Here is a 42,157-nt window from a genome sequence, read left to right on the forward strand (position 1 = left end):
GTTTCATCTGCTTTTAGCTGACCATTTTTATGATAAAATTTTCTTTGATATACATACCCGTCATCATAAAATGCTTCCTTATACAATGAGCCGTCTTTGTTATATTGTTTCGATACCCCGTGTTTTTGACCGTCTACGTACTCGATTTCCATGTGTTTTTTACCATCCTTATAGAACGATCTAGACAATCCATCTCTTTGGCCATCTACATATCTTACTACAGACTTTTTGATTTTAGTTCCTTTGTGATAAGTCACACGGACTTGATCTTTTTTAGGATTTTCAGCTAATGCAATTTCTTGATTTTCTTCTTCTAATTGTTTGCTTATTTTTTTTACCAACATGAAAATGCTAAAAATAATACTAGTTATTAGAAAGAGCTTTGTTTTGTTCATAATAAATTTGCTGTGGAATAGTAGTTAATACAGATAAAAAATATTGATTTTAAGTCGAACCTTAAATATACAAAAAAAGCCATCCGAAGATGACTTTCATTATTAGTTCTGTGAAAATATTTTCACTCAAGCTTATCAAATAATTATTCTTGATTCTTTTCTAACCACTCTAAGCGTCTCTCATCAGCTAAATGTTTGATATCAAAATCTTCGAATACAGCTTCAAAACCATCACCATCAGGACTTGCGGCCATCATGCCTACCATCATTGGTTTATGATCAGGCAAATAAGCTAAATTACTCATCTGATAATTTTTCCCATCCAATGAATAAGAGATCTCAACTGAATCTTGTCTACGGATGGCTTTAATCCAGATTGATTTCGGTTTTCCTTCTAAAGCAACTACACTCCAGCTTGAATGATCGTTGGTCACTACAGCAGAGAAGTTATACACTCCGTCTACATATTCAATACCTGTCTTGATCCAATGTTTTTCATCTATGCGAAGCATCAACCCCATTTGGTCAAAACGAGTTTTATAAGCGCCAGTAATTTTTACATTCACTTCGAACTCTCCACCTCTTGTTTGATAATAGAAAGGACCATCGTCTACCGTAAAACCATAGTGCGTTTTTCTCCAATAATCAGTCTGACCAGTGACTTGCATGGTTAATTTATTGTCTTTTACTTCCCATTTTTCAGGGGCATTAAACCATTGCATAACTTGTGGATTCATTTGGGCAAATAAATAAGGTGATGTAAATAGCATACATCCTATTAAAAGGAATTTTTTCATTTTCAATCTTTATTATTTAGATGCACAATTTAACTAATAAGCTGAATTTGAAGAAACTTATTTCTTTTTTAACCTATGTGTTAAATGTTTTTCTGATTATATACCTCGCCTACCAAGGAAGCACATATCCCAAATCAAAACTCAAACTCGTTTCTTTCTGACTCATATTGTACTCATAAGAGCCACTGATATTGAATCGCTGCTTCCCAATATTAAATTGATAATTAAGAATAAGACCTGTACTCCAATCGCCACTATTAAAACGATATTGCCTTGAGGAATTATCGTTATCCATAAAGCCTTTGGCAAGACCTGTCCCTATCGACCATTTATCATTGATCTTATAATTTAATGTTGCTGCAAAAGTGAAGGTAGACACATCTGTTATTCTATTTTCACTTGTTCTCTCTAACTCATTATCCCACATTAAAGCGGCTCCTACTGAGAACGGACCATTTCCAATTGGCTTACTGTAATCTACAGACCATCCATAGAAAACGGCATCTTTATCCAACTGATTACCATAACTCACTGCCACTCCCCACGCTCCTTTATTATTATTTTCGATTAAAGATTGACATTTCACTTCTGTTGTTGACACAATCAATAACAGAACACATATAAATATCTTAGCAAGTAGTAATGAGACATTTTCAACTAATTTTTTCATAGTATATATTGATGTTCAATACTATAAGCGTAGAAAACAACTCAATCCCCTATCAAAAAAACAATTTGATCTTAACTCTTTTATCCATAAACAAAAAAGCCTTCTAAATTAGAGGTGATCATCATCTAATCTAGAAGGCTTTTTTTATTATCTATTTATTCAACTATGGCATTGCTGAAAATGATTTTTTGATAAACGCCAAAGCTTCCTTATTTGCATTTTGAGCATCCGCTTCATTATATCTATCTGATGATGGATTGGCAAAAGCATGATCCGAACCATACATCTTCACTGTTAAGTTCTTCCCTGCCGACTTCATATTATTTTCAAACTCTGCTGCAACGTCCGGATTGATCCATTTATCTTTCTCACCGAAAATACCCAAAACATCACATTTTAGATCTTTCAAACGATCTACATCTTTGACAGGCATTCCGTAATACATCACACAACCCACTGCTTGTTGATCAATCTGAAGTGCAGATTGCAATGACCAACCTCCGCCAAAGCACCAACCCACTGTGGCTACTTTAGCGTCTTTTCCAACATAAGCCAAGGCTCCCTGAATAATAGAAGCAGCTCGTTTAGGATCACATGCTTTCATGTATTTGCTTGCTTCTTCTCTAGTGGTCCCAACATTACCATCGTATAAATCCAATGCTATAATATTAACATCACCTAGATCTTTTGCATATCGATCCGATTCATTTCTCACATAATCGTTCAGTCCCCACCACTCATGAAATACAAATAAATACTTAGAAGACTTCTTTTTCGACTTCACAAAATAAGCTTCTCCTTGTTTACCATCGGCTACATCAAAGGAAATACGTTTCCCTTTAAACTTCGTCTTATCCAATGTTCTTGACATACTGTGTGCCTCACGAAACTCCTTTTGGTTCGTAAATTCCGCAAATGCTCTTGCCGACTCTATATCTGCATGGCATAATACCGGTTCTTTAGGTTCTGATGTTTGATGAAATGACAGGAATGAAAGTCCCATCAAGAAAATGATGGATAGAAAGATGCTTACTTTTTTCATAGTAGAAATCGAGTGTAGTTTAAATAATCAATGAATATGATTTTAATTGTCCTATTCAATAAACCTAAGCTAACAATTTTAGTTTTCAAAAGCTTGATTTAATTTTAGAAATCAAAAAATAATAAATCAAATGCTGAAGTTAACGGATAATGGTATTGATGCACCTGTACTCGTATTAATACACGGTTTCTGCGAAAATAAATCGATTTGGGATGATTTTATCCCCTCACTTACTCCTTATTTTAGAGTGATCTGTTTAGATCTACCTGGATGTGGTGAAAACCCCGAGATAGTATCACCTTCCCCCCAATTAAGTGATTTTGCCGATGAGATACATCAAACACTTCAAGATGTAGGCGTATCGAAATATACTATGATCGGACATTCATTAGGAGGATACGTCACTTTAGCATATGCTAAGAAATACCAAACTTCATTAAACGGCATTGGCCTTTTCCATTCTACCGCCTTTGAAGACGACGTTGCCAAAAAAGAAGTCAGAATAAAAGCAGCTGATTTTGTTAGAGCCAACGGTGCCAGAGCCTTTGTTGCTCCAATGATCGGTAACCTATTTGCCGAAAAAAGAAGAGAGCAACATCGCCCGACTATACATCAAATAATAGCAGAGGCTGAGAAAGAAAGTGTCGATAGTATTGCCAAAATTTCCCTCGCTATGAAAGATAGAGGAGATAGTGCAGCACTACTTACTCAACTAAACATCCCTGTATTATTTATCAATGGTAAAAAAGACGGAGCAGTACCATTAGAAAAAAGCGTCGAGCAAAGTCACCTACCCAACGATGCCCACGTGTATTACCTAGGAGATGTTGGACATATGGGAATGTTTGAGGAGAAGTTGAAGTGTCAGCAGATTGTGATGAACTTTCTAACCTATGTGGGAATGAAAAGTTAAAAATGAAAAATGAAAAACGTGATTACTGAAGCTAACGCGAGGATGTTTCTATTGGTATCTTTTTAACTTGATATAAATTCTATGTTGATATAATTAAAAACGAGGTCGGGAGACCTCTAACGTTTATTAGGCACAGATGCCGCTATCGCTTAACATCTGCGCCAGTATTTTTTTATATCCCACCTAGAAGGTATTGTAACTCATCACGTTTTTCATTCTTAATTTTTCACATTTAATTTCTACACGTTATTGTAACTAACCACGTTTTTCATTTTTAACTTTTAATTTTTCATTTATTTCCCTTTTTCCCTCAAAAAACACCGAATTCTCCCCAAGAAAACCCTATCAAACCACCTAATAATTGACCAATCAGTCTAAAAAGGGAAATATTGTCAAGTTGTAGTGAAGAATAGCATAACAAATACCCTTAGAGAGCGTGCATATTTGTAATGTTCAATAACAAAAACACTAAAAGAAAATATCATGAAGAAGATTAATAACATCGAAGAATATAATGCATTGGTAGCACAAGGAACTCCAGTTTTACTAGACTTTTATGCTGATTGGTGTGGACCTTGTCAGGCTTTACTTCCAACAGTAGAGAAGTTATCTGATGAGTACGATGGAAAAGTTACCATCCAAAAAGTAAATATCGAGGAGGTTCCAGAATTGGCCGCACTTCATAAAGTAAGAAGTATTCCCAACTTGGTGTTTATGAAGAACCAAGAAGTAGTCAATACACATGTTGGTTTTGCAGGAGAAGATGTACTAAGAAAAAACTTAGACGCTTTAGCCAACTAATCTTTTCGGTTAACCTAGAAAATTAATTACACTCATTTCAATCATATAGCATGTTTGGAAATCAATTGATACTCCAAACATGCATTTAAAACTATCTAAACGTTATGTCACAATTTACAGTCCCTAGTATCGATCAAGTATCGGCTCAAAATCAAGAAATCTTTGGCCAACTAAAAGAAAAACTAAGTTTCGTCCCTAACATCTATGCTTATATCGGTAAGCACGACACTGGATTGGGAGATTTCCTAGCTTTCGGTAACAGAAAGTCAACGCTTTCGAACAGAGAAAAAGAAATCGTTAACCTTTCGGTAAGTGAATTGAACGGATGCGAATACTGTCTTTCTGCCCACACTGCTATTTCTAAAATGAATGGTTTTAGTGAAGCAGAAATCATCCAAATTCGTTCAGGTAACATTCAATTTGATGATAAGTTGAAAGCTTTAGGCACTTTTGTTAAATCAGTTGCTGAAAACAGTGGTAAAGTCGATGAAGCGACTAAAAATGCCTTCTTCAATGCAGGTTATAACGAACAAGATCTTATTGATGTAGTGCTTAGTATTGCTGAGATATCAGTGACCAACTATATTCACAATTTAACGAAGATTGCAGTTGACTTCCCGTTAGCACAACCTTTAAACGAACTTCAACAAGTTTAGTCCCCCGAATTTTATTTGTTGTATTTTGAGTAGATAATTATTTTTGAATAATTGTCTACTCTTTTCTATTTGATATATCCTATGAAATTTGAGAAACCAACAGGAGAATACCTCGAAATATTAGACCTTACCTCTAATTGTGATTCATCGATGTTAAATCAGAATGAAGGGAAACTTTCTGTGATTTGGTTTACATCAAATGATAATACCTTAATTATTGATGGCAGAGAAAGGCAATTTGACCATAACGAAATTATATTTCTGACAGAGTTTCATCAAGTGGAGAAGGTAAAAATCAATACTGCTAAATTTGTAAGGTTCAATAAATCCTTCTATTGTATTGTTAATCACGATAGCGAAGTAGGCTGCAAAGGAGTACTCTTCTTTGGATCAAGTAGTATCCCTCGTATCAATTTATCTAATGAAGATGGAGAAATGTTGATCTCCTTGTGGAAAATATTTGAATACGAGATGAAATCAGCGGATGAACTTCAACTAGAAATGCTTCAAATGCTCCTCAAAAGGCTTTTGATATTGTGTACGCGTATTCTAAAGAAGCAAACCGCATTATCAGAGCTGGAAGACGATAAACTCACCATCGTCAAAGAATTTAATTATTTAGTGGAACAGCATTTTAAGGAAAAGAAGACGGTGGCAGAATATGCAGACCTTCTCAATAAATCTCCTAAAACGCTATCCAATGTATTTAAGTTATTAGGACAAAAAACTCCTCTTCAATTTATTCAAGAAAGAATTTTATTAGAAGCAAGGAGACAAATAATCTATACTGATCAGTCCATTTCTGAGATTGCTTATGAATTAGGATATGATGACATTCAGGCCTTCAGTAGGTTCTTCAAAAAAGCAGAAGGCAGCAGTCCGAGTGAATACAGAACATTGCAAACAAAAAAAGTCAGCTGATGTAAACATCAACTGACTTTTTTATTGGAATACGGTTTAGATTAACCTTGTGTATTCAATAATGCTAAATATTTCTTAGCGTCATTTACTACTTGAGACTTAGCGTAATCTGAGATCACAGCTTCGTAAGTTGATTTAGCGTTAGCTACATCACCTTTTGCCTCATAAGCAAATGCTAATTTCATTAAGTAAGCAGGAGTGAAATCGTCGTTCTCCTTGTAGTTCACTGCATCTTTGTAAGATGAGATCGCTGCATCAAAGTTTTCAGTTTGAACGTAAGCATCTCCGATTAAAGCATATGCTCTAGCTTGAACTAATAAATCTTTAGAAGAGAATTTCTCTAAGTGATCGATTGCTTTTTCGAACTCACCCATTTTCATGTAAGAAACACCTGCATAGTAGTTTGCAAGGTTGGCAGCTTTTGTTCCGCTGTACTCATCAGCAACAGCTAAGAAACCAACAGTGTTTGCATCAACATCACCATTTAAGGCTTTGTTTAAAGAGTCTTTTTCGAAGTAGAAAACTGCAGGAGATAAAGCTGCTTGAGCTTTTGCGTTTTCCGACTCCATGTTCATTCCATATAAGAAGTAAGCAGCTACGATTACTACAACAGCAGCAACTAAACCGATTACACTATTTTTATTTTTATCAAGGAAACCTTGTGTCTCTACAATTCTCTCCTGTAATACCTCAGCGCTCTCAAATACTTCGTACTCCTTATGTTCCTCGTGAGTATTACCTTTGTCTACTTTTTGTTTTTTTTCTTTCATGATTGCCATGTATATACTATTAGGTTCGACCTAAATATTTTTGTTCATATTATTCAGTCGGCAAATTTATAAAATTTCCTCCAAACTTAATATTTTTCGCCATAGTTTAGTCCTAAAAATGTACATAAATACACTTAATTCATAAAAAAAGCTGTCCTTTTAAAAAGAACAGCTCTCTCATTAACAAATTTAGAATATTTATTAAGAATCCAAGAACGGGTAGTTCTCTTCAACATAAACATCTGTATATGCTTCCGATTTATCTGGGAATGGAGACTCTTCAGCGAATTTCACAGCTTCCAACACTTTTGCCTTTAAGCCTTTGTCGAACTCTTTCAATTCTTCTTCAGTTGCCCACTTGTTCTTCAAAATCGTTTGTTTTACTTTTTCAATAGGGTCTTGTGCCTTGTACTCAGCTACCTCTTCTTTCGTACGGTATTTTGCTGGATCGGACATCGAGTGACCTTTGTAACGGTATGTTCTGAATTCTAAGAAGTAAGGACCTTTACCTGCACGTACGTGAGCAGCAGCCTCTTCCATTGCAATATGAACTTCCTCTACTGTCATACCATCTACTGGACGAGAAGGGATATCATATGCAGCACCTAATTCGTATAAGTGGTGTACATTGGATGTTCTTTCTACAGAAGTACCCATTGCATAACCGTTGTTCTCTACGATAAAGATTACTGGTAATTTCCAAGCCATTGCCATGTTGAATGCTTCGTGCATTGCACCCTGACGGATAGCACCATCACCAAACATAGTTACACAAAGGTTTTTCGTTCCTTTATATTTCTCAGAAAATGCAATACCAGCTCCCATAGGAATTTGTGCACCTACGATACCGTGTCCACCTGCAAAGTTTACACTTTTATCGAAGATGTGCATTGAACCACCTTTACCTTTAGTTGTACCAGTTGCTTTACCGTACATTTCTGCCATCACAGCACCTGGGTCTGTACCCAACATAATTGGATGAGCGTGATCACGGTATGCTGTAATATAAGAATCGTCTTTAGTTAACGCAGAAACCTGACCAGCGGCACAAGCTTCCTGTCCGATATACAAGTGACAGAAACCTCTAATTTTTTGCTGACCATATAGTTGTGCCGTTTTTTCTTCAAAACGTCTTACTAATAGCATGTTTTCATACCATTCCCAATATTGCTCTTTTGAGAAGGCACGCTCTTCTTTCAGTACTTTTTCTTCTTGAGACATCTCTTACGGTTGTTGAGTGTTAGCTGTCCACATTTTGGGATGTAGAGGCTAAAAGATATATTTTAAATTTTTCGTTTTCGCCCCAAATCTGCTAATATTTCGGTAAAAAAACAATCTTATTTGCTTTCAATATTTAACCGAAAGTGATTTTTGTCAATTTTATCACACTTCTTTGCTAATAATTGTTGTCTAGAGGGATCGACCATAATTCTTTTTCGCAGGTACAACCCGTCCCCATATGATACAAACTAAGTCGATCAAACCTCATCGTTTCGCCTACCCATTCTTCACAAATTGTCGCCTCTCCCTGCCCTAAAGTGATATGTGGTTGATAATTATGGTAAGCATTTTTATCAAAAAATTGATTGAGATATGCTATACCTGAAAAAGGCATATTTTCATGAATTACATAGAAGTCCTCATTATTTTCCTCTTCCATCTGATCAAAGTGATAATTTTTCATCAACGCACAAACACTTTGATGCAAGCCAGTTAAACTATTGTTTAATTCAACATTCCAACCTACCGTATTTATATTATGCTTATAAACTGATGAAATATTTAAAGATGATAATTCTGAAAGATCCAATATCTCTAGATAATCTCGTAACTTACTAACTAACTGATTAATACGACTATCTTCCGCTCTACACATGCTAATTGATACATGAGGAATAGTTTCTTTTTTACCCAATTTCAATACAGTATCAGGCAGTCGACGATTATAGTCAATTATTGAATCGATGTATTGTTCAGACGGAATTAAAACGAGGTCTAAAGCGGTATATTTCTTCATTTACTGCTCAATCAAATTTTTTTTCAATAAAAATACTTCTTGATGCAACCTACGTATTTTATTCCTGTCTTTAGGGCAATACTAGTGCAAATTAATTCTTTTTAAACCTGAGCCCAACGAAAAAATACTCAGGTAAATTGGTAGATAACAAAATCAATCTTCAATCATCAACTATTTATCTACTTAAAAACTATAAGATCATGGTCAAATTAAGAAAACTACTTTTACCACTTATCGGAGTGGCACTTCTATCTTTTTCATCATTCGGACAAGAGAAAAAAACAGATTTTTATTTTTCTGGTGGGATGGAAATCATTTTTTCAGGAATGACAGCCAATAACATCAATAACCAAGAATATAGAAATGATGTGATTCGTTTTGCTCCTGTATTTAACGGTCAAACCTATTTCAATATGGATTTAGGCAATCATTTTGGCTTATTTGCAGGATTTTCCATCAAAAACTTAGGATTCATATTTGATGTTCCTGATGAATATAAAGCAGATGCTAGTTCGGGTACTGTTAGAAAGAAAATGAGATCGTATAATGTGGGTGTTCCTGTGGGTTTTAAAGTAGGAAATCTAAATGGGTTCTTCTTATACGGCGGTTATGAAATTGAACAACCTATCCATTATAAAGAGAAAACTTTTGTTGGAGGAAATAAAACGAACAAGTTCTCGATGTGGTTTACCGATAGAGTTACTACCCAACAAAGTGTGATGCTTGGCGTGCAGTTTACAGAAGGATTAAATCTTAAGTTTAAATATTACTTGGATCCATTCTTTAATGAATCATGGGGAAGTGATAAAGAGAATATTCACGGAACAACATTAAGCTATAATCAGATTACTGGCAATGTATTCTACTTCTCTCTCAACTGCGATATTTTTGATACAAAACGCAAAATCAATAGAATTAAAAAAGCTAAAGTTTCTGTTGATTTCTAAAAGACATACATCTCAAAACGAGCTCGTAATATTCGTATTGCGAGCTTTTTTTATATAATTTTCTACCTAGAACTAAACACTAAAATATTTTTTTAAAAAAAATCCTTGTCTAGTGTAACATTTTCAATTCGATTGTATCTAAAGAATTGAAAAACAAAAAAATTAACGCTCTCAATGTTTAACTAATGAAATTTGAAGAAATATATCAGAACTATTGGCAGAAAGTCTTTCGACTTGCAATGGGGTATGTTAATGATCATGACCTTGCCAAGGATCTGACACAAGATGTTTTCATCATTGTGTATCAAAAGCTTTCTACTTTCAATAAGCAATCAAGCATTGGTACTTGGATTTTTAGAATTGCATCAAATACTTGTTTAAGATCGGTAGAGAAACGACAAAAGCAACAAACTACTGACCTTCCGCAAGATTTATCCTCATCCGAAAATCAGTTTGAAGATAATGATCAAATCAAATTCTTATACCAATGTATTTCAACACTTTCTGAAATTGATCGATTGATTATTTCACTTGAACTCGAAGAAGTTCCACAAAATGAAATTGCTGAGATTGTAGGAATATCGAATGGAAATGTTCGTACAAAAATCCACAGAATTAAAGAAAAATTAAATAAAAAAATGTTACGTTATGAGTACTCTTGATTTAAAAAATTTATGGCAACAACAATCTTCTTCACAACCTAGTATTGAAGAAGTTTTGCAAAAGGCGAAATCTTATAAGAAAAAGTCATTACAATCTATTATTGTAAGTTATTTCACTGCTATTGGTATTATTGGATATTTACTTTTTATTGGTTTCTACTATAATCCTGAATTAGTTTTGACCAAAATAGGAATAGGTTTAGCTATAATTGGCACTTTGGTATTCCTCATCTCAAGCAATACCCTACATAAATTGATTAATAGCATTCAATTTGATGAAAATACTATAGATTATATCAAAAAATTAAAAGCAATAAAAGAGCAGCAGAGAAAAATTCAAACCTCAACGATATCTAGTTATTTTATTCTTTTCTCTGCAGGAATGGGAATCTATTTATTCGAACTTTTAGTTGCTCTAAATCCTAACTATTCTATTCCTTTTGTAATTGGAACAGTAATTTGGATCGCTATCAATTGGTTTGTGTTTAGACCAAAAGTCATTAAAAAACAAACAGCTAAAATTGATACTCTAATACAATATTTTGGAGATTTAGAGAAAAGTGCTAATTAAAAAAATAGGATGTCTCAAATATATTTGGGACATCCTATTTTTATATACAAATGAGCTTAGTTTTAAACTCTTCACTCTTCACTCTTCACTCAAAAAACTATCTTCTATCGAATTTACTCAACTCAAATACTTTCTCAAGAATTTGACGATCGTGTATCGTAAACTCCGCCTTACGTCTTGCGAAAACACGTTCAGCTATTTCAATCATTTTATCTAATTCTGCCACATCGTTGGATTCAATCGCTCCCCATGCAAAAGAAGGAATGTGTTTCGGAGGAAAACCACCACCAAAAATATGTGCAGAAACACCTACCACAGTACCTGTGTTAAACATGGTGTTGATCCCTGCCTTACAGTAATCGGCCATCATCATTCCACAGAATTGTTGTCCTGTGCTCACATAATTTCTATCCGCATAGCTCCACACTCTAACTGGTCCATAGTTGTTTTTTAGGTTAGAGTTGTTTGTATCTGCACCTAAATTACACCACTCGCCAACAACAGAATTACCTAAATAACCATCATGGGCTTTATTAGAATAACCAAAAATGACAGAGTTGTTGATCTCTCCTCCTACTTTACAATGAGGACCAAAAGAACAATCTTCTCTAATTTTTGCCCCCATGTTAATACGCGTACCTTCTCCAATAGCACAAGTACCTTGAATAATGACACCTTCCTCGATCACCGCATTTTTACCAATATAAATTGGCCCTTTTTGTGCATTTAGAATCGCAGCTCTAACCTCTACCCCTTCTTCCACAAAAATATTGGCTCTACCATATACTACCGTATGTGGATCTTCGATATGATGCGAGTGTCTACCTCTTGTCACCACCTCAAAGTCCTGCATAATCTGTCCTCTATTTTGAGTAAAGATCTCCCAAGGATGCTTAATTAAAACGACTTCCTCTTGAGGAACTTCAATTCTCTCAAAGTCACCTGCTTCACTATCCAATGTTTCGAATTGATGTGAAGTATGCAATACCAATAAATCTTCTCCACAAACCAAACCTTGCCCTTCTTTCAACTCCTTAATTCGATTAAGCATCGAAGGATTTGGACATAAAGAGCCATTGATATAGTATTGATCGCTACCATGTCTTAAAGGAAACTTTCCTTGAAGATAGTCATCCGTTAAGAAAGATACTTTAGTATCGAAAGCTCTTTCCCACTTTTCAAAGATTTTAAAAATACCCACACGGATATCTGCAATTGGGCGAACAAATGTGAAAGGAAGAAGTTTGACTCTCGTTTTAGGATTGTCGAATAAAATAATATTCATGATCTATGGAGATAATGATAGAACAGCTTAGCGTATCTGCTCTTAAATAACGCACAAAAAATAGTTAGAAACATGATGTTGTTTTTAACTACCACAAAAATGCACTCTTAATTTCGATAAACAAAAAAAGCCATGATTTCATAAAGAAACCATGGCTTTTTGTACAGAAAAATAAAATTATTTTTTACCGTATCTTTTGTTGAACTTGTCAACACGACCAGCTGCTGAGATAGCTGCTTTCTTACCAGTGTAGAACGGGTGAGAAGCTGAAGAAATCTCGACTTTGAATAAAGGATAAGTTTCACCTTCGTGCTCAATAGTCTCAGTTGTAGCAACTGTAGATCCAATAAGGAATTTTTCGTTTGAAGTCAGATCGTGGAATAACACTGTTCTGAACTCCGGATGAATGTCTTGTTTCATCTTATTAATATTTTTAACTTTTTCTGTAATCCCAAATCGAAATGCAAAAGTAGTATATTTAAACTACTGATACAAAATAAATTGCAACTTATTCGATAACAACTATAAATAAATTTAAAAATTGACCTATTTCTTTCAATACCAGGTCGCTACACGAATAACTTTTGCATACGTTTCTACGCTATTGAATTGATTTTCAATATGTACATAGACGATAAATTGTCCATACATTCTTTCTCTAGAATCGACTTCCCCATCCCATTTTATCGCATCTCCCGCAGCCAAGGTATAATTTTGAACAAGTTGTTTTACCAGTTTTCCTGACAAATCGAATACCTCCATTCTGTAGATTCTTAACGCTCTTTCAGAAGAATTCCTTATCTCCAGAAAATCATTCTCTCCATCTTCATTAGGTGTGATGATTGGTGCACTAAACGTTAAACCTCCTAAACTACCCTCTTCATTTTGCGAAAATTGATTTCTAGAATTCTTTTCCCCTGGTGTTGCATAACCCGCACTTTCAGTGGCAGAAGTCCAATTACTTTCCAAATCAGCGTTATCATTATAACTGATACGTTCCAAACTCACATCTTCTGTATCTCTAATATATTGCTGGTGAAACTGATCTCCATAATTCATCTTTTCCCTTACCTCATTTTTATACCACAAACTCAAAATTCCACCCGCATTTGGAAAAGAAGGCAAACTCATTTCAATCACACCTTCTGATGATAAACTCGGATAATAACTCATCAAATACTCTTTATTGCTTGTAAGTACCACCCAAGAATGTGGATGTATCAAATGATACTTCGTTCCTGATATTATCTTTTTACTTTCCGATCCATTAGAAATCACCCAATCATTCAGCAAAACAGGAAGATCAGATGCATTATACAATTCCACAAAATCGGTATTCAAAACAGAAGGATCATAAAGTATTTCTGATAAATGAAGCGAATGAGTCGTTGAGTTTAATGGTATAATTTCGATTTCCTGCCTTTCCGAATTTCCAAAACAATCACTTATCCCCTCAATTATTATTTGATGTTCATTAGTAGATCCATCCCCAACAAAAGAAATGAGTTGATGATCCACCTCCACATCAAATAATGAATAGACAATCGACCCATAATTAATTTTTAAATCTTTCGATTTATTGATGGAAATCTCTTCATCAAAAAAGAGCACTACCGTATCTTCAATGGAAATTGCGTTTTCTATATTCGGTGCATGCTTGTCGTTCCAAACATAATTCACTGAATTGGCTTCCCCTGCCGTTCCTCCTCTTTCGTCATCAGAATACGTCCAATTAAAACGACTGAAACAATCGCTCGATATATCAATACGTTCCATCGACCATCCCCCCTCTTTCTTTTGGGAATCATCCAATTGATCGATATCGTAAAAGACTTCATCGACCAACTCATTTTCGGTATTGATGAGTTGTATATACCCCTCATCATTTCTCAAAATCGGAAAGTTATCAACACCTATCACTTGGATATCTTTATCAAATAGATTTTCAGCATCTTGATCACACAAGACCACGTATCCTCCCGGAATAATCCAATCATTTGGTAAGTCAATTGTATCCCCATTACTTAACATTCTGCACTCAGACAGGTACAAGTAGTCGTTCGATGTGTTGTGTATTTCTATATACTCTGTTTCAGGCATTTTGACTATTGGTGAATGATCAATCATCAACTCACTTACTAACATTTGTTGATATTTAACTTTCTGAGGCAATACAAAGGGTTTTTGATAGTAAAATTGAAAGTTGCTAAAACAATCAACAAAGTTATCAACAGTTAAAAATATCAACATTCCGGTCGGTAAATCATGATCGAAGCTGATGTTCAGGGTATAGTTATCAACAATTTCGAGGTTATTCACAGAGTTATCAACATTCAACAAGGAGTAATTGCTTGTACTATTCACAGAATTTCCCAACACCTTTTTATTGAATTTCACCTGAATTGTTCGAGTACCAACACCTTTAATCTCATCAACTTCAATAGGTTGACTATCTTCTAAAAGTGCAAAAACAGAATTTTCAACACCCACAGTACTTCCAGAGGAATGTTGACAACTTTTCCAATTTTGATGTGCATCACAAAAAAATTGTGGATCAATTCTTTCTAATGATTGTCCACCATTTAAATGTGCTTGGGTATCGAAATATAGAGGATAACTGACTTCATCGTACATCTGATCATCGAACCATAACTGAATATTTCCTTTACTATTTAATAAGCCTGAAAAATTATCCAATGGTAAGACATGAGCTACTTCTTCAAATAAAAACAACTCTTGAGGCTTTGTGAAAACTAGAAACTCTCCTGCCTTTACTACTCGATGAGGCAACTTGATTTTCTTTTCATCAATTATCAAATAGCCGCCAAAAAAAGAAACATTTTGAGCAGTGGGATTGTGTAATTCTATAAACTCAGCATTTGGGCTTCCTAGAGATGGAGTTGGGTCGATCATCAATTCATTTAATACAATACTACCCATCTCGGGAAGCAAGGGGACTTCAATTGAACATATCGTATCCTCCTTCATTTTATTTTGATGCACATCTTCAACACCTGCATGAACTATAAGCTCCAGTATTTCTCCATAATTGATAGAAGAAGACAAATCTAATCTCAGCGTATTTTCTTCTAATTCTTGTGCTGAAATTTCTTCCCCCTCAATTGTTACACGTCCGGTGATCATGCTTTCTTCATTTATCAACTCAGAAAAAATCACAGAGACTGTATATCTATCGATTAATTCCACCTCTTTCACTTTTGGTGGAACATTATCCCATTGAAATGATATGGCATGTTCTTTTATCAAATAGCCTGAACAAGTTTGACCACTTTTAATAGTTAATATCTGCTCAACGTTGTTCTGTAATTCATCTTTTAAAGTGATGTACACTTGAGTATCATCAATAAATTGATATTGGATATTTTCTGCTTCTAAAAAATCCAACTTCTCTATTGCTTTTTTAAAACGAAGTACGACATGATGATGATCGATAATACTGAGTTCAACAAATAGTACTTCGAAGTCTTGATAAAGGAGGGAGTCCACATCAGAAAATATAACTTCTTCAATAAGATCAGAAGAGAAATCATTTTCATCTTTTAGACCAATCAGTTTTAAAACATCAGCATCTTTAATAGGTAATTGAATGATCTTTTTTCCACAACTCGACCATTCATACTCATATAAAGTGTTATTTATAAATATGGAATCACAGGAAATGATCTCTTCACTGAAAACTATAAAAGCGGTGGAATCCTTCTTTATGTAAGTTTCCAATTTTGGAGGAGTGATATCATACACAAACTTTAGGTATCGATTATTAATCACATTGCCTTGAAGGTCCTCGATATTTTTTATCTGTAATGTATAAGTGGTCAGTTCAACCAAAGCTTCCGTATCAAAAGAAAGTAAAATCTCCTGACCCGAGATCAATTTAACTTCACTTACTGCTGTATTGTATAAGGCATAATTGAAACGATCTTCCAATCGTTTCACCTCCTCTGAAAATTTAATGTAAAACTGATTTGGAGGATGGAAATAATAAACGACTATTTTCGGCTTTTGGGTATCATAATATAAATTGACGGTAGAACTCAATACATTTCCTTTATGATCAGAAATGCCGGAAAGTGTCAAATCAAAAACAGTATTCTCAGGGAAAGTCTCCTCAAAATATAAAATCATTTGATGTTCATTGATGCTAAACTCTTTGACCGTATGTCCCTCAAAAGATATTTCTGACGTTTCCAGTAGTTGGACTTCTTCAGAAAATTCTAGTGAAACCGAAAAAGGAGTTAGTATAGAGGTTTGTACAATTTTAGGAGGTTGGGAATCGGTGTAAACTGTATCAAAAGAAGATTCCAATAAGATATTTTGATCTTCATCACATAGATAAGAATAGGAAATAGATATAGCATCATATTCTTGCATACCGTTTTGAAGTGAGAGTACCAAGCTTTCTTTGGAATCAAAGAATACACTATCTAAAGTTTTATCATTCACATTAAATTGTGATACATCACCACAATCCAAAAAAATCGGCTCATCAAATTTTAATTTTATTTGTTGATGATCCAAGAAAGAAACATCTACTAATTTGGGAGGCGTGAGATCTGTGTGTCTGATCTTCTTTTTAAAACTGAAGTCTTTATAGAAAAAAGCAGCACCTCGACTGCTTGATGTAAACAGAGATGACAGTCCGACTTTATATGCATCTTCCTCTAAATGTATATCAAATACTCCGAGAAGTTGGTGATTAACCTTTAAAGTGAATTGATGGCCGATCAACTGCACTTCGACTGTATTCCAATCTTGATAAATCCAATCGGTTTCTATTTCAAAAATGACTTGATCAAGATGTCTTACTTTAATGTAGGAACCCAAATCAACTTCAAGAAGGTCATCAAAAAGTAATAAACTGGAATAGTTTGTTTTTTGTAAAGAAGATGAGATCGAAAAATCATGCTTTATATAGATAAGCCATTCTAAGGTATCCTTATTAAAAGAGTAAGGAAAATCATTTTTATAAAGAAAGTCTATTTTTCGTTGACCACTTCCTGACGCAAAATTGGATTGAATTGTTGTATTATCTAAAAATAAATAATTTCCACTAGGTATATCGCCTGAGGAAAAGAGTTTTGTATTCCAATTTTCTTGAGCTGAAAAGTCAGAAAATACATCAATGGTTTGTGCTTGAATCCTAGTAGAAAAAAACACACAATAGAGTACATATAATAATGTAAAAAAGCGTATTTGTGAGTACATAGTTATGAATCGTTGAACTAGCAATGAGAATAGTGAGAGAAGTCACTATTGATAAGAACTTTTGTCATACACAAGTTGGCAAAATAGAAATACATTTGCAACGGATAATTCTGATAAAAGCGCACAGTCGGGAGTGATTTTCACCCTTGGCTGTGTTTTTTTTGTCTAAAAAGTAACAAATGTCATTTTTTTTTGGATAAATAGTGATAGTTATCTTAAATTAGTCACGCTTTTATCAGAATTATCCATTTATATTTAAAAAGATGAAATTGGTACAACCCACTTGTGCACTAGAAGCTAAGGGAAGCCAATCTTTGTTTTCTTGTCTTACTCCTGAACAATTAGAGAAAGTAAAGCAACATACTTGTCACTTCTTTAAAAAAGGGCAACCTATCTTTCAGGAAGAGTCCGTTCCCACGGGTGTCTTTTGTATTAGCGAAGGTCTTGTAAAAGTGACTAAGCTAGGGAGTAATGGAAAGGAACAAATTTTACGAATTGCCAAGCCTGGCGATTTCGTAGGTTACAAATCCTTAATTAAAGGAAGTCGTTACCGTGCTTCAGCCATAGCTATTGAAGATTCATCAATTTGTCACATTCCCAAAGCTATCTTTATGGAATTGCTTCATGAAAATGTTGCGTTCTATCAACAAATCGTCCATTTACTGTGTGAAGTTATCGACAATGCCGAATCAAAATTAACGGATATCGCCTACAAACCTGTAAGAGGTAGAATTGCGGAAGCACTATTGCTTTTGGATAAAGCTTTTGAAGACAAAGAACAGATCACACTTACTCGTGAAGACTTGGCAGGCCTGGTTGGAACAGTAAAAGAAACTGCGATAAGAATCATATCGGAGTTTAAACACGAAAAATTGATTGAGATCAATAAAAGGAGTATCAAGATTATCAATCCGGATGGGTTGGTAAAAATTAGTCATTTATACGACTAAGATAACTCTAAGAAATCAAGAAATATTTTAGTAGCCATCGACCTCACCCGTCATGGCTATTTTTTTATCCAATAATTGACTGAAAGATGGAAAAACTGCCATCATTCATTATCAAAAGCTAAAACAAAGAATTTAAACATCAACTTTAACAGATAAGATAAACTATTAAATAGGGTATTATTCGATGACTTAAGGTTTTATAAAAATCATAAAAAAGTTAATCGATTAAATCTTTTTTGACAATTATCGTTATTGAATATTATAAAATTAGTACTTTTGCAGTTCGAAAAGGTACAACCTCCTATTTACGTCAAATAGAGGTATCAACTAAAGAACAAACCCTATTCCAACCATGAAAAGAGATGATATCATCTTTGATCTTATAGATCGCGAAAAAGAAAGACAAATTTCTGGCATCGAATTGATTGCTTCAGAAAACTTCGCCTCAGAACAAGTGATGGCAGCCATGGGTAGTGTATTGACTAACAAATACGCTGAAGGCCTACCAGGTAAACGTTATTACGGGGGTTGTGAAGTAGTTGATGAGGTAGAAAACCTTGCTATCGACCGTCTTAAAGAACTATTTGGTGCGGCTTGGGCCAATGTTCAACCTCACTCTGGTGCACAAGCAAACGCAGCAGTTATGTTAGCTGTTTTAAAGCCAGGTGATAAAATTTTGGGTTTTGACTTATCTCACGGTGGTCACTTAACTCACGGTTCTCCAGTAAACTTCTCTGGAAAACTTTACAAGCCAACATTCTATGGTGTAGAAAAAGAAACTGGTTTAATCGACTTCGATAAAGTGGTTGAAACTGCTCGTAAAGAAAAGCCACAATTAATTATTGCTGGTGCTTCTGCTTATTCTCGTGAGTGGGATTACGCTAAATTACGTGCTGTAGCTGACGAAATCGGAGCTTTATTAATGGCCGATATTTCTCACCCTTCAGGATTGATTGCAAAAGGTAAACTAAACGATCCTATCAAACACTGTCATATCGTAACTACAACAACTCATAAAACTCTTCGTGGACCAAGAGGTGGTGTAATTATGATGGGCGAGGACTTTGAAAACCCATGGGGATTAAAAACTCCAAAAGGTAAAACTCGTATGATGTCTTCTTTATTAGACTCAGGTGTTTTCCCTGGTACTCAAGGTGGTCCATTAGAGCACGTAATCGCAGCTAAAGCTATCGCTTTCGGTGAGGCTTTAACTCCAGAGTATGATGCTTATGTAACACAAGTACAAAAGAACGCTCAAGAAATGGCAAAACACTTCTTGGCTAAAGGTTATGAAATCATTTCAGGTGGTACAGACAACCACATGATGTTGATCGACCTTCGTTCGAAAAACTTGACAGGTAAGATCGCTGAAAATACATTAATCAAAGCGGATATTACTATCAACAAAAACATGGTACCATTCGATGACAAATCTCCATTTGTTACTTCAGGTATGCGTGTTGGTACTGCAGCCGTGACTACTCGTGGTCTTAAGGAAGCAGATATGGGTAAAATCGTTGACTTCATCGATCGCGTATTGATGAACCACGAAAATGATGCTGAAATTGAGAAAGTGAGAGCTGAGATCAATGAGTGGATGCGTCAGTTCCCATTGTTCCAATGGTAATAGGATATTCTCCTTTATAATAAGAAGCTAAGTTCAGCAATGGACTTAGCTTTTTTTGTATCCAACAAATGGATCATAATCAAATAGTTATTTTTGACATCTTATTTTATTATCTTAATAATTGTAATAAATCCAAACCAACAACCACAAAGAATCTTTAAAACCGTTAAAAAACATATAAATAATTAAATACTATCATGAAAAATCTATCAATCATCATCTTAACTTTACTATCATTTTCTTTTATAAGTTGTGATAATAACGACAATGGGGAAAACCCTACTAATGATCCAAGTATTTCTATCGATAATAAACAAGAGGTTTTAGAGGTGTATCCTTTACAACCCGTTCAATTGGATGTTCTAGCCAAAACAAATAGTAGTGCACCTATTAGTGATATTGACGGCACTCCAGAAGGATCTTGTATGGAGAGTCAAGACACTACTCTAAATGCCAACGAGGGTTATTTAAATTATAATCAATCCGCTCCTTATACTAATGGGGAATATGTTATCAATTTTACTGCTTATACTGATGAAGGTAAAACGGCCAATGTAAGACAACAAATTAGAGTAGTTGGCGAGCCTTTCATTATAGAAATTGATAGTACAGGAATTCCTGATTTAGCATTTGAAAATGCTAAGTTTACAGTAAAAGGTACTTTAAAATCTGTTTTGCCATTTAATGGAACAAGTACTTCAGTTGATGTACCTGCCCAAACAGGAATTCAATTTAGTACTAGTGCTTTAGAAAGTACTTTTGATGCTGTAGTGGACAATACTCTTGCTGGATTACCTCAATCACCAAGGACTGCTTTCGATGTAAAAAGTCATTCCCTTGAAAAAGATAGTAATGGATATTATACATATAACTTTGAAGTGACCTACACTGTCACAAGACCTAGTGTTGATTCAGAACTACCACAAAATGAATTCACAATCAACATCACTTATAATTATTTTGACTCTACAGTAAAATGCACTTCTGATGCTGATCCAATGTTTGGAACATGGTCTAAAACAGTGATTATACAAGATAATTAACAAAGAGTTTATCAAATATTAATTTATAAGGTGTTCGTTTTCAAAGATGAACACCTTATTTTTATGGTGTAATTATGAATTATTTAGACATTTATAAGTGCTAAATTGTTGGTAATCAAAAAATAATGTTCTACCTTTGCCCGTCGCAAACGTTCACCCGTTTTGCGTGTTCAGGTCGAAGTATTTACAACTTGCTGTTTTACAGGAACGTAAATGCTTCAAGTTTTAAATTAATAAAACGTACAATACAGTGGATACACTCAGTTACAAAACTGTTTCAGTAAACAAAGCTACAGCTCAAAAAGAGTGGGTTTTGATCGACGCTGAAGGTAAGACATTGGGACGTTTGGCTACTGAAATTGCCATGTACTTACGTGGTAAGAAGAAGCCTAGCTTTACACCAAATGTTGACTGTGGAGATAACGTAGTTGTTATCAATGCAGAAAAAGTGAAGCTTTCAGGTAAAAAGTGGGACGAAAAAGTATACCTTCGTTACTCTGGTTACCCAGGTGGTTTGAAATCAAGAACTGCTACAGAAATGAAAGCAAAGTTCCCTACAAGATTAGTAGAGAACGCAGTTAAAGGCATGTTGCCGAAAGGAAGATTGGGACGTGATTTATACCGTAACTTGTATGTATATGCAGGTGGCGAGCACAAGCACGAAGCTCAACAACCAAAGAAAATTGAACTTTAATTAAATTAAGTGATGGAAGTAATTAACACTTCAGGCAGAAGAAAGACTTCTGTAGCAAGAATTTACCTGAGTCAAGGTGAAGGAAAGATTACTGTCAACAAACGTGAGTTTGGTGATTATTTCCCATCTGAGGTTTTGCAAATCAAAGTGCAACAACCATTAGAATTGACTAATGAGTCTGGCAAGTACGATATTAGCGTAAACGTGCAAGGTGGTGGTATTAACGGACAAGCGGAAGCAGTTCGTTTAGCGATCTCTAAAGCACTTTGCGAAATCAACGCAGAACACAGATTGACATTGAAACCAGAAGGTTTCTTGACTCGTGACCCTCGTATGGTGGAAAGAAAGAAACCAGGTCGCAGAAAAGCGAGAAGAAAATTCCAATTCTCGAAACGTTAATCTTGTATTTTGTATTGCCGGCTATCGATGGTCTTCTCAGAAGACTATCAGCCGAGCTGCATAAATACGTTTTGCAAAAACAATCTACTTGTTAGAACAATGAAAAATTTAGAATATAAAGAACTGCTTGACGCAGGCGTTCACTTTGGTCACTTGACCAGAAAGTGGAATCCAAAGATGGCTCCTTACATCTTCATGGAGCGCAATGGTATCCACATCATTGACCTGAACAAAACAAAGACTGCTTTAGAGCAAGCACAAAACGCTCTAAAAAATATTGTAAAGTCTGGTCGTAAAGTGATGTTTGTTGCTACTAAAAAGCAAGCAAAAGACATCGTTGCTCAAGAAGCGGCAAGACTAAAAATGCCTTTCGTTACTGAGCGTTGGTTAGGTGGTATGTTAACTAACTTCCAAACAGTACGTAAGTCATTGAAAAAAATGTCGTCTATCGACAAATTAATGAAGTCGGATGAGTACAACTCTCTTGCAAAGCGTGAGCGTCTTATGATGCAACGTGAGCGTGAGAAGTTAGAAAGAGTATTGGGTGGTATTGCTGACCAAACTCGTCTTCCAGCTGCATTGTTTATCATTGACGTGAAGCGTGAGTCTATCGCTGTAAAAGAAGCTCAAAAATTGGGTATTCCTGTATTTGCAATGGTTGATACTAACTCAAACCCAGAGGGTGTTGATTTCGTTATCCCTGCAAATGACGACGCATTCAAATCTGTAAGTGCTATCATGGGTGCTGTAGGTTCTGCGATCGAAGAAGGAATTGGCGAGCGTAAGAAAGAGCGTGACGAAGCTGCATCTGCTGCTGCTGAAGCAGAAAAGAAAGCGGCTGACGAAGCTTCTAATGAGTAATTCTTATCTCGTTTACCTTTAAATTTTGAATAAAAATGGATATTAAAGATATCAAAGAGCTTGAAGCTAAACTTCACGAATTAAAAGTGAAGCAAGGCGATATCTTCAAGCAAAAGAAAGCGGACCGCGACGCTGCAGCTTTAGAAGCTATCCGTACTGAGATGGCTGAAGTTAAAGCTAAAGTTAAAGAAGGTTTAGCTGCTAATAAAGCTTCTAAATAAGCATAACTTATTTGGGTTTTAACCAAACCCGCATCGTACTAGTACCTTGCGGGTTTGTTCGTATAAATTTAAGGTAGTTTACTACCATTTGTTTAACCTCTTTTTTAAATCATAAAGAGATGGCTATCACAGCACAAGACGTAAAAAAGCTTCGTACTATGACTGGTGCGGGTATGATGGACTGTAAAAAAGCACTTTCAGAAGCTGAAGGTGATTTGGACAAAGCAGTTGAAATCCTTCGTAAAAAAGGTCAAAAATTGGCAGCTAAAAGAGCTGACAGAGAGACTACTGAAGGTCAAGTTTTCGTTTATTCTAGCGATGACAACTCAAAAGCAGTTGCTTTAGCTTTCGCTTGCGAAACTGAGCCTGTATCTGTAAACGACGAATTCAAAGCTTTAGGTCAAAGCTTATTGGATGCTGCTGTTGCTGCAGACGCTAAAACTGCTGAGGAAGTTCTTGCACTTACTGTTGATGGTGTAGCTGCTACTGAAGCTATCACAGCATTAACTGCTAAGATGGGTGAGAAAATGGAAATCTCTGGCTACGCTAACGTAGAAGGTGCTGCTGTTGCTGCTTATAAGCACGGTGCTTCTATCGCTGTATTAGTTGAGCTTTCTGAGGCTGCAGACGAAGCTGTATTAGAAGCTGGTAGAAACGTAGGTATGCAAGTTGCTGCTATGCGTCCATTGGCTCTAGCTGCTGAAGATGTAGATCCTACATTAATTGCTAAAGAAAAAGAAATCGGTGTTGAGCGTGCTCGTCAAGAAGGTAAGCCTGAGAATATCTTAGAGCGTATCGCTGAAGGTTACGTGAAGAAATTCTTAAAAGAAAACACTCTTCTTGAGCAAGCTTACGTTAAAGATCCTAGCCAATCGGTGAAGAACTACGTAGGTAGCGTGAAATCTGGTATGGTTGTAAAATCATTCAACAGAGTTTCAACTGGTAAGTAATTTTATTCCAACAAGGAATTAATTATATATGAAAGGTCATCCTATTTGTTTAGGGTGACCTTTTTTTCGTTGGTGATGATTTATGAAACGACTCTGTTGAAATTAAAAATGAAAAGTTAAAAATGAAAAACGTAGTTAGTAACAATAACGTGTAGAAATTAAAAGTGAAAAATTTAGAATGAAAAATGTAATTAGTTACAATAACGTGTAGGTGGGGTAATTAATACTGGCGCAGATGTTAAGCGATAGCGACATCTGTGTCTAAGAAACGTTAGAGAGGTCTCCCGACCTCGTTTTTAATTGATTATATATATCTACATAAAACACATATCAAGTTTAAATGATATCACTAGAAACACCCCAACGTTAGCTCCAGTAACCACGTTTTTAACTTTTCATTTTTAATTTTTAATTTTATACTTTTCATTTCAAAAAAAAAGACTCCTCACCGAAGTAAGAAGTCTTTCTTTTTATAGCTCGCTTATAGAATTAGTTAGACCATAGGTCTGATTCGAACTCTACAAGGTCATATTTGTATTCTAAACCTTTCATCAAAGCGATATCACCTTTAGCATCTCCATACAATAAAGCAATGTCTTTATCTTGTGTATTAGAGTATTTAGTGATCTTACCATCATGTAACAATAGATCGAAAGCATCTGAAAGGTTTTTACTTTCTGCTAAGTTTCTATCGTTATACCAAAGTGCGTCTCTGTTCTCTTTGAAAAGGTTTTCTACTACCTCTTTGTATGAGAATGAAGCAACTTGTCTTTCCAAAGTACCACCGTTGTTTTCAGCAGGAAGAACTAGTGTCAACACTTGAATATCGTGGATCCACTTACCTCTTCTTCGGTCAAACAAGATATCTACTTGAACATCCATTAAATAGATGTCTTCAGGATAAACTTCGTCTGAAGAAGCAGCTACTGCACCAGCGCCGCCGCTTCCGCCGCCGCCCCAGCTATCGCCTGAGTCACCCCAGCCGCCGCCGCCGCCGCCCCAATCGTCGCCGCCGCCCCAGTCGTCACCGCCGCCTGAGTCACCACCTAGATTAGGCTTCTTAACACGCTCTTTGAATTCGTCAATAGTAAGACGCTTTTTCAAAGAATCATTTTCATATGGTCTAAGTAAGCTACTCTTCACGGCATCAATCATCAGTTTTGGTAACCATCTATTCTTAGCGAAGAATGGCTGATTCATTTTATCGTTCAGGTTAACTCTGTACCATACTGTTCTTTTAAACATAATGTCTGCATTACGAACAGGTCTCACAGAGTGCTTATTCCATTCACTCTCATCAATCTCCTGAGCGTAAGCCATGCTAGCAAATACTGTAAATGCTAGTAAAAGTATTCCTCTTAGACTTTTCATAATATTTAATTCTTCTTAGTTCACTGCAATTGTTGTGATACCGCCAACACCTGGAACTGTTTCAGTTTTACCCAAAGAGTTTTTACGAACCACTTTCTTTACATCAACTACAATACGAACACCTTCTGTTTTAGGAGCGTTTCTTAATAATCGTCCGATATCCATTGATTGGTTACCACCTGTAACACGCATAGGTTTACCAATTGGTTTAGTACCGAATGCCACTGTAACTTCCCAATCTACTACACGGTAGTTAGCTTCATCTGGAAGAGCTGCTTTAAATTCAGCATCTGGCTCAGGAACAACACGTAATTTAGAAGTCTTACGTGAGATACCTTTTTTCATATCGACACCTGGGAACTTAATTGTTGGTTTTGGTACACCACGAGTTTTGAACGTTTTAGTACCAATTCTGTTACCACCACTGTTTACAGTAAGTACAACGCTTTTCGCCTTTTGAGTAGGGATAATTGTTGCAGTCTTACCTTTACCTTTTACAGAAGCATTTGTTGCAGAGAATCTTGGGCTGTAAGACTCACCTAAAGCAGGTACGTCTACAACTAATTTGTTAGCAACGTTTCTATAAAGGGCATTTACAGTTGCTGAGTTTACAGAAATTGTAGGTCTAACTACTACGTACTCTTCCTCTACTAATAATGTAGTATCACCGAAAGGAGTAGTATATGTAATCTCACCTTTCCAAGTTTGAGTTGAACGACCGTTTTTATCATATTTAGCTGCTTTTGCAGGGAATTTAATTGTACCTACACCTGCTTCTACTTTGATATCAGCACCGTTTTGTTTCATTCTTGGCTTAGCTGCTGAAGATGATGCAGCAATAAACATTGTTGCTTCATAATCCAATCCAGCTGCTACAAATTTCGAAGTTGGTTTAACAACCGCTACTACTTTATCAAAAACTACACGTCCACCAACTCTGTCGTTCAATACTTGTAAAACTTTCGTTTCAGCTTGTAATACTTCAGACGATACCTCTGTTAACACTGCTAATGCTGCAGCTACTGGAGTATCCTCGAATTGAATTTGAGCGTAGTCTTTATTCTTGTTGTCTTTATCCTTAGCATACTGCGGCATTTCTTTCGCAGACTTTGCTAACTTTCCGATTTTTCTCCAAGTTTTCGTAGTATCAAATTTCATAGCTACAGCATCATAATGCTTCGCTAATTCATTTAACTTCTTTTCAAGGTCATAAGCTTTACCTTTTACTTTAGCTCCCTCAACACCGATCATAATCTCAGCAGGGATTTGGGTATCACTTTTTCCTTTTAATTCACCTGTACTTTCATCATAATCACCAGATTTCTTAATGATCTCCTGCTTAAGATCCTCAATAAGATCAGTTACTTTTACAGTCTCTGTTCTTAAAGCAGTCGCTTCTTTAAGTACTTCCTGAGTGATTTTGTTGTTTTTCTTTTTTACAGCTGCTTCAATTGCATGCAACTGTCTATCGTTTTCTTGAATCTTAATTTCATTCGCCTCATTAAGTGCACGTTCAATGAACATGAACTTATCAAGAACCGTGTTACTAACATTCAATGCGAGCATGGCCATAAGTACTAAGTACATTAGACCAATCATCCGTTGTCTTGGTGTTTCCTTACCTCCTGCCATCAGTCTTTTTAGATTATTGTGTTAAAATTAGACATCTTGTGAAAGACTAGACTAGCCTTTCATAGCAGTTAGCATCTTACCATATACATTGTTCAACTGAGTTAAGTTAGTTGTCAATGTAGACATTTGTGTTTTGAATTTAGAAGCCTCTTTAGATGCTTCGTCCATACTTTGAACAGCATTAGCCAAGTTACCGTGGAATTTATTGATTGTTTTAAGATGGTTATTCGCATCTTTCAATTCCATTTCGTAAACAGCGTTTAATGCACCTAAATTCTTAGTGATTGCTTGTACTTGAGCTTGGTGAGCTTTAGAGTCAGCAGCAGTACCTTCCATTGTTTTCATTGCTGTAACAGTAGTCGAGAAAGACTTGTTTAAGTCGCCCATAGACTTTGTAGCTACTTGTAAACTTCTTGAGTACTCATCTGAAGCACCAGCAACGCTAGCTACAGATTTCATTTGACCTACTGATTTATTCAAGTTCTCCATACCAGAACCAAAGTTCTTAAATACTTCTGGAGTTAATTTCGCATCTGCCAATAATTTATCCATTGCACCTAATGCTGCAAGGTCTTTAGAATTATCCTTTTTAGCAGGTTTCTTAGCTGTAGCAGCTTCACCACTTAATAATTCTGGATAAACTAATTCCCAATCGTAATGTTTCTCTGGAGGAGGAGCTGGAGCAAAAGCACCAATGAAGAATAAGAATGCCTCTGTTACCAAACCTGCCGCTAGGATAGGACCACCACCTTGAAGGTGAAGAATTTTGAACATGGCTCCAATAATTACGACCGACGCTCCTAAGTTTGTTAAGATTGGAGCATATACTCTGTAGAACTTCTGTCTACCTGTTTCGTGAAAATGGCTCATTTCTGTCTGCTTAAAAATTTTCTAATTGATGTGTTTCGATAATGTTGATAACCAAAATTGGCCAAAATAACATTTAAAAAATTACTCTAAAATTCAAATCCTGAAGATCTACCCAAGTTGATCATTGCACAACGGAAACCAATATAAGATCTCGCTTGTGTTTCGAACTCGTATGATCTAGTACCTGTTTGGATGTAGAAAGGAATGTCTTTCCAAGAACCACCTCTTACAATCTTCTTAGGCTCGTTAGGATCTGTGTATGTTGGGTTTAAGTCCCAAACAATCGGATAGCCAGCTGGGTTATAGGCGTCATCGCACCACTCTGCAACATTACCCGACATATCATATAAACCAAAACCGTTAGGGAAATAAGCACCTACTGGAGACGTGTATGAATAACCATCGTCATAGTAGTTTCCTCTACCAGGTTTAAAGTTAGCCAAGGCACAACCTTTACCGTTTCTTACATATGGACCACCCCAAGGGTATTTCGCCATATCCAGACCACCTCTCGCAGCGTATTCCCACTCTGCTTCTGTTGGTAATCTAAACGCAGGTAATTCTGCTTGACCTTGCTCAATTCTGTAACTATTAAGGTGTCTTGTTCTCCAAGCACAGAATTCAACTGCTGCTCTTCTTGTTACACCTACTACTGGATATTCATCAAATGCAGGATGTGAGTAATAGTAATCTTGCATTGGTTCACCCATGTGATATGAGAAATCTTTCTCCCATACTGTTGTATCTGGTCTTAATTCTTCTTGGATTTGCTCGTAGGTCCAATCTGCACTAGTATCAGACTCTGCTTCCATACCCTCGATAAATTGACGATACTCGTTGTTTGTGATCTCTGTTTCATCCATAAAGAAGCCACTAATAGTAACTTGTTTATTCATGTTGATCATCGAATACGTAATGTCTTCGTCTGCCTGTCCCATGTGGAAAGTACCACCAGGAACGTTCGTCATACCGATAGGTATAACTTGCGCATCCCACTCAGGACGGTCTAATGAACCCGTAAGTTCTCCCTCATCAGAGACACTCCCGCCTCCGAATAGGCCGCCTCCTCCGCAACTCTGAGTTAAGACAGCCAAAATGCTTAACATTCCCGTAAGCCTTTTTAATGACAAGCTTTTCATATGCTAAAAATTCTCCTACTTGGATTTATTGTTTCTAATTCCTGATTGATAGTTAATAAAATTTAACTCGATCATAGATATTGGTATCAAAACAAAAAAGATTCCAAAAAGGAGAATTCTCTAAAAAAAAATAAAAATATATGGATTTTAATAGCGATTAATCATGTCGATATCTAGGCGTACGTATCGCTGAAGGGGTTTTTGAGCCAAACGAATTAAATCCGAAGGATAATAGTATTTCATGAGATGTAGGCGCTTTTGCTACTTGATCCCTTAAGGTATAATCAAAGGCGTACCCTATATGTAACTTTCTATTTTTAAGAACATATACACCTGCTAACACATTTAAAGACTCTATTTCTCTCACTCCAGCACCTACATAGATCCATTCTTGTAAATTGGCAATAAGGTTAGCATCGAAGGTGAAATTACTCAAATCAGACTTCACCAATACAGAAGGTTGAAGTACAATATTATTGGTTACGTCGAATGACATTCCAAACATTCCATTAAATGCCATCTTTAAAGAAGAAAATGGACTATCCTTTCCTCCGATAAATTCGGATGGAAGCAAATGTTTGGCTGCTACACCTGCGTAAAGCTTTTCATGTTGAAAGTAAATACCCGCTGAAATATCAGGTACAATAGAGTTTAAAGGTAAACCAGAAGTAAAAAATGGATCATTCTCATTCACGAACCTCAAACGACTGGTATTAATAGAACGATCATATACACCTCCTCTTAAACCAAATGATAATGTCCCTTTCTTAACTGGCACATAATAAGATACAGAAAACTGAGCTTCCAGATTACTCATCAACCCCACGTCATCATGTATAACATGAAAACCTACTCCCAATCTTTTTGATGCAATTGGAGCACTTAAAGAGAATAATTGCGTGTTTAAAGTTCCATTATCATCAAATGTTCCTTCGTAACCCAACCATTGAGTTCTATGAATTAACAAAGCTTCTGCATCTGTTGAGGTCATCCCTACAGCAGCTGGATTATGAAACGGCTTTGAAAACATGTATTGAGTGAACTGCGGATCTTGCTGACCCATTACCTGAAGAGATAAAATAGTAAGTCCTAGGATTAAAGTTCTTATTAGTAACTTATTAAGATGCATAAATTAAAAGATTACCAAGGGTTAAGTGATGAGGTTGTTTAGTACAGATGAATTATGTCTGCTTAAATGTGTTAGATAACCGGAGATCAAGTTGATCTGGTTAATACAATTTAATAAAATAAATGAGGTATTCAGAAAAAAATGAAATAAAAAAAGCATCACTTCCAGGAAATGATGCTCTTATATATGGAAAGCTCGATTATAAATCGTTCGCTTCTTTAATGTACAACTCAATGGCACCTGTCATAGATGGTGCATTCGGTAGAGGTGCCTCTACATCTAAATGTAATCCTGCATCTCTTACAGCTGCTGCTGTTGTAGGTCCAAAAGCAGCAATTCTAGTCTCTTTTTGTTCAAAATCTGGGAAGTTTGTGAACAAAGACTTGATACCTGATGGACTGAAAAATGCAATCATATCGTAGTAGATCTCGCTTAGGTCAGATAAATCTGCAGCAACTGTTCTGTAAATAATTGCTTCATTCATCTCAATTCCTGCTTCTGTCATGAAATTAGGAATGTCCTCTTTACGAATATCTGAACAAGGGAATAAATATTTTTCTGATTTATGCTTTTTGAATAAATCAAACATATCTCTTGCTGTTTTGTAACCTGTAAACAACTTACGCTTTCTAACTACAATATATTTTTGAAGATAGTTAGCAGTTTGTTCTGAGATACAGAAGTATTTCATATCTGTAGGAACTTCTACTTTTAGTTCCTTACACAATCTGAAAAAATGATCAATGGCATTTCTCGAAGTGAAAATGACAGCTGTATGATCTAAAATATTGATCTTCTGAGTTCTAAACTCTTTTGCTGTTACACCTTTAACTTCAATAAATGGGCGAAAGTCTATTTTGATACCATACTTTTCACCTAATTTATGATAAGGCGAATTTTGATTGGATGGCTCCGGCTGAGACACCAAAATTGATTTTACGGCTTTCTTCACCACTTTACCTGCTATGTCGTTTGCCATGCTTGTGATTTATATTTAATAAAAGTCCTTAGACTTGTCTGTGAGTTATAAGAAATCAACCTATGAATACCTTTACCGCCAGCAACGATGGTAAGAATTCTGTCGCGCAAAAATACGAAAATAAATAATTAAATCTAAGGTTTACTTGTTTATATACAGCGATATAGACTAAAAAACTTTTTAGAAAGAAGGCAATACCTATAAAATTACGCATAAAATCCCAACTGATGTTAAAGGGATTTAACGTCCATAATACACATAAAAACAAGAAAAACAGAACAAAAACCCAAGTGAGTTTATAAAATTCTATACTGTGTATTGATGAAACATTTTTATTGCCAAAAATATTTCCTAAAACGTAAATTACCATCAATCGGAAGGCGACAAATAAAAAAATGGAGATGATAATGTAGGATATGTTTCCAAAAAAATCAGAATAGGTTTTATTGGTTTCTGAAGAATTGATTTCCGACAACCAAATATCTCCCGAACCAAACAACATCATTGCTAAACTGCCGACAAGAATAAAACAGACTAAAAACATCAAAAGCTGTAATGTGTTTAATTTATTACTATCCGAGCGACCTAGGGTTACTCCATCAAATGCTTTTAAAATACTTTCATATCCCGTTTTCAAACCTCCAATTTGAGAGCATACACTCACTGATACAAAAACTATTATCGCCCACATGAGCAACATATTTCTGTACTTCGAATCAAATCGAGGTATAATCACTCCATCTTCTTGAGCTTTGATTTTATCTGCAGTCAAAGTTCGATAGGAATATTGATAATTAGACAAATAAGCTTCTGGTATAATTCCATTCACCGTATTCACTACCAACAACAACTCGTCTTCATTGACTAAATTATCAATTAATAAATTGTTCGAGAAAAAGATGGTTTGATGTTCAGAGTCGGCTACTTCTTGTAACTGATTATTTATGAATACTCCTGCACCTTTGGGTACAACAAACTCGATACCCAATCCATACAAATCGTCTTTTTTCATTAATAGATAAAAGTTCTTTGTAAAAGGATTTTGTTCTTTTAGGTAGGGAAGAAAACTAGACGTACGGTTATCATACACCTTCCATTCATCCTGTAAGGAGTAAAACTGTTTGTCAGTTTGTGCGAATGTGGATGTTCCACAAAATATATAAAGAACTAGAAAAAGAAACCTTAAATGATTCATTGATTATTTTCTGTCTTTAGAATCTATAATTATTGTCACAGGACCATCGTTTAATAAAGAAACTTGCATATCAGCTCCAAATTCTCCTGTCTCTATTTTCTTACCCAAATTTGATTCCAAAGCCGTAATCATTTCCTCATATAATGGAATTGCCACTTTAGGTGGTGCGGCATTTATATAAGAAGGTCGATTTCCTTTTTTGGTACTTGCATGCAAAGTGAATTGAGAAATCAATAAGATATTTCCTTCTACATCTTGAAGGGAACGATTCATTTTACCTTCTTCATCAGAAAATACTCTCAAGCCGGTAATTTTTTTTGATAACCACTCAATATCAGACGAATTATCGTCATGAGTTACTCCTAACAAAATGAGAAACCCTCCATCAATTTGTCCTTTTACCTCTCCTTCAATCTCAACTTTCGCTTGAGTTACTCTTTGGATAACTGCAATCATATTATTGATAACTTTTTCTAAAATTTCTAGTATTTAACATAACCTATATGGAATATGAAATTTACCACGAATTTAAAGCTAAATCTCCTTTTTTTTTACATCTACAAAATTTTTACTTAAAATAATGGTATAAACTTTGATGTTTTTTGTACGTCGAAATAATAAACTATACATAAAGTGAGTTATTTACGTACATCATCAATCCAATTTGAGAAAACATATTTTACCATGAGAAGGATTTTTATATTACTATTACTCGCTTTTAGCATTGTTGCAGTAGAAAATGATGCTTTCGCCCAAAAGAAAAAGAAAAGTTCAGGCAACGACAAAAAAGCACAAAAGAAGGAAATTAAAGAGTGGAAAAAGAAATTAAAGGAAACTGATCCTTTAAAATTCCGCGACATGACTCAAGAACTAAACACTCTTAGAGGACAAGCTTCTGGTTTAAAAGCCGAAATTTCTAAATTGGAGCAAGAAAAAGAATCTTTTGATCAACAGTTAAGAGAAAAAGACAACGAAATTGCTGACCTAAGAGCTCAACTTGAAAAAATGAAGAGCAAAATGGACAACAATGTTTCTTCTTCTGGTGATGACTACACAAAAGGAGTGGTATACAAAGTACAAATTGGAGCATTCAAAAACAGAGACCTTTCTAAATTCCAAGACAAAGGTAATTTCTGGATGGAAGATGAAGACGGTTTGAAAAAATATACAATTGCTTACTTCCGTGACTACGGTGAAGCAGATCAGTTCAAAAAATACATGAGAGCTATGGGTGTTAAAGATGCATGGATTGTTGCATACGAAGACAACACTCGTAAAGATATCAAAGATGTAAAACGTAAAAGTGGTAAATAAGCTTTAAGTTTTAAAATTATTTGGAAGCCTTTAGATGAATTTCTAAAGGCTTTTTTTGTATCTTCAATATTCAACCAACCGCTTAAATTATGGCTAAAAAAATAAATCTAAATATTGAAATTATCTCATATGATCAATTAAATGACCTATCAAAGGAAGATCAAGAATTATTAGTTGCTGCTGAAAAAGCTACTTTTAATGCCTACGCTCCCTATTCTAATTTTAATGTAGGAGCCGCCCTGAGATTAGAAACTGGAGAAGTAATCATTGGCAATAATCAAGAAAATGCTGCTTATCCATCTGGGATGTGTGCAGAAAGAACAGCGATGTACTACGCAGGCGCTACTCATCCGAATGCTGTGATCAAAACCATTGCTATTGCCGCTAGAAAAGGTGAGGAGAAAGAATTCATACCTATTTCACCTTGTGGATCATGCAGACAAGCCATGCTTGAATATGAAGTAAAACAAAACGAAAATATTCGAGTAATCATGAAAGGGAATGATCAAATATTTGAGCTGCATTCTGTATCTGATCTTTTACCATTCAAATTCACTCAAAAGGACTTGTTTGAATAATAATAGCGTTATTGTCTTGAGGCGTATAGTCTTGCCATTATCTCATCACCATACATCGTATTACTGGCCATTTTTTGATATTTTTTCATGAGTTCTTGGTTGCCCTCTAACTCATAAATAGATTTTAGGTAGGAAAATATATAGGGTTGTAAATAAGTCTTTCTTGTAGAAATTTGATCTATTTTATCCTCAGTTTCCAATAAAATTTTTTTAGATTGACTAAAATCTTGCATCTCATAATACTTCATTCCCAAAAGCATTTTGCTTGATAATGAAAAGAAATTATTCTTTGAATCAGACAACTTCAATATTTCTAAATTAATGATAGAATCAGATAACATATTGTAATTAGACAATACCAGTAAAGATTCGAAAATAAGCCATTCGTTATCATCATATTTACTGATCATATCTTTAGCTAGAGTTACCGATTTTTGGCTATTCGTATGAGAATAAATCCACATAAGATACTTTTGTGCTTCAGCTGAGGCAAAAACACTTGATTTCATACTATAGACTAATTGTTTTACACCTAAGTCTTTATTTCCTGATGGGAAAAAAGTTAGAAATGGTTTATAGATTGGATGTTTCTCCGGATAAAACTCCCTGTAATAATTATAAATACCTGAAGAGAAATTAAACTCAGGGAGTTCTTCGGTATACCCCATTCCTTTTCTAGTTAAATTATACACTGCCTTTGCTTCATTTACAGCTTTCCAAGTGGCTCCTCTGTAGTTATAGGCTCGAGCTTTTAGACTTTTGGCCAATAACATAAAATAGGTCGCTTCTTTATCGTATTTATTTTTCGATATCCGGCTTTCCGATATAGTTATACATCTATTAATATGAAGAAACATTTTCTCTACGGTCTCATCATTTTGATAATCAAATGGTGAGTTTTCCCAATATATTTCTAATGCTTTTAAAAGTGGAAGTGAGGGGTGTTTAGGCATCATTACCTCATAACGAACCAATAAACTGTCTGCTTTTTTAAAATTCCAATGGTAATAACAGTCCATTATCTCTGAGGCAATGTTCAGAGCATCATCATTTTCCCATAACATTTTGGGAGTTTGAGCGGTACTTTTTGATAATAAGAATAAAAAAAGTAGACTTATGTATAAAGTTCGTAACATATGTAGGGGGTGATCGTCAATATACTAGGTTTTTATCGTAATTTAGCAGATGTAACAAGGTTTGTGTCAACATCATTACTTTAATATAAGAAATCTTGTCTCATCTTTTTCTAGATGTAAATCAAAAACATGACAAAAGGCAAAAAAAAGAATAAAAAAGAAAATTCTAGAGGAAAGCGAAAACCTCAAAAGCGAAGTAGCTTGAATAAATACACCATTGAGAACATTATCAATTTATTGAACTCTTCCCCTGAAAGTAGTTTCAGCTTAAGACAAATCAATAAAGAGGTTAGAATCAAAAGCCAAACAGATAAGGATAAGCTAAAATATATTCTTGCTCAAATGGCTGAAGAAGGAAAACTTCAAATTAAAGGTAAGAAATATCAGTCCATTACTTTAGAAAATGAAATTTCTGAGTCGAGAACTGCTACCGTTGATTTCGTCAATCCTAAGTTTGCCTTTTTAATTGTAGATACTAACGAAGATGAGGAGCCTCAAGAAGATATTCGTGTGATCATTACAAATATGAATCGTGCTCTTCATGGGGACAAAGTAGAGTTTACCACCTTCTATAATCGTAATAGAAATAGGACTGAAGCTAAAATCACTAAGATTTTAAAGAGAGAAAAAGACGAATATGTTGGACAACTTCAAGTGTCTGACCGTTTCGCTTTTGTTGCTGCTTCAGATAGAAAAATGTTCTTCGATTTCTTCATTCCTAGAGATCAGATAGGAGAGGCGAATCATGGGGACAAGGTGATCGTAAAGATGACTCAATGGAAACCTAATGATAAGTCGCCAACAGGTAAAATCATTAAAATTTTAGGTAAAGCAGGAGAGAACAATACTGAAATTCATTCTATTATGTTTGAATTCGGATTGCCTTTTGAATTCCCTAAAGAAGTCGAGGCGGAAGCCAATATGATTCCTGATGAAATTCCTGAAGAAGAAATCAAGAATCGTAAAGACTTTAGAAATAGAACCACATTTACCATCGATCCACTAACGGCCAAAGATTTTGATGATGCTTTGTCTATCAGAAAAATGAAAAATGGTCATTATGAAATCGGGGTACATATTGCAGATGTAACACATTATGTCCGTCCTGGATCTCAATTAGAAGAAGAAGCTTTAAAAAGAGCAACTTCAGTCTATTTAGTGGATAGAACGGTTCCTATGCTTCCTGAAAAGTTAAGTAATGGCTTGTGTTCATTGAATCCTAATGTGGACCGTTTGGCCTTCGGTGCTATATTCGAAATGGATGAGGATGGTAAAATACACAAACAACAGTTTGGACGTACAGTTATCCACTCTGATCGTCGTTTCACTTACGAAGAAGCACAAGAAAGAATTGAATCGGGCAAGGGTGATTATCAAGAAGAAATTAATATTCTGAATGATATCGCATTGAAATTAAGAAATCAACGTTTCAAAAATGGTGCAATCTCTTTTGAATCAGTTGAACTTAAATTTGACCTTGATGAAGAAGGAAAACCAATCGGTTTAACTCCTAAGATCAGAAAAGATGCACATAAAATGATCGAGGAGTTTATGCTTTTAGCCAACAAACGTGTGGCAGAAAGCATTTTCAGAAAGAAACAAGATGGTAAACCTTGTACTATGGTGTATCGTGTACATGGTGATCCAGATCCAGATAAATTGGCTCAGTTTGCCACTTTTGCTAAACGTTTTGGTTACGACTTAAATCTTAGCATGAAAAAACTGCCTCAAACATTGAACAAGTTAACGGATGAGGTAGAAGGTAAACCTGAACAAAATATTATAGAGCAACAAGCTATCCGTACTATGGCCAAAGCAGTGTATACCACTACTGCAGAAGGTCACTATGGTCTTGGTTTTGCTCATTATACTCACTTCACATCACCTATTCGTCGTTACCCTGATATGATGGTGCACCGCTTATTGCAACACTATTTAGATAAAGGTAAATCAGCTGATGAAAATGAGTATGAAGACAAGTGTAAGCACTCATCAGCCAGAGAAAAAGTAGCTGCTGATGCTGAAAGAGCCTCGATTAAATATAAACAAGTAGAGTTTATGTCAGAGTTCTTGGGCGAAGAAATGGAAGGCACAATTTCTGGCTTGACTGATTGGGGTATGTTTGTCGAATTGAATGACACAAGATGTGAAGGTCTGATTAGATACAGTTCTATGACTGGAGATCAGTATATCTTTGATAGTGATGCTATGATTGTTCAGGGCGTCCGCTACAAAGAGAAATTCCAATTGGGTGATCCTATCAAAGTGATTGTGAAAGAGACCAATATCGAGAAGAGGTCAATTGATTTTGAATTAGTTTAAAACTTATCAAAAAATAAATATTATGTCGTTAACAACCAACGTCATCTTATCACACGAACAAATCGTTCAAAAAATTCGTCGAATTGCCTTCGAAGTATATGAAGATAATTTCGGTGCTAAAGAAATAGTATTTGCCGGCATCAAAGGATCTGGATTTGAATTTACTGAGTTATTAAAAAATCAGTTTGATAAAATTGCTTCTATTCCTTCTGATATTGCCATGATCACGGTAGATAAAACTGCTCCACTTCAAACTTTTATTGAAGTAGATAAAGATCTAAAGGCAATGGAAGGTAAAGTGATTGTATTGGTCGATGATGTTCTAAATACTGGACGTACTTTGGCTTATAGTATCAAACCTTTCTTAGGTATTCGAATTGAAAAATTACAAGTAGCTGTTTTAGTGGATAGGGGATATCATAAGTTCCCAATTGTTCCTAACTTCTTAGGGTATGAGTTATCAACTACAGTGAAGCAAAATGTGGAGGCTGATTTTTCTGACCCTCACAAGTTTGTAGTTACATTAAACTAGACTACTTTATATCAAAAAGCCGAGTGACTCTTAGGAATCACTCGGCTTTTTGATATTTGATTGTTTATTTCCCCATCAAGAAAACTAAAGGAATATCTAAACGGCTATCCCAAGCTCTTTCAGAGTGATTTTGACCAGGGAATTTTTTCGTTATCCAATTCGAATTATCAAACTTGTGTTTTTTCATCACCTCATTAATTCTTAACTGATAAGGCTCGTACATTGCATCCAATGTTTCTGTCCCATAATCAAAGTAGATTTTATGAGTTTTAGGATCTGGTAAATTCTTATCAGCATAATTGATGATACCATCAGTCACCAATTTCAATTCTTCTTCAGTAAATTTATCTGGGAAAATCATTGGCCAGTGTGTCGACAAACATCCCGCACCACCGAATACATCAGGGTATTCGCAAATAGCATAAAGAGAAATTAACCCTCCCATACTTGATCCCATTACAAAAGTATGATCACGATCTGAAAGTGTTGGATATTTATTATCGATATAAGGCTTTAACTCTTCAGTTAGAAATTTTAAATAATTATCTGATATTGCTTTACCTGCCATTCTTACATTCACGACCTTATCATGTAATGCTTTATCTAAAGTTTCAATTGACTTCTGAGGTAAATATTCTGATGAGCGATATTTCCCATTGTTAGGAACTGCTACTACAATTACATCTTCAATTTTATTCTCTTCAAGTAGTTTTGTGATGTGCTCATCTACTTGCCATTCTTGCTTATTCCAAGTGATCGTTGAATCAAATAGCATTAAACCATCATGCATATACAATACAGAGTATTTCTTATCTGAAGAATAGCCTTCAGGAAGATATACGTCCACTAATCGGTCGTCAATATATTTAGATTTAAAGGACTCTATTCGTTCAATTTCACCTCCAACAACCTTTGGTATTTGAAGCTGTGAGGCTTCGCCAATACTTAATTTATTTTCCTTTTTGTTTTCACTTTTAGTCTCGGTTTTATTCTCTGTTGAGGAACATGAGAAAAGGACAATCGGGGCTAATAGAATTAAAAATAGTTTTTTCATCTTTTTTCTTTTCAGTATTCGTCTTATTTAGTTTGGTTGAAAATAATACATTCCAATAAATGAAATTAATATTTAGAAACCTGATTATTTAGCAACTGAAATTTAAGGGAAAATATAGAGAATAGGAAAGGGGATGGGGGAATTTTTTGAGGTTGGAGGGAAGAGTGAAGAGTGAAGAGTGAAGAGTGAAGAGTGAAGAGTGAAGAGTGAAGTTCTCAACTGCATTAATAGCAGCCAAGATTTCGTGGCTGTTTTTCGTAGAAACAATATTTATTTCTCTGTCTTCCCAGAGGTGGCCTTGGCCCCTCGTTACACGAACTATTGGCCTATACTATTTGGGCATCTGTAATTTCTGAGATATTGGATTTACCATCTACATCTCCGTCTCCAGCGAGGTGGTCTTGGCCCCTCGGGAACTATCAGTTTTCGCAGAAATATGTGCATTGGATTGCAATCCCTTGCTTATTCGATATATGATCATCCATAACCGTTTGTTCAGATTTTGAGTGTAAATCACAACAACACCCCGCAGGAATATCCTGATATTTCAAGCGGGTGGCGGTGGGATTTACGCCAAAATATGGACAAACAAAAAAAGGTTAGCTAACATCTCGTGTTAACTAACCTTCTATATTTAATGAATGTGGCGCCGACTTACTCTCCCGGGGGTTAACCCAGTACCATCAGCACTGTAGGGCTTAACTGCTCTGTTCGGAATGGGAAGAGGTGAACACCTACGTCATTGGCACCATCAATGTCTTGATATCATTGACTGTGAACAGTAAAAACTTTGTCAGTGCCCCCATCAGGGGACACCAACCGAAGAAAAGCTTTCGGGCGATTAGTACTTCTCAGCTTAATCCATCTCTGAACTTACACTTGAAGCCTATCAACGTCATCATCTATAACAACCCTCATAAGGAAATCTCATCTCGAGGTGGGTTTCGCGCTTAGATGCTTTCAGCGCTTATCCGCTCCACACATAGGTACCCGGCGATGCTCCTGGCGGAACAACCGGTACGCCAGAGGTGTGTCCAACTCGGTCCTCTCGTACTAAAGTCAGAGCCTCTCAAATTTCCAACGCCCGCAACAGATAGAGACCGAACTGTCTCACGACGTTCTGAACCCAGCTCGCGTGCCACTTTAATGGGCGAACAGCCCAACCCTTGGGACCTTCTCCAGCCCCAGGACGTGACGAGCCGACATCGAGGTGCCAAACCTCCCCGTCGATATGAGCTCTTGGGGGAGATCAGCCTGTTATCCCCAGAGTACCTTTTATCCTTTGAGCGATGGCCCTTCCATGCGGTACCACCGGATCACTATGTCCCACTTTCGTGCCTGGTCGAGATGTCTCTCTCGCAGTCAGGCTCCCTTATGCCATTGCGCTCTTCCGACGATTGCCGACCGTCGTGAGGGAACCTTGGAAAGCCTCCGTTACTCTTTTGGAGGCGACCACCCCAGTCAAACTACCCACCAAACAATGTCCGGGTTCAAAACCCGTTAGACCGTCGAACAGGAGAGGGCGGTATTTCAACAATGACTCCAAAACGCCTGGCGACGCTCCTTCACAGTCTCCCGCCTATCCTACACACTCCTGGCCAACGGCCAACGTTAAGTTGCAGTAAAGGTTCATGGGGTCTTTTCGTCCCGTTGCGGGTAAGCGGCATCTTCACCGCTACTTCAATTTCACCGAGCTCATGGCCGAGACAGCGTCCAGATCGTTGCACCATTCGTGCAGGTCGGAACTTACCCGACAAGGAATTTCGCTACCTTAGGACCGTTATAGTTACGGCCGCCGTTTACTGGGGCTTCAATTCAGAGCTTCGAATTACTTCTAACTCCCCCTCTTAACCTTCCAGCACCGGGCAGGTGTCAGGCTATATACTGAATCTTTCGAGTTCGCATAGCCATGTGTTTTTGTTAAACAGTCGCCTGGACTTCTTCGCTGCGGCCTCTTACAAAGTAAGTAGGCGCCCCTTCTCCCGAAGTTACGGGGCTAATTTGCCTAGTTCCTTAGCCATGAATCACTCGAGCGCCTCGGGTTACTCACCCTGACCACCTGTGTCGGTTTGGGGTACGGGATCCTATAACATAATCTTAGAAGGTTTTCTTGGAAGCGTTTCGTATCGTTATCAGATTGGCCGTGGCCGCTCTGTACTGTCTTGTCTCCCCAAGTCGTGCGCATTTAACTACACAACCTATAGGTACGCAATTCAACGTACTAATCCGTCAGTACGCAGATACTTCATCACTCCGTCACTCCGTCGATGATATAGGATGCTCAGGAATTTTGACCTGATATCCATCGAGTATGCCATTCGGCAATCCCCTTAGGTCCCGGCTAACCCTGGGACGATTAGCGTCGCCCAGGAAACCTTGGTCTATCGGCGGGCAGGTTTCTCACCTGCCTTATCGTTACTTATGCCTACATTTGCTTTTCTAACCGGTCCACTGCACATCACCATGCAGCTTCAACCCCGTCAGAATG

At 36.1% G+C, this 42,157-nt stretch carries 39 protein-coding genes and 2 rRNA genes (2 of these 41 only partly in view); 19 read left to right on the forward strand and 22 right to left on the reverse strand.

Annotated features, from left to right (window positions below; all coding sequences use genetic code 11):
- The 4 genes from KMW28_RS20190 to KMW28_RS20205 form a co-directional block, all read right to left on the reverse strand.
- Nucleotides 1–344, reverse strand: the 5' end (the start) of a protein-coding gene (locus KMW28_RS20190; RefSeq protein WP_169666375.1) for a toxin-antitoxin system YwqK family antitoxin. It extends 388 nt beyond the left edge of the window; only the first 344 of its 732 coding nucleotides appear in the window; it begins with the start codon at nt 342–344; its stop codon lies beyond the left edge, outside the window.
- Nucleotides 345–538: 194 nt separating this feature from the next.
- Nucleotides 539–1,192, reverse strand: coding sequence for a DUF1349 domain-containing protein (locus tag KMW28_RS20195; RefSeq protein ID WP_169666377.1), 654 nt, complete (start codon nt 1,190–1,192; stop codon nt 539–541).
- A 109-nt stretch (nt 1,193–1,301) separates the two neighbouring features.
- Entirely contained in the window at nt 1,302–1,862 is a 561-nt protein-coding gene (locus tag KMW28_RS20200; RefSeq protein ID WP_169666379.1) for a porin family protein, read from the reverse strand.
- Nucleotides 1,863–2,025: 163 nt separating this feature from the next.
- Nucleotides 2,026–2,904 (reverse strand): dienelactone hydrolase family protein, encoded by an 879-nt coding sequence (locus tag KMW28_RS20205; protein WP_169666380.1) that lies wholly within the window; start codon nt 2,902–2,904, stop codon nt 2,026–2,028.
- A gap of 130 nt (nt 2,905–3,034) precedes the next feature.
- Here KMW28_RS20205 and KMW28_RS20210 point away from each other — a divergent pair, with 130 nt between their 5' ends.
- From KMW28_RS20210 to KMW28_RS20225, 4 genes are all read left to right on the forward strand, one after another.
- Nucleotides 3,035–3,817: an alpha/beta fold hydrolase gene (locus KMW28_RS20210; protein WP_169666382.1), complete on the forward strand. Its 783-nt coding sequence runs from the start codon at nt 3,035–3,037 to the stop codon at nt 3,815–3,817.
- A gap of 483 nt (nt 3,818–4,300) precedes the next feature.
- Complete coding sequence (trxA, locus tag KMW28_RS20215) at nt 4,301–4,618, forward strand: thioredoxin (protein ID WP_169666384.1); 318 nt, start codon at nt 4,301–4,303, stop codon at nt 4,616–4,618.
- A gap of 104 nt (nt 4,619–4,722) precedes the next feature.
- A complete protein-coding gene (locus KMW28_RS20220; protein WP_169666385.1) occupies nt 4,723–5,274 on the forward strand; it encodes a carboxymuconolactone decarboxylase family protein in 552 nt (183 codons plus the stop codon).
- An 81-nt stretch (nt 5,275–5,355) separates the two neighbouring features.
- Nucleotides 5,356–6,195, forward strand: a complete 840-nt coding sequence (locus tag KMW28_RS20225; RefSeq protein WP_169666387.1) for a helix-turn-helix domain-containing protein — start codon at nt 5,356–5,358, stop codon at nt 6,193–6,195.
- 41 nt (nt 6,196–6,236) lie between these two features.
- On the opposite strand, the gene KMW28_RS20230 is transcribed toward KMW28_RS20225, so the two are convergent.
- The 3 genes from KMW28_RS20230 to KMW28_RS20240 form a co-directional block, all read right to left on the reverse strand.
- The gene (locus tag KMW28_RS20230) at nt 6,237–6,965 is read right to left on the reverse strand and encodes a tetratricopeptide repeat protein (protein ID WP_169666389.1); all 729 of its coding nucleotides are present in this window, start codon (nt 6,963–6,965) and stop codon (nt 6,237–6,239) included.
- A gap of 201 nt (nt 6,966–7,166) precedes the next feature.
- Entirely contained in the window at nt 7,167–8,186 is a 1,020-nt protein-coding gene (gene pdhA / locus KMW28_RS20235) for a pyruvate dehydrogenase (acetyl-transferring) E1 component subunit alpha (RefSeq protein WP_066211413.1), read from the reverse strand.
- Nucleotides 8,187–8,361: 175 nt separating this feature from the next.
- On the reverse strand, nt 8,362–8,982 hold the full coding sequence (locus KMW28_RS20240; RefSeq protein WP_169666391.1) for a hypothetical protein: 621 nt from the start codon (nt 8,980–8,982) through the stop codon (nt 8,362–8,364).
- 200 nt (nt 8,983–9,182) lie between these two features.
- Here KMW28_RS20240 and KMW28_RS20245 point away from each other — a divergent pair, with 200 nt between their 5' ends.
- The 3 genes from KMW28_RS20245 to KMW28_RS20255 all read left to right on the forward strand — a co-directional run bounded on the left by KMW28_RS20245 (nt 9,183) and on the right by KMW28_RS20255 (nt 11,162).
- Nucleotides 9,183–9,929, forward strand: coding sequence for a hypothetical protein (locus tag KMW28_RS20245; protein ID WP_169666392.1), 747 nt, complete (start codon nt 9,183–9,185; stop codon nt 9,927–9,929).
- 185 nt (nt 9,930–10,114) lie between these two features.
- Nucleotides 10,115–10,591: an RNA polymerase sigma factor gene (locus KMW28_RS20250; RefSeq protein ID WP_169666393.1), complete on the forward strand. Its 477-nt coding sequence runs from the start codon at nt 10,115–10,117 to the stop codon at nt 10,589–10,591.
- A complete protein-coding gene (locus KMW28_RS20255; protein WP_169666394.1) occupies nt 10,578–11,162 on the forward strand; it encodes a hypothetical protein in 585 nt (194 codons plus the stop codon). Before KMW28_RS20250 ends, KMW28_RS20255 begins: the two co-directional genes overlap by 14 nt.
- A 97-nt stretch (nt 11,163–11,259) precedes the next feature.
- Here the strand turns inward: KMW28_RS20255 and KMW28_RS20260 are convergent, their stop codons facing one another.
- The 3 genes from KMW28_RS20260 to KMW28_RS20270 all read right to left on the reverse strand — a co-directional run bounded on the left by KMW28_RS20260 (nt 11,260) and on the right by KMW28_RS20270 (nt 17,673).
- A complete protein-coding gene (locus KMW28_RS20260) occupies nt 11,260–12,447 on the reverse strand; it encodes a GlmU family protein (RefSeq protein WP_183364008.1) in 1,188 nt (395 codons plus the stop codon).
- A gap of 177 nt (nt 12,448–12,624) precedes the next feature.
- Nucleotides 12,625–12,867 (reverse strand): type B 50S ribosomal protein L31, encoded by a 243-nt coding sequence (locus tag KMW28_RS20265; RefSeq protein ID WP_066211405.1) that lies wholly within the window; start codon nt 12,865–12,867, stop codon nt 12,625–12,627.
- Nucleotides 12,868–13,002: 135 nt separating this feature from the next.
- Nucleotides 13,003–17,673: a lamin tail domain-containing protein gene (locus KMW28_RS20270; protein ID WP_169666395.1), complete on the reverse strand. Its 4,671-nt coding sequence runs from the start codon at nt 17,671–17,673 to the stop codon at nt 13,003–13,005.
- A gap of 263 nt (nt 17,674–17,936) precedes the next feature.
- Here KMW28_RS20270 and KMW28_RS20275 point away from each other — a divergent pair, with 263 nt between their 5' ends.
- The 8 genes from KMW28_RS20275 to tsf all read left to right on the forward strand — a co-directional run bounded on the left by KMW28_RS20275 (nt 17,937) and on the right by tsf (nt 24,418).
- Nucleotides 17,937–18,623, forward strand: a complete 687-nt coding sequence (locus tag KMW28_RS20275; protein WP_066211401.1) for a Crp/Fnr family transcriptional regulator — start codon at nt 17,937–17,939, stop codon at nt 18,621–18,623.
- Nucleotides 18,624–18,975: 352 nt separating this feature from the next.
- Nucleotides 18,976–20,250, forward strand: coding sequence for a serine hydroxymethyltransferase (glyA, locus tag KMW28_RS20280; RefSeq protein WP_066211400.1), 1,275 nt, complete (start codon nt 18,976–18,978; stop codon nt 20,248–20,250).
- A gap of 197 nt (nt 20,251–20,447) precedes the next feature.
- Complete coding sequence (locus KMW28_RS20285) at nt 20,448–21,293, forward strand: hypothetical protein (RefSeq protein ID WP_169666396.1); 846 nt, start codon at nt 20,448–20,450, stop codon at nt 21,291–21,293.
- A gap of 250 nt (nt 21,294–21,543) precedes the next feature.
- Nucleotides 21,544–21,987, forward strand: coding sequence for a 50S ribosomal protein L13 (gene rplM, locus KMW28_RS20290; RefSeq protein ID WP_066211397.1), 444 nt, complete (start codon nt 21,544–21,546; stop codon nt 21,985–21,987).
- A 12-nt stretch (nt 21,988–21,999) separates the two neighbouring features.
- Nucleotides 22,000–22,386: a 30S ribosomal protein S9 gene (gene rpsI, locus KMW28_RS20295; RefSeq protein ID WP_066211395.1), complete on the forward strand. Its 387-nt coding sequence runs from the start codon at nt 22,000–22,002 to the stop codon at nt 22,384–22,386.
- 99 nt (nt 22,387–22,485) lie between these two features.
- Complete coding sequence (gene rpsB, locus KMW28_RS20300) at nt 22,486–23,247, forward strand: 30S ribosomal protein S2 (RefSeq protein ID WP_066211391.1); 762 nt, start codon at nt 22,486–22,488, stop codon at nt 23,245–23,247.
- A 35-nt stretch (nt 23,248–23,282) separates the two neighbouring features.
- Nucleotides 23,283–23,468: a hypothetical protein gene (locus KMW28_RS20305; protein WP_066211389.1), complete on the forward strand. Its 186-nt coding sequence runs from the start codon at nt 23,283–23,285 to the stop codon at nt 23,466–23,468.
- A 119-nt stretch (nt 23,469–23,587) separates the two neighbouring features.
- Nucleotides 23,588–24,418 (forward strand): translation elongation factor Ts, encoded by an 831-nt coding sequence (tsf, locus tag KMW28_RS20310; protein WP_066211387.1) that lies wholly within the window; start codon nt 23,588–23,590, stop codon nt 24,416–24,418.
- A 489-nt stretch (nt 24,419–24,907) separates the two neighbouring features.
- On the opposite strand, the gene KMW28_RS20315 is transcribed toward tsf, so the two are convergent.
- The 8 genes from KMW28_RS20315 to dtd all read right to left on the reverse strand — a co-directional run bounded on the left by KMW28_RS20315 (nt 24,908) and on the right by dtd (nt 33,189).
- Nucleotides 24,908–25,789, reverse strand: a complete 882-nt coding sequence (locus tag KMW28_RS20315; protein WP_066211385.1) for a hypothetical protein — start codon at nt 25,787–25,789, stop codon at nt 24,908–24,910.
- Between the two features lie 15 nt (nt 25,790–25,804).
- A complete protein-coding gene (gene porM, locus KMW28_RS20320; RefSeq protein WP_169666397.1) occupies nt 25,805–27,421 on the reverse strand; it encodes a type IX secretion system motor protein PorM/GldM in 1,617 nt (538 codons plus the stop codon).
- Nucleotides 27,422–27,472: 51 nt separating this feature from the next.
- On the reverse strand, nt 27,473–28,291 hold the full coding sequence (porL, locus tag KMW28_RS20325; protein ID WP_066211378.1) for a type IX secretion system motor protein PorL/GldL: 819 nt from the start codon (nt 28,289–28,291) through the stop codon (nt 27,473–27,475).
- An 86-nt stretch (nt 28,292–28,377) separates the two neighbouring features.
- On the reverse strand, nt 28,378–29,430 hold the full coding sequence (gene porK, locus KMW28_RS20330; protein ID WP_066211376.1) for a T9SS ring complex lipoprotein PorK/GldK: 1,053 nt from the start codon (nt 29,428–29,430) through the stop codon (nt 28,378–28,380).
- 157 nt (nt 29,431–29,587) lie between these two features.
- A complete protein-coding gene (locus tag KMW28_RS20335; protein ID WP_169666399.1) occupies nt 29,588–30,559 on the reverse strand; it encodes a PorP/SprF family type IX secretion system membrane protein in 972 nt (323 codons plus the stop codon).
- Between the two features lie 199 nt (nt 30,560–30,758).
- Nucleotides 30,759–31,538, reverse strand: coding sequence for a uroporphyrinogen-III synthase (locus KMW28_RS20340; protein ID WP_066211372.1), 780 nt, complete (start codon nt 31,536–31,538; stop codon nt 30,759–30,761).
- Between the two features lie 55 nt (nt 31,539–31,593).
- Nucleotides 31,594–32,550, reverse strand: a complete 957-nt coding sequence (locus KMW28_RS20345) for a DUF4271 domain-containing protein (protein WP_169666400.1) — start codon at nt 32,548–32,550, stop codon at nt 31,594–31,596.
- A 186-nt stretch (nt 32,551–32,736) separates the two neighbouring features.
- The gene (gene dtd / locus KMW28_RS20350; protein WP_169666402.1) at nt 32,737–33,189 is read right to left on the reverse strand and encodes a D-aminoacyl-tRNA deacylase; all 453 of its coding nucleotides are present in this window, start codon (nt 33,187–33,189) and stop codon (nt 32,737–32,739) included.
- Between the two features lie 228 nt (nt 33,190–33,417).
- Between dtd and KMW28_RS20355 the strand changes: the two genes are divergently transcribed.
- Both KMW28_RS20355 and cdd read left to right on the forward strand, forming a co-directional pair.
- A complete protein-coding gene (locus KMW28_RS20355) occupies nt 33,418–34,047 on the forward strand; it encodes a hypothetical protein (protein ID WP_084005929.1) in 630 nt (209 codons plus the stop codon).
- Between the two features lie 89 nt (nt 34,048–34,136).
- The gene (cdd, locus tag KMW28_RS20360; protein ID WP_169666403.1) at nt 34,137–34,625 is read left to right on the forward strand and encodes a cytidine deaminase; all 489 of its coding nucleotides are present in this window, start codon (nt 34,137–34,139) and stop codon (nt 34,623–34,625) included.
- A gap of 8 nt (nt 34,626–34,633) precedes the next feature.
- On the opposite strand, the gene KMW28_RS20365 is transcribed toward cdd, so the two are convergent.
- A complete protein-coding gene (locus tag KMW28_RS20365) occupies nt 34,634–35,761 on the reverse strand; it encodes a hypothetical protein (RefSeq protein ID WP_169666404.1) in 1,128 nt (375 codons plus the stop codon).
- A gap of 129 nt (nt 35,762–35,890) precedes the next feature.
- On the opposite strand from KMW28_RS20365, the gene rnr reads away from it, so the two are divergent.
- Together rnr and KMW28_RS20375 are read left to right on the forward strand one after the other, a co-directional pair.
- On the forward strand, nt 35,891–38,083 hold the full coding sequence (rnr, locus tag KMW28_RS20370) for a ribonuclease R (protein WP_169666405.1): 2,193 nt from the start codon (nt 35,891–35,893) through the stop codon (nt 38,081–38,083).
- Nucleotides 38,084–38,105: 22 nt separating this feature from the next.
- Complete coding sequence (locus KMW28_RS20375) at nt 38,106–38,615, forward strand: phosphoribosyltransferase family protein (RefSeq protein WP_169666406.1); 510 nt, start codon at nt 38,106–38,108, stop codon at nt 38,613–38,615.
- A 64-nt stretch (nt 38,616–38,679) separates the two neighbouring features.
- Here KMW28_RS20375 and KMW28_RS20380 read toward each other — a convergent pair whose 3' ends face one another.
- From KMW28_RS20380 to KMW28_RS20390, 3 genes are all read right to left on the reverse strand, one after another.
- Nucleotides 38,680–39,669 (reverse strand): alpha/beta hydrolase, encoded by a 990-nt coding sequence (locus tag KMW28_RS20380; RefSeq protein ID WP_169666407.1) that lies wholly within the window; start codon nt 39,667–39,669, stop codon nt 38,680–38,682.
- Nucleotides 39,670–40,310: 641 nt separating this feature from the next.
- Nucleotides 40,311–40,422: ribosomal RNA gene (gene rrf, locus KMW28_RS20385) — 5S ribosomal RNA — on the reverse strand.
- A gap of 68 nt (nt 40,423–40,490) precedes the next feature.
- Nucleotides 40,491–42,157: ribosomal RNA gene (locus tag KMW28_RS20390) — 23S ribosomal RNA — on the reverse strand (it continues 1,212 nt past the right edge of the window).

Origin of the sequence: Flammeovirga yaeyamensis (assembly GCF_018736045.1) — a bacterium.
Classification (GTDB): Bacteria; Bacteroidota; Bacteroidia; order Cytophagales; family Flammeovirgaceae; genus Flammeovirga; species Flammeovirga yaeyamensis.

Coding starts and splice junctions, on each gene's coding strand:
- KMW28_RS20195 (WP_169666377.1), bottom strand. CDS start 1,192: ATGAAAAAATTCCTTTTAATAGGATGTATGCTATTTACATCACCTTAT.
- KMW28_RS20200 (WP_169666379.1), bottom strand. CDS start 1,862: ATGAAAAAATTAGTTGAAAATGTCTCATTACTACTTGCTAAGATATTT.
- KMW28_RS20205 (WP_169666380.1), bottom strand. CDS start 2,904: ATGAAAAAAGTAAGCATCTTTCTATCCATCATTTTCTTGATGGGACTT.
- KMW28_RS20210 (WP_169666382.1), top strand. CDS start 3,035: ATGCTGAAGTTAACGGATAATGGTATTGATGCACCTGTACTCGTATTA.
- trxA (WP_169666384.1), top strand. CDS start 4,301: ATGAAGAAGATTAATAACATCGAAGAATATAATGCATTGGTAGCACAA.
- KMW28_RS20220 (WP_169666385.1), top strand. CDS start 4,723: ATGTCACAATTTACAGTCCCTAGTATCGATCAAGTATCGGCTCAAAAT.
- KMW28_RS20225 (WP_169666387.1), top strand. CDS start 5,356: ATGAAATTTGAGAAACCAACAGGAGAATACCTCGAAATATTAGACCTT.
- KMW28_RS20230 (WP_169666389.1), bottom strand. CDS start 6,965: ATGAAAGAAAAAAAACAAAAAGTAGACAAAGGTAATACTCACGAGGAA.
- pdhA (WP_066211413.1), bottom strand. CDS start 8,186: ATGTCTCAAGAAGAAAAAGTACTGAAAGAAGAGCGTGCCTTCTCAAAA.
- KMW28_RS20240 (WP_169666391.1), bottom strand. CDS start 8,982: ATGAAGAAATATACCGCTTTAGACCTCGTTTTAATTCCGTCTGAACAA.
- KMW28_RS20245 (WP_169666392.1), top strand. CDS start 9,183: ATGGTCAAATTAAGAAAACTACTTTTACCACTTATCGGAGTGGCACTT.
- KMW28_RS20250 (WP_169666393.1), top strand. CDS start 10,115: ATGAAATTTGAAGAAATATATCAGAACTATTGGCAGAAAGTCTTTCGA.
- KMW28_RS20255 (WP_169666394.1), top strand. CDS start 10,578: ATGAGTACTCTTGATTTAAAAAATTTATGGCAACAACAATCTTCTTCA.
- KMW28_RS20260 (WP_183364008.1), bottom strand. CDS start 12,447: ATGAATATTATTTTATTCGACAATCCTAAAACGAGAGTCAAACTTCTT.
- KMW28_RS20265 (WP_066211405.1), bottom strand. CDS start 12,867: ATGAAACAAGACATTCATCCGGAGTTCAGAACAGTGTTATTCCACGAT.
- KMW28_RS20270 (WP_169666395.1), bottom strand. CDS start 17,673: ATGTACTCACAAATACGCTTTTTTACATTATTATATGTACTCTATTGT.
- KMW28_RS20275 (WP_066211401.1), top strand. CDS start 17,937: ATGAAATTGGTACAACCCACTTGTGCACTAGAAGCTAAGGGAAGCCAA.
- glyA (WP_066211400.1), top strand. CDS start 18,976: ATGAAAAGAGATGATATCATCTTTGATCTTATAGATCGCGAAAAAGAA.
- KMW28_RS20285 (WP_169666396.1), top strand. CDS start 20,448: ATGAAAAATCTATCAATCATCATCTTAACTTTACTATCATTTTCTTTT.
- rpsI (WP_066211395.1), top strand. CDS start 22,000: ATGGAAGTAATTAACACTTCAGGCAGAAGAAAGACTTCTGTAGCAAGA.
- rpsB (WP_066211391.1), top strand. CDS start 22,486: ATGAAAAATTTAGAATATAAAGAACTGCTTGACGCAGGCGTTCACTTT.
- KMW28_RS20305 (WP_066211389.1), top strand. CDS start 23,283: ATGGATATTAAAGATATCAAAGAGCTTGAAGCTAAACTTCACGAATTA.
- tsf (WP_066211387.1), top strand. CDS start 23,588: ATGGCTATCACAGCACAAGACGTAAAAAAGCTTCGTACTATGACTGGT.
- KMW28_RS20315 (WP_066211385.1), bottom strand. CDS start 25,789: ATGAAAAGTCTAAGAGGAATACTTTTACTAGCATTTACAGTATTTGCT.
- porM (WP_169666397.1), bottom strand. CDS start 27,421: ATGGCAGGAGGTAAGGAAACACCAAGACAACGGATGATTGGTCTAATG.
- porL (WP_066211378.1), bottom strand. CDS start 28,291: ATGAGCCATTTTCACGAAACAGGTAGACAGAAGTTCTACAGAGTATAT.
- porK (WP_066211376.1), bottom strand. CDS start 29,430: ATGAAAAGCTTGTCATTAAAAAGGCTTACGGGAATGTTAAGCATTTTG.
- KMW28_RS20335 (WP_169666399.1), bottom strand. CDS start 30,559: ATGCATCTTAATAAGTTACTAATAAGAACTTTAATCCTAGGACTTACT.
- KMW28_RS20340 (WP_066211372.1), bottom strand. CDS start 31,538: ATGGCAAACGACATAGCAGGTAAAGTGGTGAAGAAAGCCGTAAAATCA.
- KMW28_RS20345 (WP_169666400.1), bottom strand. CDS start 32,550: ATGAAAAAAGACGATTTGTATGGATTGGGTATCGAGTTTGTTGTACCC.
- dtd (WP_169666402.1), bottom strand. CDS start 33,189: ATGATTGCAGTTATCCAAAGAGTAACTCAAGCGAAAGTTGAGATTGAA.
- KMW28_RS20355 (WP_084005929.1), top strand. CDS start 33,418: ATGAGAAGGATTTTTATATTACTATTACTCGCTTTTAGCATTGTTGCA.
- cdd (WP_169666403.1), top strand. CDS start 34,137: ATGGCTAAAAAAATAAATCTAAATATTGAAATTATCTCATATGATCAA.
- KMW28_RS20365 (WP_169666404.1), bottom strand. CDS start 35,761: ATGTTACGAACTTTATACATAAGTCTACTTTTTTTATTCTTATTATCA.
- rnr (WP_169666405.1), top strand. CDS start 35,891: ATGACAAAAGGCAAAAAAAAGAATAAAAAAGAAAATTCTAGAGGAAAG.
- KMW28_RS20375 (WP_169666406.1), top strand. CDS start 38,106: ATGTCGTTAACAACCAACGTCATCTTATCACACGAACAAATCGTTCAA.
- KMW28_RS20380 (WP_169666407.1), bottom strand. CDS start 39,669: ATGAAAAAACTATTTTTAATTCTATTAGCCCCGATTGTCCTTTTCTCA.